Source organism: Dokdonella fugitiva (genome assembly GCF_004342425.1).
GTDB classification, from domain to species: domain Bacteria; phylum Pseudomonadota; class Gammaproteobacteria; order Xanthomonadales; family Rhodanobacteraceae; genus Dokdonella_A; species Dokdonella_A fugitiva.
Map to the genome: position 1 here is coordinate 57,005 of NZ_SLWQ01000011.1, position 55,372 is coordinate 112,376.

At 68.6% G+C, this 55,372-nt stretch carries 39 protein-coding genes; 22 read left to right on the forward strand and 17 right to left on the reverse strand.

Annotation, left to right across the window (positions count from 1 at the left end; genetic code table 11):
- Positions 1-100 precede the first annotated feature (100 nt).
- The 4 genes from EV148_RS16325 to EV148_RS16340 form a co-directional block, all read right to left on the reverse strand.
- The gene (locus tag EV148_RS16325; RefSeq protein ID WP_131999920.1) at positions 101-1,885 is read right to left on the reverse strand and encodes a phosphoenolpyruvate carboxykinase (GTP); all 1,785 of its coding nucleotides are present in this window, start codon (positions 1,883-1,885) and stop codon (positions 101-103) included.
- A gap of 353 nt (positions 1,886-2,238) precedes the next feature.
- Complete coding sequence (locus tag EV148_RS16330) at positions 2,239-4,638, reverse strand: ATP-binding cassette domain-containing protein (protein ID WP_131999921.1); 2,400 nt, start codon at positions 4,636-4,638, stop codon at positions 2,239-2,241.
- A 245-nt stretch (positions 4,639-4,883) separates the two neighbouring features.
- Positions 4,884-5,291: a VOC family protein gene (locus tag EV148_RS16335; protein WP_131999922.1), complete on the reverse strand. Its 408-nt coding sequence runs from the start codon at positions 5,289-5,291 to the stop codon at positions 4,884-4,886.
- 43 nt (positions 5,292-5,334) lie between these two features.
- A complete protein-coding gene (locus tag EV148_RS16340; RefSeq protein ID WP_131999923.1) occupies positions 5,335-5,769 on the reverse strand; it encodes a helix-turn-helix transcriptional regulator in 435 nt (144 codons plus the stop codon).
- 459 nt (positions 5,770-6,228) lie between these two features.
- On the opposite strand from EV148_RS16340, the gene EV148_RS16345 reads away from it, so the two are divergent.
- From EV148_RS16345 to EV148_RS16355, 4 genes are all read left to right on the forward strand, one after another.
- Positions 6,229-7,014 carry an isocitrate lyase/PEP mutase family protein gene (locus tag EV148_RS16345; RefSeq protein ID WP_131999924.1) on the forward strand — a complete coding sequence of 262 codons (786 nt, stop codon included), beginning with the start codon at positions 6,229-6,231 and terminating at the stop codon, positions 7,012-7,014.
- 160 nt (positions 7,015-7,174) lie between these two features.
- Positions 7,175-8,020, forward strand: a complete 846-nt coding sequence (locus EV148_RS16350; RefSeq protein WP_131999925.1) for a helix-turn-helix transcriptional regulator — start codon at positions 7,175-7,177, stop codon at positions 8,018-8,020.
- A gap of 838 nt (positions 8,021-8,858) precedes the next feature.
- Entirely contained in the window at positions 8,859-9,008 is a 150-nt protein-coding gene (locus tag EV148_RS18745) for a hypothetical protein (protein ID WP_182518690.1), read from the forward strand.
- 322 nt (positions 9,009-9,330) lie between these two features.
- Positions 9,331-11,304: a hypothetical protein gene (locus EV148_RS16355; RefSeq protein WP_158287516.1), complete on the forward strand. Its 1,974-nt coding sequence runs from the start codon at positions 9,331-9,333 to the stop codon at positions 11,302-11,304.
- A 900-nt stretch (positions 11,305-12,204) separates the two neighbouring features.
- Here the strand turns inward: EV148_RS16355 and EV148_RS16360 are convergent.
- Positions 12,205-12,672, reverse strand: coding sequence for a hypothetical protein (locus tag EV148_RS16360; RefSeq protein ID WP_131999927.1), 468 nt, complete (start codon positions 12,670-12,672; stop codon positions 12,205-12,207).
- Positions 12,673-12,823: 151 nt separating this feature from the next.
- Between EV148_RS16360 and EV148_RS16365 the strand changes: the two genes are divergently transcribed.
- Genes EV148_RS16365 through EV148_RS16395 form a run of 7 tightly spaced genes read left to right on the forward strand, consistent with a single transcriptional unit; the run spans position 12,824 to position 22,719 of the window.
- On the forward strand, positions 12,824-13,426 hold the full coding sequence (locus EV148_RS16365; RefSeq protein WP_131999928.1) for an HD domain-containing protein: 603 nt from the start codon (positions 12,824-12,826) through the stop codon (positions 13,424-13,426).
- A 59-nt stretch (positions 13,427-13,485) separates the two neighbouring features.
- Entirely contained in the window at positions 13,486-16,248 is a 2,763-nt protein-coding gene (locus tag EV148_RS16370) for a type I restriction endonuclease subunit R (protein ID WP_131999929.1), read from the forward strand.
- Positions 16,245-17,789, forward strand: a complete 1,545-nt coding sequence (locus EV148_RS16375; protein WP_131999930.1) for a restriction endonuclease subunit S — start codon at positions 16,245-16,247, stop codon at positions 17,787-17,789. The genes EV148_RS16370 and EV148_RS16375 overlap by 4 nt, the downstream gene beginning before the upstream one ends.
- Positions 17,786-19,249, forward strand: a complete 1,464-nt coding sequence (locus EV148_RS16380; RefSeq protein ID WP_131999931.1) for a type I restriction-modification system subunit M — start codon at positions 17,786-17,788, stop codon at positions 19,247-19,249. The genes EV148_RS16375 and EV148_RS16380 overlap by 4 nt, the downstream gene beginning before the upstream one ends.
- A 16-nt stretch (positions 19,250-19,265) precedes the next feature.
- Positions 19,266-21,539 carry a GmrSD restriction endonuclease domain-containing protein gene (locus tag EV148_RS16385; protein WP_131999932.1) on the forward strand — a complete coding sequence of 758 codons (2,274 nt, stop codon included), beginning with the start codon at positions 19,266-19,268 and terminating at the stop codon, positions 21,537-21,539.
- Between the two features lie 24 nt (positions 21,540-21,563).
- Complete coding sequence (locus tag EV148_RS16390) at positions 21,564-22,475, forward strand: HNH endonuclease (RefSeq protein ID WP_131999933.1); 912 nt, start codon at positions 21,564-21,566, stop codon at positions 22,473-22,475.
- A 4-nt stretch (positions 22,476-22,479) separates the two neighbouring features.
- A complete protein-coding gene (locus EV148_RS16395; protein ID WP_131999934.1) occupies positions 22,480-22,719 on the forward strand; it encodes a hypothetical protein in 240 nt (79 codons plus the stop codon).
- Between the two features lie 59 nt (positions 22,720-22,778).
- On the opposite strand, the gene EV148_RS16400 is transcribed toward EV148_RS16395, so the two are convergent.
- From EV148_RS16400 to EV148_RS16410, 3 genes are all read right to left on the reverse strand, one after another.
- Complete coding sequence (locus EV148_RS16400) at positions 22,779-23,204, reverse strand: hypothetical protein (protein ID WP_131999935.1); 426 nt, start codon at positions 23,202-23,204, stop codon at positions 22,779-22,781.
- The gene (locus EV148_RS16405) at positions 23,188-23,814 is read right to left on the reverse strand and encodes a nucleotidyltransferase domain-containing protein (protein ID WP_131999958.1); all 627 of its coding nucleotides are present in this window, start codon (positions 23,812-23,814) and stop codon (positions 23,188-23,190) included. The genes EV148_RS16400 and EV148_RS16405 overlap by 17 nt, the downstream gene beginning before the upstream one ends.
- A gap of 327 nt (positions 23,815-24,141) precedes the next feature.
- Positions 24,142-24,726, reverse strand: coding sequence for a TetR/AcrR family transcriptional regulator (locus EV148_RS16410; RefSeq protein WP_131999936.1), 585 nt, complete (start codon positions 24,724-24,726; stop codon positions 24,142-24,144).
- 305 nt (positions 24,727-25,031) lie between these two features.
- Here EV148_RS16410 and EV148_RS16415 point away from each other — a divergent pair, with 305 nt between their 5' ends.
- The 3 genes from EV148_RS16415 to EV148_RS16425 all read left to right on the forward strand — a co-directional run bounded on the left by EV148_RS16415 (position 25,032) and on the right by EV148_RS16425 (position 29,059).
- The gene (locus EV148_RS16415; RefSeq protein WP_131999937.1) at positions 25,032-27,500 is read left to right on the forward strand and encodes an acyl-CoA dehydrogenase; all 2,469 of its coding nucleotides are present in this window, start codon (positions 25,032-25,034) and stop codon (positions 27,498-27,500) included.
- Between the two features lie 490 nt (positions 27,501-27,990).
- Complete coding sequence (locus EV148_RS16420) at positions 27,991-28,461, forward strand: hotdog fold domain-containing protein (RefSeq protein WP_131999938.1); 471 nt, start codon at positions 27,991-27,993, stop codon at positions 28,459-28,461.
- Between the two features lie 160 nt (positions 28,462-28,621).
- On the forward strand, positions 28,622-29,059 hold the full coding sequence (locus EV148_RS16425; RefSeq protein ID WP_131999939.1) for a nucleoside deaminase: 438 nt from the start codon (positions 28,622-28,624) through the stop codon (positions 29,057-29,059).
- 302 nt (positions 29,060-29,361) lie between these two features.
- Here the strand turns inward: EV148_RS16425 and fghA are convergent, their stop codons facing one another.
- Entirely contained in the window at positions 29,362-30,210 is an 849-nt protein-coding gene (gene fghA / locus EV148_RS16430; RefSeq protein ID WP_131999940.1) for an S-formylglutathione hydrolase, read from the reverse strand.
- 97 nt (positions 30,211-30,307) lie between these two features.
- Here fghA and EV148_RS16435 point away from each other — a divergent pair, with 97 nt between their 5' ends.
- Positions 30,308-30,796, forward strand: coding sequence for an NUDIX hydrolase (locus tag EV148_RS16435; RefSeq protein ID WP_131999941.1), 489 nt, complete (start codon positions 30,308-30,310; stop codon positions 30,794-30,796).
- 77 nt (positions 30,797-30,873) lie between these two features.
- On the opposite strand, the gene EV148_RS16440 is transcribed toward EV148_RS16435, so the two are convergent.
- Positions 30,874-32,142, reverse strand: coding sequence for an NTP/NDP exchange transporter (locus EV148_RS16440; RefSeq protein WP_158287517.1), 1,269 nt, complete (start codon positions 32,140-32,142; stop codon positions 30,874-30,876).
- 156 nt (positions 32,143-32,298) lie between these two features.
- Entirely contained in the window at positions 32,299-33,111 is an 813-nt protein-coding gene (locus tag EV148_RS16445) for an MOSC domain-containing protein (protein WP_131999943.1), read from the reverse strand.
- A gap of 216 nt (positions 33,112-33,327) precedes the next feature.
- On the opposite strand from EV148_RS16445, the gene EV148_RS16450 reads away from it, so the two are divergent.
- Complete coding sequence (locus tag EV148_RS16450; protein ID WP_131999944.1) at positions 33,328-34,914, forward strand: GMC family oxidoreductase; 1,587 nt, start codon at positions 33,328-33,330, stop codon at positions 34,912-34,914.
- A gap of 77 nt (positions 34,915-34,991) precedes the next feature.
- Here the strand turns inward: EV148_RS16450 and EV148_RS16455 are convergent, their stop codons facing one another.
- From EV148_RS16455 to EV148_RS16465, 3 genes are all read right to left on the reverse strand, one after another.
- Positions 34,992-35,939, reverse strand: coding sequence for an electron transfer flavoprotein subunit alpha/FixB family protein (locus tag EV148_RS16455; protein ID WP_131999945.1), 948 nt, complete (start codon positions 35,937-35,939; stop codon positions 34,992-34,994).
- Between the two features lie 176 nt (positions 35,940-36,115).
- Positions 36,116-36,862 (reverse strand): electron transfer flavoprotein subunit beta/FixA family protein, encoded by a 747-nt coding sequence (locus EV148_RS16460; RefSeq protein WP_131999946.1) that lies wholly within the window; start codon positions 36,860-36,862, stop codon positions 36,116-36,118.
- A gap of 695 nt (positions 36,863-37,557) precedes the next feature.
- The gene (locus EV148_RS16465) at positions 37,558-38,466 is read right to left on the reverse strand and encodes an ATP-grasp domain-containing protein (RefSeq protein WP_131999947.1); all 909 of its coding nucleotides are present in this window, start codon (positions 38,464-38,466) and stop codon (positions 37,558-37,560) included.
- 155 nt (positions 38,467-38,621) lie between these two features.
- Here EV148_RS16465 and EV148_RS16470 point away from each other — a divergent pair, with 155 nt between their 5' ends.
- Positions 38,622-39,854, forward strand: a complete 1,233-nt coding sequence (locus tag EV148_RS16470; RefSeq protein ID WP_131999948.1) for a diguanylate cyclase — start codon at positions 38,622-38,624, stop codon at positions 39,852-39,854.
- Between the two features lie 23 nt (positions 39,855-39,877).
- Here EV148_RS16470 and EV148_RS16475 read toward each other — a convergent pair whose 3' ends face one another.
- Complete coding sequence (locus tag EV148_RS16475) at positions 39,878-41,434, reverse strand: choice-of-anchor Q domain-containing protein (RefSeq protein ID WP_131999949.1); 1,557 nt, start codon at positions 41,432-41,434, stop codon at positions 39,878-39,880.
- A 260-nt stretch (positions 41,435-41,694) separates the two neighbouring features.
- Between EV148_RS16475 and EV148_RS16480 the strand changes: the two genes are divergently transcribed.
- The 3 genes from EV148_RS16480 to EV148_RS19085 all read left to right on the forward strand — a co-directional run bounded on the left by EV148_RS16480 (position 41,695) and on the right by EV148_RS19085 (position 44,515).
- Positions 41,695-42,771 (forward strand): phospholipase A, encoded by a 1,077-nt coding sequence (locus tag EV148_RS16480; protein ID WP_131999950.1) that lies wholly within the window; start codon positions 41,695-41,697, stop codon positions 42,769-42,771.
- 221 nt (positions 42,772-42,992) lie between these two features.
- A complete protein-coding gene (locus EV148_RS16485) occupies positions 42,993-43,256 on the forward strand; it encodes a hypothetical protein (RefSeq protein ID WP_131999951.1) in 264 nt (87 codons plus the stop codon).
- Entirely contained in the window at positions 43,253-44,515 is a 1,263-nt protein-coding gene (locus EV148_RS19085; RefSeq protein ID WP_131999952.1) for a collagen-like protein, read from the forward strand. The genes EV148_RS16485 and EV148_RS19085 overlap by 4 nt, the downstream gene beginning before the upstream one ends.
- Here the strand turns inward: EV148_RS19085 and EV148_RS16495 are convergent.
- On the reverse strand, positions 44,503-45,963 hold the full coding sequence (locus EV148_RS16495) for a choice-of-anchor Q domain-containing protein (RefSeq protein WP_131999953.1): 1,461 nt from the start codon (positions 45,961-45,963) through the stop codon (positions 44,503-44,505). The two genes, EV148_RS19085 and EV148_RS16495, sit on opposite strands and share 13 nt — an antisense overlap.
- A gap of 308 nt (positions 45,964-46,271) precedes the next feature.
- Positions 46,272-47,909, reverse strand: a complete 1,638-nt coding sequence (locus EV148_RS16500) for an electron transfer flavoprotein-ubiquinone oxidoreductase (RefSeq protein WP_131999954.1) — start codon at positions 47,907-47,909, stop codon at positions 46,272-46,274.
- Between the two features lie 114 nt (positions 47,910-48,023).
- On the opposite strand from EV148_RS16500, the gene EV148_RS16505 reads away from it, so the two are divergent.
- Together EV148_RS16505 and EV148_RS16510 are read left to right on the forward strand one after the other, a co-directional pair.
- A complete protein-coding gene (locus EV148_RS16505) occupies positions 48,024-49,418 on the forward strand; it encodes an amidase (protein WP_241988129.1) in 1,395 nt (464 codons plus the stop codon).
- 175 nt (positions 49,419-49,593) lie between these two features.
- On the forward strand, positions 49,594-55,372 hold a 5,779-nt coding region (locus EV148_RS16510), incomplete at its 3' end, for a DUF11 domain-containing protein (RefSeq protein ID WP_131999955.1).

Genomic DNA, 55,372 nt, shown 5'->3' on the forward strand with positions numbered 1-55,372 from the left:
AGGCGCGCCCTGTGCGCGACCGGTCAACGCGCAGGTCGGTGATCACGAAGCGACCCCGATGCCGCGGTCGCCCACAGGGTGGGTTCCTGCAGGCGTAGCGTCAGCCCGCAGCGACCTTGCGCGCAGGCGCGCCCGCATTCGCGAGCGCCGCGGCGACGCGGCGTTGTTCGGCCTTGAGCTTCTCGGGCGTGCGCGCGCCGAACGAGTCGAGGTAGTGGCCGATGTCGGCGACTTCGGCGGCCCAGCCCATCGGGTCGACCTCGAGCAGCGTGTCGAGGGCGGTGCCGTCGATCGCGAGGCCGTCGAGGTGCAGGTCGTCCTTGCGCGGCACGTGGCCGATCGGCGTCTCCTGCGCGCCGACCGCGCCCTTGCAGCGGTCGATGATCCACTCGAGCACGCGCAGGTTCTCGCCGTAGCCCGGCCAGAGGAACTTGCCGTCGTCGCCCTTGCGGAACCAGTTGACGTGGAAGATCTTCGGCAGCTTCGCGCCCGGCTTGTCGAACGACAGCCAGTGCGCGAAGTAGTCGCCGTAGTTGTAGCCGCAGAACGGCTTCATCGCCATCGAATCGCGACGCAGCACGCCGACCGCGCCGGTCGCGGCCGCGGTCGTCTCCGAACCCATCGCGGCGCCGACGAGCACGCCGTGCGTCCAGTCACGCGCTTCGAACACGAGCGGCACGAGCGAGGGCCGGCGGCCGCCGAACACGATCGCCGAAATCGGCACGCCCTGCTTGTCCTCCGCGTGCGGCGACCAGCTCGGGCACTGCTTCGCGGACACCGTGAAGCGCGAGTTCGGATGCGCGGCAGGGCCATTGGCCGCATCGTACGGACGACCCTGCCAGTCGGTCACCGGCGTGCCGTGCGGCAGGCCTTCCCACCACGGCTGGTTGTCGGCGGTGACGGCGACGTTGGTGAAGATCGTGTCGTGCGCGATCGTCTCCATCGCGGTCGGGTTGGTCGAGCGGCTCGTGCCCGGCGCGACGCCGAAGTAGCCCGCTTCCGGGTTGATCGCGTAGAGGCGACCGTCCTTGCCCGGGCGCATCCAGCAGATGTCGTCGCCGACCGTCCAGACCTTCCAGCCCGCCTTGCGGTAGCCTTCCGGCGGAATCAGCATCGCGAGGTTGGTCTTGCCGCACGCGGACGGGAACGCCGCGGCGACGTAGTGCGTCTCGCCCTGCGGGTTCTCGATGCCGACGATGAGCATGTGTTCGGCGAGCCAGCCTTCCTGGCGCGCCTGCCACGAGCCGATGCGCAGCGCATGGCACTTCTTGCCGAGCAGCGCGTTGCCGCCGTAGCCGGAGCCGTACGACTTGATCGTGAGCTCCTCGGGGAAATGCATGATGAAGCGGCGCTCGGGGTCGAGCTCGCCGATCGAGTGCAGGCCCTTGACGAACGTGCCCTCGCGTTCGATGCGCGCGAGCGCCGCGGCGCCCATGCGCGTCATGATGCGCATGTTGGCGACCACGTACGGCGAGTCGGTGATCTCGACGCCGCAGCGCGACAGCGGCGAATCGATCGGCCCCATGCAGTACGGCATCACGTACATCGTGCGGCCCTGCATGCAGCCGTCGAACAGCGCGTCGATCTTCGCGTGCGCTTCGGCCGGGTCCATCCAGTGGTTGTTCGGGCCGGCGTCTTCCTGGTTCTTCGAGCAGACGAGCGTGAGGTGCTCGACGCGGGCGACGTCGGACGGGTTCGAGCGATGCAGGTAGCAGCCCGGGTGCGTGTCCTGGTTGAGCTCGACGAGGGTGCCGTCGGCGAGCATCTCGGCGCGCAGCGCGGCGGCTTCGGCATCCGAGCCGTCGCACCAGCGGATGCTGTCGGGTCGGGTCAGGCGGGCGACGTCGTCGACCCAGTCGTTCAGGGCTTTGAGCTTGCTGGCCATGGTCTCCGGGCGCATGCGCCCCGCGAAAAAGTGTGGAAGGATCGACGGTAGCCCCGGCCCGGCGAGCATGCAAGGCAGGGCGCCGCATCCGGCCGTCCGCGCGGGTCCGGAGCGGGTCTCGGCGAGCCACGCGCGAGGCCGCGTCGGGACAAGGTGTAAACGCTTTCACGGCGTGCGCGTGGCGCGGGGACACGCGGCGGTCGCGACCGATGCCGCGTGGTGCCCGGCTGCGACAATCCGTCGCAGGCGGCAGGCACGAACACCCAGGAGCGCACCCCGTGCGCGACCGTCGCGCCACGGGCATCGCGACGCTGCGGTCGCGCACAGGGTGGGCTCCTGCAGGGGGAACAGCCTCACCGCGACTTCCGCGGGCCCACGTACCGCGCGAGATGCTCCCCCGTCACCGTCGATCGCTTCGCGACGAGCTCGGCCGGCGTGCCTTCGAACACGATCCGCCCGCCGTCGTGTCCCGCGCCGGGGCCGAGGTCGATGATCCAGTCCGCGTGCGCCATCACCGCCTGGTGATGTTCGATCACGATGACCGACTTGCCCGCATCGACGAGGCGGTCGAGCAGGGCGAGCAGGTGCGTGATATCGGCGAGGTGCAGGCCGCTGGTCGGCTCGTCGAGCACGATCGTGCCGCCCTTCCCGCCGAGGTGCGTGGCGAGCTTCAGGCGCTGGCGCTCGCCGCCCGACAGGGTCGTCAGCGGCTGTCCGAGGCTGAGATAACCGAGGCCGACGTCGGCGAGGCGTTCGAGGATCGCGTGCGCGGCCGCGATGTGCGCCTTTCCCGCGCCGAAGAACGCGAGCGCCTCGCTCACCGGCATCGCGAGCACCTCGCTGATGTCCTTGCCGCCGAACTTCAGCTTGAGCACCTCGGCCTGGAAGCGCTTGCCGTTGCATTCCTCGCACACGCTCGCGACGCCGGCCATCATCGCGAGGTCCGTGTAGACGACACCCGCGCCATTGCAGGTCGGGCACGCGCCTTCGGAGTTCGCGCTGAAGAGCGCGGGCTTCACCTCGTTCGCCTTCGCGAACGCCGCGCGGATCGGATCGAGCAGGCCCGTGTACGTCGCCGGGTTGCTGCGGCGCGAGCCACCGATCGAACCCTGGTCGATCGTGACGACGCCGTCGCGGCCGGACACCGACCCATGGATCAGCGAACTCTTGCCCGAGCCCGCGACGCCGGTGACGACGACGAGCACACCGAGCGGGATGTCGACATTCACCTTCTTGAGGTTGTGCGTGCTTGCACCCCGTACCGCGAGTTGGCCGTTCGGTTTGCGCACGTTCGCCTTCAGCGCCGCGCGATCGTCGAGGTGGCGGCCGGTGACCGTGCCGCTCGCGCGCAGGCCCTCGACGCGGCCTTCGAAGCAGACCGTGCCGCCGTGCGATCCCGCGCCCGGGCCGAGGTCGACGACATGGTCGGCGATCGCGATGACTTCGGGCTTGTGCTCGACCACGAGCACGGTGTTGCCCTTGTCGCGCAGTTGCAGCAGCAGCGCGTTCATGCGCGCGATATCGTGCGGGTGCAGGCCGATCGTCGGCTCGTCGAACACGTAGGTGACGTCGGTGAGCGAGGAGCCGAGGTGGCGGATCATCTTCACGCGCTGGGCCTCGCCGCCGGAGAGCGTGCCGGACGGGCGATCGAGCGAGAGGTAGCCGAGGCCGATGTCGACGAACGAATCGAGCGTGCGCGCGAGCGCGTCGAGCAGCGGCGCGACCGACTTCTCCTTCAATCCACGCACCCACGCGGCGAGGTCGCTCACCTGCATCGCGCACGCATCGGCGATGGTGAGCTTGCCGATCTTCGCCGTGCGCGCATGCTCGGCGAGGCGCGTGCCGCCGCACTCGGGGCAGGTCTGGAACGTGACTGCACGCTCGACGAACGCGCGCACGTGCGGCTGCAGCGAATCGATGTCCTTGGACAGCATCGACTTCTGCAGTTTCGGGATCAACCCTTCATAGGTGAGATTGACGCCGTCGACCTTGATCCTGGTCGGCTCCCTGTAGAGCAGGTCGTGCAGTTCCTTCTTCGAATACTTGTTGATGGGTTTCCTGAAATCGAAGAAGCCGCAGCCGCTGAAGATGCGCCCGAACCAGCCGTCCATGCTGTAGCCGGGGATCGTCAGCGCGCCCTCGGCGAGCGACTTGCTCGCGTCGTAGAGCTGGGTGAGGTCGATGTCGCTGACTGCGCCGCGCCCTTCGCAGCGCGGGCACATGCCGCCGAGGCGGTTGAAGGTTTCCTTTACGGTCTTCGTGCGGCTGCCGCGTTCGACCGTGATCGCACCCGCCGCGCGCACCGACGGCACGTTGAACGCGAATGCGCCCGGCGGCCCGACATGCGGCTTGGCGAGGCGGCTGAAGAGGATGCGCAGCATCGCGTTCGCATCGGTCGCGGTACCGACGGTCGAGCGCGGGTCGCCGCCCATGCGCTCCTGGTCGACGACGATCGCGGTGGTGAGTCCGTCGAGCACGTCGACGTCGGGCCGCGCGAGCGTCGGCATGAAGCCCTGCACGAACGCGCTGTAGGTCTCATTGATGAGCCGCTGCGACTCCGCCGCGATCGTGCCGAACACGAGCGAGCTCTTGCCCGAGCCCGACACGCCGGTGAACACGGTCAGGCGCCGCTTCGGGATCTCGACGCTGACATCCTTGAGGTTGTTGACGCGTGCGCCGTGCACGCGGATGAGGTCATGGCGATCGGCGGCGGTGGCGGCGTCCGGTGCGGATTTGCGTGCGGGCTTGCTCATCGGGGTTCGAGTCCGTTCCAGGGGCGGGGTTCGTGGGCTTGATCTTCGCCTCTCCCGCACGCGGGAGAGGCCGACGCGCGCAGCGCGGCGGGTGAGGGGAGAACGGAGCGCAACGCTCCGAATGCCCTCACCCCAACCCTCTCCCGCAAGCGGGAGAGGGGGAACATCGCGGCGCCCTTCGCCTCTCCCGAGGCAGACCATCGCGCGCCCTTCGCTTCTCGCGCCCGCGGGAGAGGGGCCAGCGATCACGCCAACTGCTGGATGCGGATCATGTTGCCCGCGGGATCGCGCACCGCGCAGTCGCGCACGCCGTACGGCTGGTCGGTCGGCTCCTGCACGATCTCGACGTCCTTGCCCTGCAGCTGCTCGAAGTCGGCGTCGAGATCCTTCGTCGCGAACAGCACGATGCCGAACGTGCCCTTCGCCATCATCTCGGCGATCGTGCGCCGCTCGTCGTCGGTGACGCCGGGGCTCGCGTCGGGCGGGTACAGCACGATCGACGTCGGCTGCCCCTTCGGGCCGACCGTGATCCAGCGCTTGCCGCCGTAACCGACGTCGTTGCGCACCTCGAAGCCGAGCTTGTCGCGGTAGAACGCGAGTGCGGCGTCGGGGTCGTTGTGCGGGAGGAAGCTCGCGTGAATGCGGATGTCCATTGCAGGGCTCTCGTGGTGGGTGGAGGCCGTGATGCTAGGCGGCTCACGACACCGGCGCTTCTCGATTCCTGACCGGTCGCGTCACCTGCTTCTCGACGCACGAGGGGATCCCCGGCGCCGCACCGTCGACCTGTTGCGCGCGATACGCGCTCGGCGGCATGCCGACGAGCTCGGTGAAGCGCGTGCTGAACGTGCCGAGCGAGGCGCAGCCGACCGCGAAGCACGCGTCCGTCACGCTCGCGCCGCCGCGCAGCAGCGCCATCGCGCGCTCGATGCGCCGGGTCATGAGATAGGAATAGGGCGACTCGCCGTAGGCGAGCTTGAACTGCCGGCTGAGGTGCCCCGCCGACATGTGCACGCCGTGCGCGAGCGCCTCGACGTCGAGCGGCTGCGCGTAGTCGCGATCGATGCGATCGCGCACGCGCCGCAGCCGCGCGAGATCGCGCAGCTGCGTCGATGGGACGTTGCGGGGACTCATCGCGGCAGCCTGCCACGGCGGGGCCGGCGCGCTCAAGCGCGGGGAGTGCGCGTTCGCTCCCGCACCCGCTGGCGTTCCGGTCGACCGTCGCAGGGCGGGTCGAGCGAAGCGAGTCCCGCCGCGCGCCGCCGCGATGCCGCGATGCCGCGGCGGCACGCGCTGCCGCGCGTACCGCCCTACGCGAGTAACGTACTCCGGCTCCGCTTCCGTGGGCGCGCGCGATGCCCTCAGCGCCATACGACATGCACGCGCTTCACCTGTAGGAGCCCACCCTGTGGGCGACCGCAGCACCGCACTACGCCGGAACGCGGTGGTCGCGCACAGGTGCGCTCCTGCCGGTGATGACACATCGTCTACCGCGCATCGCTAAAGAACCTGACAGCGTCCACCACGCCCGCCATGGTCCACTGCCGCCATCGCTCACCCATCGCGCAATATCCCTGGCCCAAAGGAACGCCCATGAATACGACCATCGCCGACGCCGCCGCCAAAGCTGCCGCCTTCCACGCCCTGCACGTGCGCGGCCGCCCGTTCGTGCTGCTCAACGCCTGGGATGCCGGCAGCGCCGCCGCGGTCGCCGCGGGCGGTGCGCCCGCGATCGCGACCGGCAGCTGGTCGGTCGCCGCGGCGCACGGTTACGGCGACGGCGAGAAGCTGCCGCTCGACCTCGTGATCGCGAACGCGCAGCGCATCGCCAACGCGGTGAACGTGCCCGTCAGCATCGATCTCGAGAGCGGCTACGGCGCCGACCCCGCCGCGGTCGCCGCGACGATCACGCGCGTGATCGAAGCCGGCGCGATCGGCTGCAACCTCGAGGACAGCGAACCCGCCGACGGCTCGCTGCGCGATGTCGCCGCGCAGGTCGCGCGCATCCGCGCTGCGCGCGCCGCGGCCGATGCGGCATTGCCGCGCTTCTTCATCAACCTGCGCACGGACGTGTTCTTCCGCAAGGGCGTGCCGCACGACGTCGCCGCGGTCGAACTTGCGCTCGAACGCGCCCGCGCCTATGCCGATGCGGGCGCCGACGGGCTGTTCGCACCCGGGCTCGCCGATGCCGCGCTGATCGAACGCCTCGCGAATGCATCGCCGTTGCCGCTCAACATCATGGTGATGCCGAACACGCCACCCGTCGACGTGCTCGCGCGCTGCGGCGTCGCGCGCGTCAGCCACGGCCCCGGCCCCTACGCGCAGGCGATGCAGGCGTTGCAGGCGCAGGCGCGCGAGGTGTATGCGACGAGCATGTAGGGCGGGTCGAGCGCAGCGAGTCCCGCCGCGCCACGCCGCGGCGGCACGCGCTGGCGCGCGTACCGCCCTACACGAGCGACTCGCGCATCCGCGCTTTTTGAGGCGCGGCTTCAGCCGCGATGCCTTCGTCGCATCGAAGCGATGTGAGAGCATCGCGCGCATGGACGCCTTCCACATCGCCCCGCTCCTGCGCACCGGCATCGTCGCCGTGTGGGACGTGGTCTGCGACGGCAGCGGCGACCACGCGGGCGATGCATCCTGGCAAGAGAGCGCACACCTCGTCTTCCCGTACCGCGGCCTCTGGGTGCGCCATGACGGCGACGAACTCGCGGTGGCCGAAGCGGGCCAGGTGCTGCTCGCCAACGCCGGCACGACCTATCGCACGCACCACCCGGTGCCCGGCGGCGATGCGAGCCTCGTCGTGCAGGTCGAGGAAGCGATGTTGCGCGAGCTCACGCCGCCGGCGCTGCTGTGCGAGGGAGATGCCTTCGTCTTCGCCGAACAACGCCTGCGCCTCGACGCGCGCGCATCCGCGCTCGTCGCGATGCTGCGCCACAGCCTGCGCGAAGGCATCGCCGAGCCGCTCGAAGCCGAAAGCCTCGCTCTCACCCTCGTCACGCGTTCGCTGGGGCCCCGCACCGCGCACGTCGCCGGTTCCACCACCGGCCGCCAGCGCCTCGCCGACCGCACCAAGCTCGTGCTCGCGAGCGATCTCTCGCGCCGCTGGACCCTCGCCGAGATCGCCGCCGAAGTCGGCGTGTCGCCGGTCTATCTCACGCAGACCTTCGCCCAGGTCGAAGCGTTGCCGCTCTACCGCTATCAACTCCGCCTGCGCCTCGCCCGCGCCCTCGATCGCCTCGCCGACGTCGACGACCTCGCCCAGCTCGGCCTCGAACTCGGCTTCTCGAGCCACAGCCATTTCAGCGCCGCGTTCCAGCAGGCGTACGGGCGCTCGCCGTCGGAGTTCCGCGACGCGGTGATCGCACGCCGCCAGCGCAAGGGTTGAGTTGGCGCGGGCTCGCGTGTAGGGCGGTACGCGCGCAGCGCGTGCCGCCGCCCGCACCCTCGAGGCCGCGCCTGCGCCAGTCGAGGCCGACGCGCGCGGCGCGGCGGGTGAGGGAAGAACGGAGCGCAGCGCTCCGAATGCCCCTCACCCCAACCGTCTCCCGCAAGCGGGAGAGGGGGAACATCGCGGCGCTCTTCGCCTTCCCGCCGGGCACCATGTTCCCGCCGGGCACCATGGCGCGCCCTTCGCTTCGCCTCTCCCGCTCGCGGGAGCCCGCTACATGCTCGCCGTTGGCGCGGGCTCGCGCGTAGGGCGGTACGCGCGCCGCGCGTGCCGCCGCCCGCACCCTCGAGGCCGCGCCTGCGCCAGTCGAGGCGGTACGCGCGCCGCGCGGCGGTGAGGGAAGAACGGAGCGCAGCGCTCCGAATGCCCCTCACCCCAACCGTCTCCCGCAAGCGGGAGAGGGGGAACATCGCGGCGCTCTTCGCCTTCCCGCCGGGCACCATGGCGCGCCCTTCGCTTCGCCTCTCCCGCTCGCGGGAGCCCGCTACATGCTCGCCATTGGCGCGGGCTCGCGCGTAGGGCGGTACGCGCGCCGCGCGTGCCGCCGCCCGCACCCTCGAGGCCGCGCCTGCGCCAGTCGAGGCCGACGCGCGCAGCGCGGCGGGTGAGGGGAGATCGGAGCGCAGCGCTCCGAATGCCCCTCACCCCAACCCTCTCCCGCAAGCGGGAGAGGGGGCGTCGTGTCATTCGCGGGCTGCCGCGCTAAAGATTCCGACAGCGCCGCGCAGCCGATCGGCGCACACTCCATCCGTCATCCACACCACCGGAGCCTGCCATGACCCAGAAGACCTGCGCCGCCTGCGACTGCCCGCTCGACGACAGCGTGATCAACGTGAAACTCGGCGGCCGCACCGTCGAGGTGTGTTGCGAGGAGTGTGCGACGAAGCTCAAGGAAGCGTACGTTTCGGCTTCGACGAAGGAGTAAGGCGCGCCAGCGCCGACGCGAACCCGGATGCCGCGGTCGCGCACAGGGCGCGCCTACCGTCGTTGCGCGAGGCATTCGCTGTAGGAGGCTGCCCTGCGGGCGACCGCGGCGTCACGGGTCGCCTCGGTATCACTGACCCGCGCGGCCGCTCCGTCGCGCACAGGGTGCACTACTACATTCGCGGCGCGAGGCGTTCCCTCATGCCGTCGCGGCATCCCCGCGCATCGCAACGCGATTCCATCCATCGCGATGCGATAGCTTTCCCCGCCGCACTCCGTTCTGGTCGATGGCCGGCTCCACGGCCGTTTCCGGAATCGCGTGCATGCCTCTTCGCTTTCCCTTGTTTTCCCTCGCCTTTTCGCTCGCCGCTGCGAGCAGCATCGCCACGGCCGCACCCGGCGGCATACCCGACCCCACCTTCGGCGACCACGGCTTCGCCTGGCTCGCGCTCGATGGCATCGAAGGCCACCAGCTGCGCGCCGGCGCGGCGCTGACATTGCCGGACGGCTCCCTGCTGCTCGGCGGTTCGCGCAACCTGCTCGTCGATGGCAACCCCGACCCGCGCATGCGCGCGATGCTCGCGCGCCTGCGCGCTGACGGCACGCCCGACGACACCTTCAACACCAACCCCGCGCTGCCCGGCATCCGCGTCATGGATGACCTCGTGACGGGCAGGGCGGTGCAGCAGATCGAAGCGCTCGCGCGGCTCGACGACGGCACCGTGCTCGCGGCGGGCAGCGCGCAGATCTTCGGGCCGAAGACCTGCTTCGTGATCCGCCTCGACGCCAACGGCGCGCGCGACATGACGTTCGCCGATGGCACCGGTATTGCCTCGATCCCGCGCGCGCAATGCCACGCGATGGTCGTCGATGCCGACGGCGGCATCATCGTCGCGGGCGAACGCTCGGCCACCGCGACGCCGAACGAGGCGTTCCTTGCGCGCTTCAACGCCAATGGCCTGCTCGACATCACGTTCGGCCAAGCCGGCTTCGCCGCACTCGCCCCGCGCAACGACGATGAATCGGGCTACATCGGCGCGCTCGCGATCGGCGCCGACGGCACGCTCGTCGCCGGCGGTGCGTACGAAGCCTACGGCCCGGGCCTCGGCGCGGACTTCTCGCTCGCGCGTTTCACCGCGAACGGCCAGCCCGACACGAGCTTCGACGGCACCGGCTGGCGCGTGTTCCATGCGCGCGACGATGAGTCCACCTTCAACGGCGTCGACAAGCTGCTCGTCGCCGCCGACGGCTCGATCGTGTTCGCGGGCCACCGCCAGGACGCGAAGGGCTCGGTGCAGGTCATGCTCGGCGCGGTCACGCCGGATGGCGGCACCGATACCACGTTCGGCCCCGCTGCGACCGGCTACGTGCAGATCGACTTCGCCCGCGACGCGACCACGCGCTACGTGACCGGCCTCGTGCGCCAGGCCGACGGCCACCTCGTCGCCTCGGCGGTCGAGAGCGTGCCCGGCCGCTCGGCCTTCGTCGCGTTCCGCACCGACGCGCACGGCGTGCTCGACAGCACGTTCGGCGACGCCGGCATCGCGGAGGTCGACCTCGCGCCGGACGGCGTGTACAGCGACGCGACCGCGCTGACGCTTCAGGACGACGTGCCCGTCGTCGCGGGTTCGGTCAAGCGCAACGCATCGTCGATGCTGGTCGACCTCGGCGCCGTGCGCCTCGTCGACGACGGCATCTTCGCCGACGGCTTCGAGGGCGCCAGCGTGGAGCCGCACGTCGTCGACTACGACGACCTCGTCGAAGGCTTCTACGGCAACGCGTTCGACTACGACGGCATCCACTACCACGACTGCAACGGCCTCGACGTCGTCTTCCCGAGCGGCTCCACCGCGACCGCCGACGAGATCGGCAGCGACTTCATCATCGAGAACGCGACGCTGTTCTATCCGGACTTCCCCGGCGTCGGCAGCTCGCCGAACATGCTGACGTTCGGCAACGGCTACATCAACGGCAACAACTTCTCGATCGGCGCATTCAGCCGCGCGGTGATGGACCTCGCCACGCCCGCCTCCGCGGCGCGCTTCGACCTCGCCTATTACGAGAACGGCCCATGGGGCGGCATCGTGCTTCACCTCGACGCGATGCTCGGCGAGGAACTCGTCGGATCCGACCGCATCACGATCTCCGACCTCGGTGGCCGCGACAACATCGTGACCGCGTCGATGCACGTCGAAGCCGCACGCTTCGACCGCCTGCGCCTCTACGCGACCTACAACGACCAGCCCTCGGCACCGCGCGTGATGATCGACAACCTCACGCTCACCCCGGCCCGCTGATCGCACCACGGCCATGCCCCTCTCCCGCTTTCGCGGGAGAGGGCAACCCCCGTACAACCTTCGCCACGCCGCTCCCCGTAGGAGCGCACCCTGTGCGCGACCGCCACGCCGCAATGCATCGCGACGCTTCGGTCGCCAGGCTGGGCTCCTACAACACCTCCATCGCCCACCCGAGCACCTTCTGCCACGACGCTCCCCGTAGGAGCGCACCCTGTGCGCGACCGCCACGCCGCAATGCATCGCGACGCCGCGGTCGCCCACAGGGTGGGCTCCTACAACACCTCCATCACCCACCCGCACAACCTTCGGCCACGCCACTCCCCGTAGGAGCGCACCCTGTGCGCGACCGCCACGCCGCAGTGCATCGCGACGCTGCGGTCGCCCACAGGGTGGGCTCCTACAACGGCCCCCGTGACCAACCCGCATCACCCGCACTCCAACCGGCAACGCTCCCACTCCAACCCGTAACGTCCCCGCTTCAACCCGTAACGCTCCCGCTCGAACCCGCACGCACGCCCCTCCACACCCGCACACCTGCGACTTCGACCCGCACACTTGCGGCTCCAACCCGCATTACGGCGACTCCCACCGCCAACGCCGCGACGCCAATCGGCACCATCGCCCCTCCAACCCGCACGCGCGCGACCTCGACCCGCGCCGTTGCAGCTCCCGACCCGCACGCTCGCCATTCCAACCCGCACGCTTCCGCCTCGAACCCGCACGCGCCCCGCTCAAACTCGCACCACCGCGACTCCAACCCGCACCACACCCGCCCGAACCGCCACGCTTCCCCCTCCAACCCCATCCCCACCACCACCCACCCGCACCATTCCCCAAACCGCAGGCACGAAAAAAGCCGCATCACTGCGGCTTCGATTTCCACACCGGTAACGCCCCGCGCTACGCGGCTTGCGCCTCCGTCGATCGCGGCTTCTTGGCGAAGCGCGACCCGAGCGACGCACGCAGACCCTCCAGGCTCTGGTTGCGACCCGACACCTTGAGCAGCGCATAGCCCTGCAACGCCGTCGACATGATGTCGCTACCCAACGCGACTTCCGTATCCGAAGCCCGCGCCCACAACCGCTCCAGGCGCTGCAGTCGCGGACGCAGCGCATCCAGCGTCGCCAGATCCGCCTCCGCCTCCGGCAAGCCCAGGCCCGGGTTCACCACCTGCGGGTTCTGCCCCAGCAGCGACAACGCCTGCCGGCAGAACGCCTCGGACTTGTCGCCCATCCGCGGCACCGTGCGACGCTGCTGCGGACTCAGCGACACCATGCCCGCCAGGTTGCTTTCCAGCGCCTCCAGCGCCGCATCCACGGCCGCGAGCTGATCGGAGGTCAGGTTCATCGAAACGAGGTTCTGCGTCATAGGTACTCTCTCCCAATTCCAAGGGTGATCCCGTCCAGGCCCCGATGGCACGGGCGGGGTGCCTTGCGGCACGAGAGGGATTGGAACAGGGGGCGATCTCAAATCCTGCGACACGAAAACAACGACAATAAGGAACGATCAGGAGCGACCCATGACCGTCCTCACCGACCGATACACGCGGGCCGTCGACTATGCCCGCGAGGCCCATGCGACTCAGACGCGCAAGGGCACGCAGATTCCCTACCTCTACCACCTACTGGCCGTCTCGAGCTTGGTGCTGGAATTCGGCGGCAACGAGGACCAAGCCATCGCCGCGCTCCTTCACGACGTCATCGAGGACTGCGGCGCGACGCACGCGGCCGCCATCCGTAGTGCATTCGGTGACGCCGTCGCGGCCATCGTCGTGGCTTGCACCGACGGCAGCGCGGAGGCCAAGGCGGAGCACGCCACCCCGGAAGCCAGGCGTGCCGACTGGACGGCACGCAAGCAGCACTACCTCTCGCATCTCGCCGAGGCCAGCGACGAGGTCCTGCTGGTTTCCTGCTGCGACAAGCTGCACAACGCGCGGTCGATCGTGCAAGACCTCGAAAGCCCGGCCGTGGGTGTATCCGTCTTCCAGCGGTTTACAGGTGGAAAAAGCGGGACCTTGTGGTACTACGACGCACTGAGCCGCATATTCTCTTCGCGCGGATCACCACCTGCAGCCTGTTTCGAGCGCGTCGTAGCGCGCTTGCACGATGCAGCAACCCATTGACCCGACGTCGGCGACCGGGCGACTATTCCAGATAGTCTTGGCGGCAAGGGGGCCGCCGCGTGTCGCCACTCAATCCGGAACAGCGTGCCAGGGAGCGCATCGATGCACTCCTGAATGCCGCCGGCTGGGTTCTCCAGGACCGGGACGAGTTCAACCGCAACGCCGCAGAAGGCGTCGCGGTGCGCGAATTCGCCACCAGCGCCGGCCCCTGCGACTACCTGCTGTTCGTCGGGGGCAAGGCCTGCGGCGTGATCGAAGCCAAGAAGGCGGGTACCACGCTCAGCGGAGTCGCCGAGCAGGCGTCGCGTTACCTCACTGCCTTGCCAGAGCACGTGAAGTGCTGGGAGGGTGGCCTCCGGTTCGATTACGAGTCCACGGGAGACGAAACCTATTTCCGTGACGGGCGTGATCCGTTGGCCCGGTCACGGCGGATCTTCGCCTTTCATCAGCCGCAAACCCTGCACGCGTGGCTGAACGATGAAGCATCCTTCCGGTCGCACCTCCGGCACATGCCGTTACTGGAGAAGGCTGGGCTGCGTGAGTGCCAGATCGAAGCCGTCGAAGGGCTGGAACGATCGCTCGCGCAGGACAATCCGCGCGCGCTGATCCAGATGGCGACGGGCGCCGGCAAGACGTTTACCGCCTGCACCTTCAGCTGGCGCCTGCTGAAGTACGCGAAGGCGAAGCGGATCCTGTTCCTGGTCGACCGCAACAACCTCGGGGACCAAACGCTCAAGGAATATCAGAACTACGAGCCGCCGGGTTCCGGCCGCAAGTTCACCCAGACCTACATCGTCCAGCACCTGCACGGCAATCACATCGACACGGATGCGGCGGTCGTCATCACGACCATCCAGCGCCTGTACGCGATGCTGCGTGGCGAAGAGCTCGACGAATCCAACGAGGAGCGGTCCGCGTTCGAGACCTGGACGAACGACGACGGTGAAGTGATGCCGGTCGAGTACAACCCGGCGCTGCCCATCGAAACCTTCGACGTGATCGTCACAGACGAATGCCATCGCTCGATCTACGGCGTATGGCGGCAAGTGCTCGACTACTTCGATGCGCATCTCATCGGCCTGACCGCGACACCGAGCAAGCACACGCTCGGCTTCTTCCGCCAGAACCTCGTCGCCGAGTATCCGTACGAGCAGTCGGTGGTGGATGGCGTGAATGTCGGCTTCGAGGTGTTCCGCATCAAGACCGAAGTGACCGAGAAGGGCGGTACGGTCGATGCCGGCTATGCCGTGCCCGTGCGCGATCGCCGCACCCGCAAGCTGCGTTACCAGAAGCTCGATGAGGATCTGCCCTACCGGAAGAACGAGCTCGACCGCTCCGTCACCAACCCGGATCAGATCCGCACCGTGCTGCGGTGCTATCGCGACAACCTGTTCACCGAGCTGTTCCCCGGCCGCAGCGGCCAGTGGGTACCCAAGACCTTGATCTTCGCCAAGGACGACAATCACGCCGAGGAGATCGTCACCATCGCGCGCGAGGTATTCGGGCAGGGCAACGATTTCGCGAAGAAGATCACGTACGCCGCGGTCGACAAGCCGAAGGAACTGATCGCTGCCTTCCGCGTCGATCCTTTCCCGCGCATCGCCGTCACCGTGGACATGATCGCGACCGGCACCGACATCCGTCCGGTGGAGGCGCTCATCTTCATGCGCGACGTGAAGTCGGAGGGCTACTACGAGCAGATGAAGGGACGTGGCGTGCGCACCATCAAGCACGCGGACCTGCAGCAGGTCACGCCCGACGCGCAGACCAAGACCCGTTTCGTGCTGGTCGATGCGGTCGGCGTGACCGAGGGGCGCAAATCCATCTCCCAGCCGCTGGAGCGCAAGCGCACGCTCGCGTTCGACAAGCTGATCGACCAGGTCGCGCAGGGCAAGCGTGACCCGGACGCGATCACGAGTCTGGCCGGGCGCCTCGCCATCCTCGATCGCAAGCTCGACCCCGAGGACCAGCAACGCATCCGCACGGTCAGCGGCGGCGATTCGCTGAAAGCGATCGCGAGCCGATTGTTGCAGTCGGTCAGCCCGGACATCGTGGAGGCGAGGGTCATCGAGCGGCATGGAAGCATGGAAGCCGCGACAAAAGGGCAGGTCGAAGCGATCGAAGAGGATCTCAGGGACGCCGCCGTCGCGCCGCTCGACGACGCTGAGCTGCGCAATCTCATCAAGGTACTGAAGAAGAAGACTGACATCATCATCGACGAAGGCACGCTGGACAAGGTCACTTTCGTCGGCTACGACATGGAGCAGGCGCGCAAGCGCGTCACCGGGTTCCGCGAGTTCATCGAGGCCAACAAGAGTGAACTGCTGGCCCTGCAGATTCTGTACAGTCAGCCCTATCCGAAGCGCCGCCTGACCTACGCCAGCATAAAGGAGCTGGCGCAGAAGCTCGGCGACCCGCCGCACCACCTGACCACCGCGGATGTCTGGCAGGCTTACAAGCGACTGGAAGCCTCGCTGGTGCGCGGCGCGCCGAGCGACAAGGTGCTCACCGACATCATCTCGCTGGTGCGCTTCGCAACCGGCCAGGCGGACGTGCTGGAGCCCTACGCCGCGCGCGTCGAGCAGAAATTCAACCTGTGGATCGGTCGCCAGAAGAAGGCGGGCCGCGATTTCAACGAGGAAGAGATGAACTGGCTGCGTGCGATCAAGGATTACCTGGCGGCGAATGTCGAGATTGCGCCTGCCGACCTCATGCGCGATCACCCGTTCACGGAGTGGGGTGGGGTTGTTGCTGCGCGCAAGCTGTTTGGAGCGGAGTTGAACCGGATGCTGGATGAGTTGAGTGAGGCGTTGGTGGCATGACGGAGGAATTGCCGCCCGGCTGGGCGAGGACGCCACTCGGGAGTCTGGGTGAATGGTTCGGTGGTGGCACCCCATCGAAGGCGGTCGGCGAGTACTGGCGAGATGGAACCGTCCCTTGGGTCTCGCCGAAGGACATGAAGCGTCCGTTGATCGAATCGGCTCAAGACCGGATCACCGAGAGGGCTGTGCGGGAGTCGGCGACCAACCTCGTCCCTGCGAACTCGGTACTCATGGTCACGCGCTCTGGAATTCTCGAGCACTCGTTCCCAGTCGCAGTGAACACCGTTCCCGTAGCGATGAATCAAGACCTCAAGGCAGTTGCCGTTCGAGGTGTTGACGCGGTTTATGCAAGCTACTTCCTGCGATCGCGTGCGGAAGACATCCTTCGCACTTGCAAGAAGGACGGCACGACGGTTTCGAGCATAGATTCTGATCGGTTGGCCGCCTACGAGATTTCCATCGCTCCTGCGACAGAACAGAAGCGCATCGTCTCCAAGATCGACGAACTCTTCAGTTGCATCGACGAAGGTGAGCGCGCGCTGGAGCGGGTGCAGAAGCTGGTGGAGCGCTACCGCCAATCCGTCCTCAAGGCCGCCGTCACCGGCGAGCTCACGCGCGAGTGGCGCGAGAAGAACAAGGACAAGCTGGAGTCCGGCGAAGCACTGCTCGCCCGCATCCTCAAGGCCCGCCGCGAAGCCTGGGAGAAGGCCGAGCTGGAGAAGATGAAGGCCAAGGGCATCACGCCCGCCAATGACAAGTGGAAGCAGAAGTACGAGGAACCGTTGTCGCCTGATATGACTGACCTACCGGAGTTACCGGACGGTTGGGTGTGGGCGTCGTTGGACATGCTTGCCGACATAGTCGGGGGCATCACTGTTGATCAGAAGCGCCGTACCGAGGACTGCGAGCCAGTGCCTTACCTCAGAGTTGCCAACGTCCAGCGCGGGTATCTCGACTTGAGCGAGATGAAGTCGATCAATGCTCCGCGAGATCGTATCGAACAGCTCCGCCTACGACCGGGGGACATCTTGTTCAACGAAGGTGGTGACATTGACAAACTCGGGCGAGGTTGGATTTGGGAAGGACAGTTGTCGAACTGCATCCACCAGAATCATGTGTTCCGCGCGAGGCTGGTCATCTTGTACTCGCTGAACAAGATCATTTCGTGGTACGGAAACGTCACGGGCAGGACCCTGTTCATGAGGCTGGGCAAACAGACCACGAACCTCGCGTCCCTTAGCCTAAGCAAGCTCAAGTCAGTGCCCGTACCGATCATGTGCCCCAGTGAGGCAGATGAGATTGTCAGCCGCGTTGACGACATCCTTTCGATCACTGACCACCACGCCGGCGAGATCGAGAAGCAGATGCGCGGCTCCAGCTCACTGCGGCAGGGCGTCCTGAAGGCGGCCTTCAGTGGCAGGCTCGTCAGCCAAGACCCAGCCGACGAGCCGGCCTCCATGCTACTCAAACGTATCGCCGCCGGCCGCGGCACCAACCACGCAGCGCCGATGCGCGGCCGCAAGAAGAAGACCTCCGCATGAGCACCGATTACAGCGCCCTCGTCTCCAAGGTCTGGAACTACGCTCACGTCCTGCGTGATCAGGGCATCGGCTACGGCGACTACGTCGAGCAGATCACCTATCTGCTGTTCCTCAAGATGGACCAGGAGCGCGAGGAGCAGTTGGGTGAGGCCTCCATCATTCCGCCGAAATGGCGCTGGTCGAGGCTCGCGCCGCTATCGGGTGATGATCTCGAGCTGCAGTACCGCGACACGCTGGAGGCCCTGGCCAAGGAGAAGGGCCTGATCGGCACCATCTTCCGCAAGGCGCAGAACAAGCTCACCGACCCCGCCAAGCTCAAGCGCGTCGTCTCGCTGATCGACGCCGAGACCTGGATCGGCATGGGCGTGGACGTGAAGGGCGCGATCTACGAAGGGCTGCTGGAGAAGAACGCATCGGAGGTGAAGTCCGGTGCGGGCCAGTACTTCACCCCGCGACCACTGATCGAGGCGATGGTCAAGGTCGTCGATCCGCGCATCGGCGAGACGGTGCACGATCCGGCCTGCGGCACGGGCGGCTTCCTGCTGTCGGCGTACGACCATATGAAGGTGCAGTCGCAGGACCGCGCCCAGCAGCGCAAGCTGCGCGAACAGTCGCTGAGCGGCACGGACATCGTCGACGAGGTCGTGCGCCTGTGCGGCATGAACCTCTACCTGCACGGCATCGGCAACGGCGAGTCGCCGATCCGCGCGGCCGATGCACTCGCCAACGATCCGGGCGATCGTTACGACGTCATTCTTACCAACCCTCCCTTCGGCAAGAAGAGCAGCTACAAGGTCATCGGCGAGGACGGCGAGGTGGACACCGAGCGCGAGGATTACGAGCGCGAGGATTTCAAGTTCACCACGAGCAACAAGCAGCTCAACTTCCTGCAGCACATCATGACCATCATGGAGTCGGATGGTCGCGCCGGCGTGGTGCTGCCGGACAACGTGCTGTTCGAGGCCGGCAGCGCCGGCGAGGGCATCCGCAGGCGCCTGCTGCAGCAGTTCGACTTCCACACCCTGCTGCGCCTGCCGACGGGCATCTTCTACGCCAATGGCGTGAAGGCGAACGTCCTGTTCTTCGACAAGCACCCGCCGCGATCGGACGGCAAATCGAACAGCAAGGCGTTGTGGATCTACGACCTCCGCACGAACGAGCATTTCACGCTGAAGAAGAATCCCCTGAAGGCCACGGACCTCGACGACTTCGTCGCCCGCTATTGCGCGGGCAACCGCAGCAAGCGCAAGGAAACCGAGCGGTTCAAGCGCTTTGACGTCGTCGACTTGCTCAAGCGCGAAAAGATCAATCTCGACATCTTCTGGCTGAAGGACGAGAGCCTGGATGATGTAGACAGCCTGCCGCCGCCAGACGAGATTGCGGCGGAGATCGTCGAGAACTTGCAGGCCGCGTTGGAGGCCTTTCAATCGGTAGCGGACGAGCTGACACGGCGCGATTGAACATAGGGGGATCAAGATGCCGACGACGTTGTATCGCGATACGGGTTATTCACTCATACATCTCATCGAGGGAATCAAGCACGGCGATATCGCCTTGCCTGACATTCAACGACCTTTCGTCTGGTCGGCGACCAAGATTCGTGACCTGTTCGACTCGATGTACCGAGGCTATCCCATCGGCACGCTGATGTTCTGGGAAACCGGTGCCGAAACCGGTGCGCGACAGGTGGGCGGCGGTTCGACCGATCGCGTGCCGAAGCTCCTCATCGTCGATGGCCAGCAGCGTTTGACCGCACTGTTTGCCGTGATCACGGGGCGTGAGGTCGTCAGCAAGTCATTCGAGAGCCGGCGCATCCGGATCGCCTTCAACCCGGGTGCGCAGACATTCGACGTCACCGATGCGGCCATCGAGCGCAGCCCCGAGTACATTCCGGACATCACGAAATTGTGGGACGGCAGCTACAAATCGACCGTGCGTGAATTCCTGCAGGCGCTCGACGACAGTCGCGAAGCGAAGACGACGCGGGAGGAGCAGGACATCCTCGAAGAGCGCATTGATCGCGTACGCGACCTGCGCGATTTCAGGTTCCAGGTGATCGAGCTGAATGCGAGTGCCGACGAGGAGCAGGTGGCCGACGTCTTCGTCAGGATCAACTCCGAAGGCGTCAAGCTCAATCAGGCCGACTTCATCCTCACGCTGATGTCGGTGCATTGGGAAGAGGGTCGAAGGCTGTTCGAAGGCTTCTGCCGTGCCGCGGTGGACCCGGCACACAAAGGCGCATCGGCGCGGAATCCTTACCTCGACCCCAGTCCGGACCAGTTGCTGCGCGCCACGGTAGGGCTGGCGTTTCGTCGCGGTCGGCTGCAAAACGTCTACAGCCTGCTCAGAGGCAAGGATCTCGATACAGGGAAAGTGAGTGCGAATAGGCGCGATGAGCAGTTCGCCATCCTCAAGGCTGCGCAGGCGCACGTGCTCGATCTGATGCATTGGCACGAGTTCCTGAAGTGCCTGGCGGCTGCTGGCTTCAGGAGCAGTCGGATGATCAGTTCGTCGAACGCGATCATCTACAGCTATGTGCTGTGGCTGATCGGGCGGTGCTACCACGGTATCGACATCAAGGCATTGCGTTCCGTTATTGCGCGCTGGTTCTTCATGGCGCACACGACCGGGCGCTACACGTCGAGTCCGGAGAGCCAGATCGAGGCGGATCTCGGAAGGATCGGGCAACTGGCGCCGGCGGACGGTGAAGCGTTCATGGCGGAGCTCGATCGCATCGTGCGTTCGAACTTCACGGGTGATTACTGGGACATTTCCCTGCCCAGTCGCCTGGACACCTCTTCTTCGCGGTCGCCGGTATTGTTCGCCTACTGGGCGGTGCTCAATGTCCTGGACGCCGAGCTCCTGTTCAGCGACATGCGCATCCGCGACATGGGCGATCCCTCGGGGGCCAGGCGGGCGATGGAACGCCACCACTTGTTCCCCAAAGGTTTCCTCGCGCAGAAGGGGATAGCGGGTGTCCGGCAGACGAACGCGATCGCCAATATGGCTTTTCTCGACTGGCCGGACAATGCGTCCATCAGTGCGGGTGATCCCGCGGTGTACTGGCCCAGGATGAGCGAGCTACTGGGCGAGGATCGCACGAAGAAGCACATGTACTGGCATGCACTGCCGATCGGGTGGAGTGATCTCGACTACGAGACCTTCCTCGAAAAGCGGCGGGGATTGATGGCTCGCGTCATCAGGGATGGCTTCGAGCGCCTGTGGGACGGCAAGCCGCAGGATCACGGTGCCAAGTCGCTCGCCGACTACCTTGCCCTGGAGGAGTCGCAAACACTGGAGTTCAAATCGAGCGCGCGCTGGAACGTTCGTGCGGGCATGGCGGACAAGAAGATGGAGCAGGTGATCGTCAAAGCAGTCTGTGGCCTTCTCAATGCGGAGGGAGGGACCTTGTTGATCGGCGTCGATGACGACGGCAAGGTTCTTGGCCTCGACGCCGATCTTGGAACGTTGGGAAAGAAGCAGGATCTGGACGGGTTCGAGCTGTTCTTGCGCCAGCTGCTCGACAATGCGTTATCGGTCCCGACGGCGGGGAAAGTCAGGATCCGCTTCGAAAGCTCCGGAGGAAAGGACGTATGCCTGGTGTCCGTCGCTTCTTCCGCAAAGCCGGTTTTCGCCAGGCCCGTGGAGAGTGGTGGGAAGGCTTCGGATTTCTGGGTGAGAGTCGGCAATCAGACCAAGCAATTGCACGGCGATGAGTTGGTCGTATACACCGATGACCACTGGGGTTAATGCTTCTGGCGAAGGAGCTGGTTGATGGACGCGCGACAGGATGAAGAATTCACCGCCTACCTGGGTGGTGCGGTCAGGGAAGCGGAGCGACTGAAGTACTTTCCGAACTACTTCAAGCGCGATCTGGCTGCGGAGGGGGGATTCAGCACGGTCAAGCGTATCCTCGATAGCGGCAAGCCGTCCGAGGGCTTTCGTAAGCTATGGGAATTGGGGCGATTGGATCTGTCGTGCGAGGCCATCATCGTCGAGACGAAGTGGAGAAGATACTTCGACGACGATCTGCTGGAACGCGCGGAGCGGCTGCTTTCGCAGATGAATTATCCATTCAAGCGGTTCGCCATATCGACCGCGGTGCCCGCACTGGTTTCGAGCGACGACGTCCAAATGGATGGCATTCAGAAGTCTCAATCCGACGCCGGTCGAACGGATGATGATCCTCGGGGAGCGGGCGGAAGCGGCGCCCCACCGACCATAGGCGCGCCTGGTCAGAGCGATTCGTCCACTGAGCTACTGCGAGATCTCGCCGATATCGAATCGAGGGATCTTCCGGCGACAACCCGAGCGGTGCTCGTCGATGCCCGCCTTGGCCAAGGCCAATTCCGGCAGGACCTGATCAAGTTGTGGGACGGCTCATGCGCCGTCACCGGATGCACGGTCGCCGCAGTATTGAGAGCTTCCCACTGCAAACCGTGGAGGTTGTCGACAGATCGGGAGCGACTGAACCCGAACAACGGACTGTTGCTGTCTGCCAATCTCGACGCGCTTTTCGATGCCGGCTTGATTGCTTTCGATGATCAGGGCGAAATGATCGTGGCGAATGCGCTTTCGACCGCCGAGCGCACGGGGCTGTTCATTCCTGCTCGTCTGCGATGCAACCCGAATCGAGAACTCGCGGCGTTCCTGAGATTCCACCGAAACCATATGTTCGTGGAGTAGTCCAATGGCGAAGAAGAAGGTGGCACGCAAGCACGAAGTCCGCGCCGAACTGTCCAACGTCGAACTGGTGAAGGCTAAGTCTTCGTTGCGCCTCGAGATCTTCGCCATCAAGGAGAAGCTCGGCGAGCTCGAAGTCGGGCGCGGCGCGATCTACTGGTTTGGAGCCAATCGCCAGAAGAGCAAGCGCATCGACTGGACGCGGTTCGCCGAGATGATGGACGAGCTTGCCTACGGCAAGCGTTGACCGGCGGTGGGCGGCGAAGGCGCGGCGCTAGCCGAGCGCGCCTGTGGCCGTCGCGGGTGTCATGCGTCCTTTGCGCCAACACGGTCGATGGCATTCGCCACCGCAGTGCACGCGGCGATGACGTCGGTGACGAAGCGCTCGTCGATATCTAGGAGTCCCTCGTATTCACCGAGGTTGCGGCGGTCGTGCGCCTTGGCGAGGACGCGCCAGACCTCCGGGCCGAGACCGAGCGTGTGCGGCAGTACCTGGAAAACGATGTAGCGGTGACTCGCGCGATAGTTGAATCTACGCAGCGCAGCGAGGCTGAGCGCGTGGGCGGCGTTGTAGGCGAGGTCGAAGCGACCTTCGAGCGACAGCGCTGCGTTGCGCGCGTCGCCGAGGCGTGCGCGCCCCGACCGCAGCAGGCCTTCGAACTCGCGGATGTCGAAGGGTTCAGGATTCAGCGGCTTGCCGGCGCCGCTGAGATTCTCAAGCGCGGAGGACATCCTTGTCTCCCATCAGCCAGATGGTCGGCTGCTCGAGCACGCGCAGGGTGAACGCGTTGCGCTCACGCAAGCGGCGCTGCAGGTCAGCGCGCGAATACAGCGTCGGGTTGATGTCGCGACCGATCCGCTCGATCAGTGGGTGCAGGGCGAGCATCACCTCGGCGTAAGCGAGGGTGTCGGAAACGATCATCACATCGATGTCGCTGCCGGCGTGATCGCTGCCCTTGGCCACCGAACCGTAGACGAAGGCGGCATCGATGCGCGGCGCGAGCGGTGCGAGTGCATCGCGCAGCGGCTCGGCTATGGCGACCGTCTTGCGCATGATGGCGACCAATTCACCGTAGATCGGCGCGGCGGAATTCGCCTGATAGTGCTTCTGATGACCGACCGGCTGCACGGTGAGCAGGCCGCTGTCCGTCAGCTTGGCGAGTTCGCGCTGGACGGCACCGGACCCCGCGCCGGTGAGCGCGATGAGCTCGCTCACGGTGTAACGGCGCTGCGGCTGGCCGAACAGCGAGCCCAACACGCGTTGCTGCGTCTGGGTGAACAACGCACTCGCAAGGCTGGTTTCAGTCTTGATCGGCGCAGCTCGGGAAGAGGCAATACCCATATTGGGCACGGTAGTGCCCAATATGGGCATTTGCAAGCCGCCAGGAGCTTGGCGCCAGGTGCGAATTCGCTGTACCGGCGTGTTCGCTACCGGCTTGGCTAGTTCGCCGTGGAGACGGCGGGACTCGCCTATTCGCGGCTCGACCCGCCCTGCGGTAGTTGGGCCATTTGCCTTGTCGCAGACGCGCGTGAAAGAGCAACATGGATTCCCGCTTTCGCGGGAATGACGACGGCGAGGCGGGTGCCGCGTTCAGTGTGTGTGCTGCACTCGGGTGGTGCGGAGCATGGCGTACCGGCAACACGCGTGTCGCGCAGGCCGCGCGGTGCTTCAGCGCGGCACCAGGGTATCGATAAAGTCGCGAATATAAGCCTCAAACTCCTCATGACTCATCCGCGGCTGCCCAATCCGCGACAGCTGCACGAACCCGACATACGCCGAGTACGCGAGCCGCGCCCGATTCGCCGCATGCGTCGGATCGAACCCCGCGTGACGGAACGCTTCGGTCAGGAACGCGATGCGCCGCGCTGAAACGCGTTCGACGACCGGCCCGATCAACGGCTGATCCAGCGCGCGGAACAACGCCGCGAGCACCGCGTGCGAGGGGCGCTTGTGGCTGACCTGGCGAACGAGTTCGCGCAGGCGTTCGCGCGGGTCGGGGATCGCGCCGGTGGGGACGAGGACGTCCTGTTCGTCTTCGCGTTCCCAGCGCTCGAGCGCGGCCTGGATCAGGGCTTCGCGCGTGGTGAAGTGCCAGTAGAAGCTGCCTTTCGTCACGCCGAGGCGGCGGGCGAGGGGTTCGACGGCGACGGCGGCGAGGCCGCTTTCGGCGAGCGTCTCGAGCGCAGCGTGTTCCCAGTCGGCCGCGGAGAGGCGGGCCTTGGATTCGGCTTTCGCGGTGGCGTCCGTATTCATCCGGCGAGTGTGCCTGAGGCTCGGGGCATTGAGAACCGCGTCACGGGGCGGGGCCATATGATTTCCCGGCATTTCAAGTGCCTGCGGTATCCATACGGATGCGTATTGACTGGGTGGGGTAGCGTCACCATACTGGGGTATAGCGGGCCTGTGGCCTTGCGCTTCGGTCGGGGTCGCCCACAGGGTGGGCTCCTACAGGTGGGGCGCGAGGCGGAACCCGGGCGCGGATCGCGCGCGGCGGGTGGCTTCGGCAGGCCTTGGATCGAGGTGGCGTGGCGCCGCCGCAGTTTTCCCAGGAGTTCGCCGTGATTGCATTCCTTCCTTTCCTCGCCGCCGTCGTCGTGTCGCTTTATGCGGCCTACGCGCGCGTGCGCCTGCTCATGTGGTCGATCGCGACCGCGGTGGCGATCGTCGGTGTCGGCGTCCTTGCCGGGTCGTCGGTGCTCGCGATCGCGGTGCCGCTGGTGCTGCTCGCGCTCGTCGCGCTGCCGCTCAACCTCGTCGGTTTCCGTCGTCGCAAGCTCAGCGCGCCGGCGCTCGCCGCGTTCCAGAAGGTGACGCCGCAGTTGTCGCCGACCGAGCAGATCGCGCTCGATGCGGGCACGGTCGGTTTCGAGGGTGAGCTCTTCAGCGGCAAGCCGGACTGGAAACAGCTCCTGAAGCAGCCCAAGCCCGAGCTCTCGGTGGAAGAACAGGCGTTCCTCGACGGCCCGGTCGAGGAACTCTGCGCGATGGTCAACGACTGGCAGATCACGCACGAACTCGCGGACCTGCCGCCGGAGATCTGGGACTTCCTCAAGAAGAAGAAATTCTTCGGCATGATCATCCCGAAGGCGTACGGCGGCCTCGAGTTCTCGGCGCTCGCGCAGTCGGCGGTGCTGCAGAAACTCATGGGCATCTCGGGCTCGCTGTCCTCGACGGTCGGCGTGCCGAACTCGCTCGGGCCGGGCGAACTTCTCTTGCATTACGGTACGCCCGAGCAGCGCGACTACTACCTGCCGCGCCTCGCCGACGGCCGCGAGATCCCGTGCTTCGCGCTCACCGGCCCGTACGCGGGTTCGGATGCGACGTCGATCCCCGACTACGGCATCGTCTGCAAGGGCGAGTGGAACGGCGCGAACGTGCTCGGCGTGCGCCTCACGTTCGACAAGCGCTACATCACGCTCGCGCCGATCGCGACGCTGTTCGGCCTCGCGTTCCGCATGCACGACCCCGATCACCTGCTCGGCGACGTCGAGGACATCGGCATCACGCTCGCGCTGCTGCCGCACGACACCAAGGGCCTCGAGTTCGGTCGTCGCCACTTCCCGCTCAACGCGGCGTTCCAGAACGGCCCGGTGCGCGGCAAGGATGTGTTCGTGCCGCTGTCGCAACTGATCGGCGGCGAGGCGATGGCGGGGCAGGGCTGGCGCATGCTGGTCGAGTGCCTGTCGATCGGTCGCGGCATCACCTTGCCGTCGAACGCGGCGGGCGCGGTGAAGGCGGGCGTCATCGCGTCGGGCGCGTACGCGCGCATTCGCAAGCAGTTCGGCATCGCGATCGGCCGCTTCGAAGGCGTCGAGGAAGCGCTCGCGCGCATCGGTGGTCACTCCTACCAGATCAGCGCGCTGTCGAAGGCGAGCGCGGCCGCGGTCGATCGCGGCGAGAAGCCGTCGGTGCCGTCGGCGATCGCGAAGTACCACGCGACCGAGCTCGGCCGCGAGGTCGCCAAGGACATCATGGACATCCACGGCGGCAAGGCCGTGCAGCTCGGCCCCAGCAACTACGCGGGCCGCGGCTGGCAGACCTCGCCGATCGCGATCACGGTGGAAGGCGCGAACATCATGACGCGCAGCCTCATGATCTTCGGCCAGGGCGCGATCCGCTGCCATCCGTACGTGCTGCGCGAGATGGAGGCGCTGAAGATCGCCGACTACCGCGAGAAGCTGAAAGCGTTCGACGCGGCGCTGTGGGGCCACGTCGGTTTCGCGATCTCCAACGCGGTGCGCAGCTTCGTGCTCGGCCTCACGTTCGGCAAGATCGGGCGCGTGCCCGGCGATGCGTACACCAAGCGCTATTTCCGCAAGCTCAACCGCTACGCGGCCGCGCTCGCGCTCGTCGCGGACACGTCGATGCTCGTGCTCGGCGGCAAGCTCAAGTTCAAGGAGAAGCTCTCCGCGCGCCTCGGCGACGTGCTGTCGAACCTCTACATCGCGAGCGCGATGCTCAAGCGCTACGAGGACCAGGGGCGGCCGGTCACCGATCACCCGCTGCTCGCGTGGGCGTTCCACGACTGCGTGTACCGCATGCAGAACGCGCTCGATGGCGTGCTGCGCAACTTCCCGGTGCGCCCGGTCGCGTGGGTGCTGCGTGCGCTCGTGTTCCCGTTCGGCCGTCGCGAAGTGCCGCCGTCCGACCGCCTCGGCCGCCGCGTCGCGGCGATCCTCTGCGCACCGGGCGAAGCGCGCGACCGCCTCGCCGAGTGGGTCTACCTTACGCCGAACCCGAACAATCCGGTGGGCCGCATGAACGCGCTGCTGCCCGACGTGATCGCGGCGGAGCCCGTCGAGCGCAAGTTCCTCAAGGCCGCGAAGGCGGGCGAACTCAGCGGTTACGACTGGGACAGCCAGCTCGCCGACGCGGAAGCGAAAGGCGTCATCGACGCCGCCGAACGCGCGCTGCTCACGCGCGTGCGCGCGGCGACGTTCGAATTCATTTCGGTCGACGACTTCGACCCGGCGGAACTCGCGGCGGGCAAGCGCACGAAGCCGTCGTCGTTGCGCTCGGTGGCGTAACGTCGCTCGTGTAGGGCGGTACGCGCGCCGCGCGTGCCGCCGCGAGGATGCGGGGCGGCTGCGCGCGGAGCGGACGGCAGGGCTTTCTGTGGGGTGGCGCAAGCCGCGATGCTTTTGTGGACTGGCGCGATCGGCGGCACGCGCGGTGCGCGTACCGCCCTACACGCATACCGTGGCCGCATCGTGGAGGGCGCCGCGCGATGCGCTTTGTGGGTGCGGCGGGAGCCGCAGTGATTTGGTGGACTGGCGCGATCGGCGGCACGCGCGGTGCGCGTACCGCCCTACACGCATACCGTGGCCGGATCGTGGAGGGCGCCGCGCGCGATGCGCTTTTGTGGGTACGGCAGGAGCCGCGGTGATTTGGTGGACTGGCGCGAGCGGCGGCACGCGTTGTGCGCGTACCGCCCTACACGCACATCGTGGCCGCATCGTGTAGGGCCGGGCGCGCACACTGCGGCGTTGCGTCGGGCGTCACAGACGAGGAATTCGGATGGGCTCGCAAGCATTGAACCTGTTCCGCCGCCACGGCCGCTCCGCGCTCGGTCGCTGGCTCGTCTCGCGCGCGATCTGCTGGCGTGCGCCGTACTTCGCGTCGATCGCGCCGACCATCGACGTGCTCGAGCCCGGGCGCTGCGTCGTGCGCATCCGCGACCGGCGCCGCGTGCACAATCACATCGGCACCGTGCATGCGATCGCGCTGTGCAACATGGCCGAGCTCGCGGGCGGCCTCGCGACCGACGCGACGATCCCCGATTCGATGCGCTGGATCCCCAAGGGCATGACCGTGCGGTACCTCAGGAAGGCGAAGGGCACGATGACCGCGATCGCCACCGTGCCGGCGATCGCCCCGGCGACGAGTGGCAGCGAGGTGCATGCGGTCGTCGAGGTGCGCGATACGGGTGGTGAAGTCGTGTTCGATGCCGACATCACGATGTGGATCTCGCCGCGCAAGGCCGAGTGAGGCACGGCATCGTCCTGTAGAAACGCACCCCCGTGCGCGGCCGGGCGGCATGCGCCGTGCGCGTGCCGCCCTGCACGCATATCGCGGTGTGCTCCTGCAGGTCGGTAGCCGCATGGGATACTCGGCGCGCGGCATGAGCCGCACTCCAGGGACGCAACGCATGGATCCATTCCTCCAGGCCGCGATCGACGAAGCCAAAGCCGGCCTCGTCGAAGGCGGCATCCCGATCGGTTCGGTGATCGTGCACGAAGGCCGCATCATCGGTCGTGGCCACAACCGCCGCGTGCAGAAGGGCAGCGCGATCCTGCACGGCGAGATGGACGCACTCGAGAACGCGGGCCGCCAGCCGGCGAAGGTGTATCGCGAGAGCGTGATATACACGACGCTGTCGCCGTGCCCGATGTGCAGCGGCGCGATCGCGCTCTACGGCATCCCGCGCGTCGTGGTCGGCGAGAACCGCTCGTTCATGGGCGAGGAGGCGTGGCTCAGGAGCCGGGGCGTCGCGATCGATGTCGTCGACGATGCGACCTGCGTCGCGCTCATGCACGACTTCATGCGCGACAAGCCCGCGCTCTGGAACGAAGACATCGGCGTCTGACGATTCGTCCGCTCTTTGTGGGAGTGGCGGAGGCCCCGATGTGTTGTGGACTGGGGCGATCGGCGGCACGCGCTGCGCGCGTACCGCCCTACGCGCGTACCGCCCTACGCGCGTACCGCCCTACGCGCGTACCGCCCCTACGCGCGTACCGCCCTACAACACACCGGAGACACGCGCAGGCGGTGCTCGCGTAGGGCGGGTCGAGCCGCTTCGCGGCGAGTCCCGCCGCAACACGCGAGGCGCCGCGGGAACCCCGTAGGAGCGCACCCTGTGTGCGACCGCGGCATCACGAACCGCGAAAGCTACCCGCGCAACGCCTGCGCATGGTGGCGCAGATGGTCCTCGACGAAGCTCTGGATGAACCAGTAGCTGTGGTCGTAGCCGGCGCGCCGGCGCAGCTCGAGCGGCTGGCCGGTCGAGCGGCAGGCGCGCTCGAGGAACTCGGGGCGCAGTTGCACGTCGAGGAACTTGTCCGCGTCGCCCTGGTCGACGAGCAGGGTGCCGGGGAAGCGCGCGCCATCCTCGATCAATGCGGTTGCGTCATACGCGCGCCACGCGTCGCGATCGCCGCCGAGATAGCGCGGCAACGCCTTCTGCCCCCACGGCACCTGGATCGGCGCGACGATCGGTGCGAAGGCGGATACCGAGCGATAGCGCGACGGGTTCTTCAGCGCGATCGTGAGCGCGCCATGGCCGCCCATCGAATGGCCGAAGACCGATGCGCGCGTCGCGTCGAGCGCGGGGAACGCGGCGGCGAGCAGCGCGGGCAGTTCGTCGACGACGTACGAATACATGCGGAAGCGCGACGCGAACGCAGGCGTGGTCGCATCGAGATAGAAGCCCGCGCCCTCGCCGAACTCCCAGTCGCCGGTCGCGCCGTCGATGCCGGTATCGCGCGGGCTCGTGTCGGGCGTGACGAGCGCGATGCCGAGCTCGGTCGCGACGCGCTGCGCGCCGGCCTTGATCGCGAACGTTTCCTCGGTGCAGGTGAGGCCGGCGAGGTAGTACAGCACGGGCGCCTTCGCATCCGGCACGAGCGGCGGCATATAGACGCCGAAGCGCATCGCGCCGCCGGTGGTCGTGGAGGCGTGGCGGTAGAAGCCTTGCGTGCCGCCGAAGCAGCGTTGTTCGGAGAGGGTCTCGAGGGTCATGGCGATTCCAGGACGTTGCGCATGGGCGCCGCCGCGCGGCGCATGAGTGTAGTCGTTGCCGCTATCATCGCGAACTTCGCACCGCGTCCCGACCCCGATGCCCTACACCCCGATCGTCGCCACCCTCGGCTATGTGCTCTCGCCCGATCGCCGGCGCGTGCTCATGATCCATCGCAACACGCGCCCGGGCGATCACCACCTCGGCAAGTACAACGGCCTCGGCGGCAAGCTCGACCCGCACGAGGACGTGCTCGCCGGCATGCGCCGCGAGATCCGCGAGGAAGCGGGCATCGAATGCACCGCGATGGAACTGCGCGGCACCATCAGCTGGCCGGGTTTCGGCAGGGACGGCGAGGACTGGCTCGGCTTCCTGTTCCTCGTCACCGCGTATGAAGGCACGCCGCTGGATGCGAATCCGGAAGGCACGCTCGAATGGGTCGACATCGACCAGCTCGGCACCCTGCCGATGTGGGAAGGCGACAGGCACTTCCTGCCGCTCGTGTTCGACGGCGACGCGCGACCGTTCCATGGCGTGATGCCGTACGAGAGCGGGCGGATGGTGTCGTGGAGTTGTTCGCGCATCTGAGGGGCGTCACGGCGAAAGGCAAAAATGGATTCCCGCTTTCGCGGGAATCCATTTTGATGTTGCTTCCCCGCAAGCCGCTACGCCCCAGCGCGCTTGCGCGCCGCGCCCCCATCGAGCAGCTGCGCCGTCTTCCACCCGATCGACGCCGAACTCACCGCCGCGACGACGGTGAGCAGCGCGAGCATCGGCGACGTCGCGCCGAGCAGGCGCAGGCCGTTGAGGCTGCCATTGACGACGACGTCGCCGAAGCGCCAGACGGACGTGTCGATGAAGTTCTTGGTCTTGTAGCGCGTCTCCGCGTCCACCTGCGTGTAGAGCGAATCGGACGCAGGCTTGAAGATGCCGTACGCGCTCGCGCGCGTGACGATCGCGGCGATCGCGATCCACGCGCCGCCGAACACGGCGAAGAGGGCGAGCATGACCGCCTTGACGATGCCGTCGAGGGCGAGCGCGGCCGAAGGACCGACGCGCATCATGAGCACGCGCGTCGCGGTGATCTGGAACACCGCCTGCAGCACGTTGACCCACAGGTCGATGTTGGCCGAGAAGTCGATGCGCGCTTCGCGCGTCGTATTCGCGGTGCCGTTGTAGTCGACGAGGAACGCGTAGATCACCGTGCCGACAGCGTCGCCGAGCAGCATGAGCAGGGCCATGCGGCGCATCAGCGGCGACTTCAGCGTCTCGATCGCGCCGGCGATGAAGCTGCCGCCGATGATGCGCTCGTCACGGCGCTCGTCGCCGACGACCGGGTGCTCCCTCGACCAGCGCGCGAGCGCGAACATGCAGGCGATCGCGACGCCGAGCAGCAGCGAGGAGACGACGAGCAGGCCAGGCACGCCGGTGACGTCGTTGAGCGCCTTGGTCAGCACGGGCCCCGCGATCGCACCCGCCGCGCCGCCGAGCGCGATGACCGGGAACAAGCGGTGCGCCTGCTCGGCGTCGAACAGGTCGGCCATGAAGCTCCAGAACACGGCGACGACGAACAGGTTGAACACGCTCACCCAGACGAAGAACACCGAGCCGAGCAGGCGCGGGCCGATCGTGTCCTGCAGCTGGAACAGCGGGATGAACGCGATCATGCCGACGATGAAGAACGCGTACACGACCGGCACGAACACGCGCCGCGGGTAACGCGCGACGAGCGCGCCGTACAGCGGAGTCAGCGAAATCGTCGCGGTGAAGGTGGACAGGTAGAACAGCGGCAGCGCGGTCGAACCGACCGCCGCGGACAGCTGGTCGCGCACCGGGCGCAGCACGTAGTACGCCGCGAGCACGCAGAAGAAGTAGATCACCGCGACCGCGACGGCGAACCATTCGTGGCGCTGGATGGCGGGGCGATTCGGCAACAGCGGGCTCCTCGGGGGCGCGGGCAAGCCTAGCATGCGCGTACGTATCGTCCGCGCGGTGCCGACCCTGCCCGCTCCAGGAGCGCACCCCGTGCGCGACCGGCATCGCGGCAGGCCCGGGTGCCGCGGTCCTGCACAGGGTGTGCTCCTTCGGGGTCAGGCGAGCACCTCGACTGCATCGCCGACGCGCAGCTGGCCGGCGCCGCGCGGGATGAGGTTCTGGCCGAAGGTGACGCCCTCGGGCGTGCGTCGGTAGCTCGTCAGCGTGCGCAGCGGTTCGCCGGCAGGGTCGCGCTCGCCGCGCTCGAAGTCGACGGTCGTGAACACGCAGCGCGTGCACGCCTTGGCGACTTCGAACTCGATCGCGCCGATGCGGATGCGCTTCCAGCCATCCTCGGCGTGCGGCGCGGTGCCGGCGACGACGAGGTTGGGGCGGAAGCGCAGCATCGGCACCGGCCGGGCGAGCTTCGCGTTGAGGTGATCGAGCGCGGCCTGCGAGATCAGCAGCAGCGGGAAGCCGTCGGCGAAGCTGACGAGGTCGTCGTCGGTACCGTAGCGGCCGTCGTACTTCGCCTTGAGCTTGCGGGTGCAGGCATCGTCCATGTGCACGAGGCGCAGCGGCTGGCCGAGGAACTGGCTGAGCCAGGCGTGCGCGGCCGCGTCCGCGGGCAGCGGCGCGACCTCGGCGCCCCAGACGGCGGTGGCGATGCGCTCGCCCTCGCGTGGCGCATCGACGAGCAGGCTGGGCATGCCGGGCGCGTCGAGGCACAGCGCGTCGCCGTCGTAGCGCGCCTCGACGAGGGTCAGTCGCGCGAGCTGGCGGGCGGTGACGAAGGCGGCGTTCGCATCGACGACCATCCAGCGCCGATCGCCGGCGAGGCCGCGCGGCTCGACGGTCGCCGAGTCGACGCGCAGTGGCGCGCCGGATTTGAGCGGGAACAGGTGCAGGGCGGAGAGGGTCGCGTTCATCGGGCCATTGTGCCTGCTCGATGCGCGTGCGCGTAGGGCCGGGGGCGATGCACACGATGGTTCCACCGGCGGTGGCTGCAGGAGCCGACCTTGTAGGGGACCCTGTCGCGGTCGAATCCGGATGCGCGGTCACGCACGGGGTGCACTCCGGCGATGGAAGTGCGGGCGCAGACGTTCTGGAGTAATGGCTCTAGCGCCAGCACATACGCTCGGGCGATGACTTCGAGCTACGACTACGTCATCGTCGGTGCGGGTTCCGCCGGCTGCGTGCTCGCGAACCGCCTCAGCGCGAATCCCGCCAGGCGCGTGCTGCTGCTCGAAGCGGGCGGGCGCGACTGGCATCCCTTCATCCACATGCCGGCCGGGCTCGCCAAGCTCGTCGGCAAGAAGGGCGTCAACTGGGACTACGACACCGAAGCCGAGCCGAACCTCGGCGGGCGGCGCCTGTGGTGGCCGCGCGGCAAGGTGCTCGGTGGCTCGAGTTCGATCAACGCGATGTGCTACACGCGCGGCGCGCCCGGCGACTACGACGCCTGGGCGCTCGCGAGCGGTGATGCGCGCTGGGCCTGGAACAACGTGCTGCCCGTGTTCAAGCGCAGCGAAGGCAACGTGCGCGGCGCGAACGCATGGCACGGCGCCGATGGCGAACTCACGGTGTCGCCGCTGCGCCACCACAACGTGCTGTCGCAGGCGTTCATCGACGCGGCGGTCGACGCGGGCCATGCGCGCAACGACGACTTCAACGCGGACACGCAGGACGGCTTCGGCTACTACGCGGTGACCCAGCGCAACGGCGCGCGCTGCTCGACCGCGGTCGCATTCCTGCGCCCCGCGCTGGCACGCGCCAATCTCGAGGTGCGCACGCGCGCGCTCGCGACGCGCGTCGTGCTCGACGGTGGTCGCGCCGTCGGCGTCGCCTACCGCCATCGCGGCAGGGCGGAACGTGCGGAGGCCGGCTGCGTGATCCTCGCCGGCGGCGCGATCAATTCGCCGCAGCTACTCATGCTGTCCGGCATCGGACCGGCCGACCACCTGCGCGAGCACGGCATCGCGGTGGCGCTCGACCGTGCCGGCGTCGGCGCGAACCTGCAGGACCACCTCGACATCTGCACGCTCGTGCGCTCGACCCGCGCGGTCACCTACGACAAGACCAACGACGTCGCGGTCGCGCTGCGTTTCCTGCTCAGGCGCGACGGCATCGGCAGCTCGAACATCGCCGAAGCGGGCGGCTTCGTGCGCTCGCGGCTCGCACCCGATTCGCGCTGCGACATCCAGTTCCACTTCGTGCCCGCGCTGCTCGACGACCACGGCCGCCATCGGCTCGACGGCCACGGCTACACCGTGCACGCCTGCAACCTGCGGCCGAAGAGCCGCGGCACGATCCGCCTGCGCTCGGCCGACCCGGCTGCGCCGGCGGCGATCCACCCGAACTACCTCGGCGACGAGGATGGCTTCGACCTGCGCATGATGGTCGAAGGCGCACGCCTGTCGCGCGAGATCCTCGCGCAGGACGCGTTCGCGCCGTATCGCGGCGAGGAGATCTTCCCCGGCGCGGATGCGAAGAGCGACGCCGACCTCGCCGCGTTCGTCCGCCGCAAGGCCGAGACGATCTACCACCCGGTCGGCACCTGCCGCATGGGCAAGGATGACGCGTCCGTCGTCGACGCGGAGCTGCGCGTGCGCGGCATCGAGGGCCTGCGCGTGGTGGATGCGTCGATCATGCCGACCCTCGTCGGCGGCAACACGAACGCGCCGGTGGTGATGATCGCGGAGCGGGCGGCGGAGTTGCTCCTCGCACCCTGATGCGCGCGGCGTGGGCCTCGCGGTGGGCCGAGGCCCATCCTACGAGCCGACGCTTGTCCCCTGCAGGAGGCGCGCGCTCAGCCGAGCGCCTTCTCGAGCTCCGGCACCAGCGTGAACAGGTCGCCGACGAGGCCGTAGTCGGCGATCTCGAAGATCGGCGCTTCGGCGTCCTTGTTGATCGCGACGATCGTGCCGGCGTCCTTGATGCCGGTGAGGTGCTGGATCGCGCCGGAGATGCCGATCGCGATGTACAGGTCCGGCGCGATGATCTTGCCGGTCTGGCCGATCTGCAGGTCGCTCGGCACGTAGCCCGCGTCGACCGCGGCGCGCGAGGCGCCGACCGCGGCGCCGAGCTTGTCGGCGAGCGAGTAGATGATCTTGAACGCATCGGACGAGCCGAGCGCGCGGCCGCCGGAGACGACGCGCGCGGCGCTCTGCAGGTCGGGGCGGTCGCTCTTGCCCTGTTCGAGGCCGACGAAGCGCGTGTGGTTCGGCAGCGCGACGTCGAGCGCGAGTGGCTCGACCGGCGCCGCGTTCGCGCCGGTCGCCGCGGCGGCGTACGACGCCGTGCGCACGGTACCGACGAGGACCTGGCCCGCGGGCGCCTCGACCGTGACGATCGCGTTGCCGGCGTAGATCGGGCGCTTGAACGTGTGAGCGCCCTCGACCGCCGAGATGTCCGACACCTGCGCGACGCCGAGCAGCGCGGCGACGCGCGGCAGCACGTCCTTGCCGAACGTCGTCGACGGCGCGAGCACGTGCGTGTAGCCGGCCTTCGCGGCGGCGGCGACCTGGGGCGCGTACACCGCGGCGAGCGCGTGCGCGTTCTCGGCGCGCGCGACGGTGAGAACCTTGGCCACGCCGTCGATCTTCGACGCTTCCGCCGCGATCGCGGCCGGGTCGGCGGCGAGCACGAGCACGTCGACTGCTTCGGCCTCCATGTCCTTCGCGCAGGTGACGCAACGCGCGGTGCCCGGATTCAGCTTGCCGTCGAGGTGTTCGGCGACGATGAGGATCTTGCTCATGGATTCGTCCGCTTCCTTATTCGTGTTCCACCGGCGCGCGGGCCGGGCCTTCGCCTCTCCCGCGTGCGGGGGAGGTCGCGCCGGAGGCGCGGGTGAGGGTTAGGGTGCGGGATCGCACGCTTGCCCTCATCCGCCTCCGGCACCTTCTCCCGCAAGCGGGAGAAGGGAACAGCCAGTCACACCAGGCCCTTGGCCTTGAGCGCGGACACGAGTTCCGCGACGTCCTTGGCCATCACGCCCTTGCTGCGCTTGGCCGGCGGGGCGTAGTGCGTGGTCTTGAGGTGGTCGCCCGACTCGACGCCGAGGCTCGCGAACTCGATCGTCTCGATCGGCTTCGCCTTCGCCTTCATGATGTCGGGCAGCTTGATGAAGCGCGGCTCGTTGAGGCGCAGGTCCGTCGTGATAACGGCCGGCAGGTCCACCTCGATCGTCTCGAGACCGGCGTCGACTTCGCGCGTGACCTTCGCCGCATTGCCCGCGACCTCGACCTTCGAGGCGAACGTCGCCTGCGGGCGGTCCCACAGCGCGGCGAGCATCTGGCCGGTCTGGTTGCAATCGTCGTCGATCGCCTGCTTGCCGAGCAGCACGATCTGCGGCTGCTCCTTCTCGACGAGCTTGAGCAGCGCGCGCGCCGCGGTGAGCGGCTGGATCGCCTCGCTCGTGACGACGTGGATCGCGCGGTTCGCGCCCATCGCGAGGCCGTTGCGGATGTGCGCCTGCGCATCGGCGGGGCCGATCGTCGCGACGACCACTTCGGTCGCGATGCCCTGCTCGCGCAGGCGCAGCGCTTCCTCGAGCGCGATGTCGTCGAACGGATTGGCCGACAGCTTGACGCCGTCGGTGACCACGCCGGTACCGTCCGGCTTGACCTGGATGCGCACGTTGTAGTCGACGACGCGCTTGTAACCGACCAGGATCTTCATCGGGTGTCGAACCTCGCTGGGGAAGCCGCGCGGCGCGGGGCCGGCGCAAAGAAGCGCGATTTTAGCGGAAAAGCCGGCCGGCGCGGACTGCGGCGGCGCGCCGCGGTTCTCGACCGGCGTTTTCCACAGGCGGCGTGGACAGGCCTGTGGACAACCCGTGGGTGGGGGTACGGACACGCCCGCGCCATGCGGCTGTCAAGTGGATTGCGCAGAAAGCGACCAGTCGACGAGGTCGCGATGCGATGTCGTCGTCGCGCCCGGGATGGTGATGCGCACGGGCGCGGAGCGGCGCGTTTTCCACAGCTCGCGTGGATGGCCCTGTGGACAAGCTCTGGATCGAAGTACGGAAACGACGCGCTGGCGCGGATGTCAAGCGGGGGTGGGCAAAGGTTGACCAGTGCGGCGCCCTGCACGGAGATTTTGAGGGCTAAAGCCGAAGCGCATCCGGCTGCGGCCGCTCCACGGAAGCATTTCATCCGTTCGCCCTCGAGGGCGGGCGCTTCGACCCCGCCGCTTCGCGGCTGCGCCCAGCGCAAACGGAAACGGGGCGGTGTTCCGGCCGGCAAAGCCGGTTGCTCCCGCGAGAAGCCGTGCGCGTTGACGCCTCCGCCTTCAAGGCGATGGTGTCCCGCAAGCCCTGTGGCGTTCGGGCCATCGCCAGACCCTCCCCTTGAAGGGAAGGGCCTTGATCCGGCCTACGCCCTGCGTTCACCTGCGCGCGCGATCACCGCAGCGGCGAAGCGCGCGGCGGAACCGGGCGCATGCGCGAAGAACAGCGACGGCTCGGCCAGCTCGAGTTCGAGCAGTCGCGGCGAACCGTCGGCGTCGTGGATGAGGTCGACGCGCGCGTAGAGCAGCGGGTCGCCGGGCAGCAGGTGCTGCACGGCTGCGAGCGTCGCCGTCGCGAGCGCGCGTTCGGCCTCGCCCGGCGCCCGCGGCGTGATGTCCTCGGCCGCGAACAGCGCGTCGGTCGGGCCGTCGCCGCGGCGCAGCAGCGGGCCCTTGCGGATCGCGTGGCTGTAGGCGCCATCGAAGTGGATGAGCGCGGTTTCGCCGTGGTCGTCGACGCGCTCGAGGTAGGGCTGCAGCAGCACGCTGCGGCGCGCGTCGAGCAGGCGCGCGACGTGCGCGACCGCGGCATCGCGGTTGGCGCGCGCGTGGCGCTGGGCGTCGCGCGAGCCGGCGCCGACGCTCGGCTTGACCACGAACTCGGCCGCGTCGGTGCCGGCGAGGAACGCGTCGAGCGCGGCCGCCGCGTCTTCATCGGGTTCGACGAACGTGCTCGGCACGATCGCCACGCCCGCGCGTTCGAGTTCGGCGAGGTAGTGCTTGTCGGTGTTCCAGCGCAGCACGGCGAGTGGATTGCACAGCTGCGTGCACGTGGCGACGCGGGTCGCCCAGTCGAGGAACTCGGGCAGGCGCTCGGCGTAGTCCCAGGTCGAGCGCAGCAGGGCGAGGTCGAAGCGGTTCCAGTCGACCGCCGGGTCGTCCCAGTCGACGATGACGACCCCGGCTCCGGCGGCGCGCAGCGCGGCATCGAGCGGCGCGAGGTCTTCGTCGAGCGGGCGGGCGGCGGCGACGGAGACGAGGGCGATCAGCGGCATGGCGTTCGACGTTCCAGCGGGAGGACGGAGCGGCGAGCGTAGCCGATCCGCGAACCCGCCCGCAGCGCGGCGTGCCGACGCGGCCGGGGCGTGCGAGGATACGCGCGCGCCAGGGGGCGCCAAGGGGAGGGGTGCCGCCGTGCGGCGCCGTGCGCATGCGCCTTCGACTCACGTTCAATCTGATCCTCGTCGCGGTCTTCGTGATCGGCATCCTCGTCGCGGGCTGGCACTACCACGCGCAGCTGCAACGCGACGCGATGGACGAAGTGCGGCACAACTCGCAGGTGCTCATGGAAACGGCACTGGCGATCCGCAGCTACACCACCGACCAGATCAAGCCGCACCTCGATCCGCTCAATGCCGAACGTTTCCTGCCGCAGACCGTGCCCGCGTTCGCCGCGACCGAGACGCTGCACCGGCTGAGCGACCGCTATCCCGGCTACGTCTACAAGGAGTCGGTGCTCAACCCGACCAATCCGCGTGATCGCGCGAGCGAGTGGGAGCGCTCGCTGATCGAGCAGTTCCGTGCCGACGCCGGGCTCGGCGAGCTCAGCGGCATCCACGGCGACGGCGTCGAGCAGTCGATGTACGTCGCGCGGCCGATCACGATCAAGCAGGGCGCCTGCCTCGCCTGCCACAGCACGCCGGAAGCCGCGCCGGCGACGATGCGCGCGGTGTACGGCGACGCGAACGGCTTCGGCTGGAAGCAGGACGAGACGGTCGGCATGCAACTCGTGCGCGTGCCGGTGCTGTACCCGCTCGAGAAGGCGCGGCGCGCGTTCAATACCTTCATGCTGTCGCTGCTGGCCGTGTTCGCGTTGATGTTCGCCGGCCTCAACCTCGCGCTGGAGCGGCTCGTGATCGTGCCGATGGCGCGCGTGAATCGCCGCCTCGAGGAACTGGCGACGAAGGACTTCCTCACCGACCTCGTCAACCGCCGCCGCTTCTTCGAGCGGCTCGAGGTGGACATGGCCGAGGCGCGCATCAAGCACCTCGGCCTGTCGGTGATCATCTTCGACCTCGACTTCTTCAAGCGCATCAACGACACGTTCGGCCACGACAGCGGCGATTCGGTGCTGCGCAACACCGCATTGCGCGTGCGCGAGCTGCTGCGCAGCTCCGACTGCGCGGCGCGCTTCGGCGGCGAGGAGTTCATCATCCTGCTGCGCGAGACGCGCATCGACGCCGCGCTGGCGATCGCCGAGGCGGTGCGCGGCAAGATCGCGGGTGCACCGTACGAGATCGTCGGCCCGGTGAGCGCGAGCTTCGGCGTCGCCGAATGGAACCATCGCGAGGACGCGCGCGAGCTCATCAACCGCGCCGACAAGGCGCTCTACCAGGCCAAGCAGGACGGCCGCAACCGGGTCGTGCGCGCTTCGGATACCTGAGCGCGGCGCAGCGGCGGCGAGGTTCAGTCGAAGCCGTCCTCGAAAACGGGATCGACGACGACTTCGACCGCGCCGGCGTCGCAGCCCGCGCCTTGCGGGCGGGCGAAGCCGCGCTGGTCGCTGCTCTGCGTGCAGTCCAGGGGCGCGATCATGTCGATCGCGGCGCTGCCGGGCCCGGGCAGCATCGTCGGCGTCGCACCGCCGTTGTCCTGCAACGGGCCGAGCGCGTCGCTCGCGCTCGAGATCAGGTTGCCGCTTCCGGTCCACGCGACGCTCGCGGCGATGTCGCTACCGGCGGGCGCGTGGTTGCCCGAGACGATCGACCGGGTGATCGTCGCGCTGCCGGCGCCGTAGACGCCGCCGCTGCCACCGATGCCTCCGCCGCCCGCCGCGCCATCGGCCTGGTTGAGCGACAGCGTCGCGTGGTCGAGCGCGAGCGTGCCGGTCGAGGCGAGGGCGAAGCCGCCGCCGCCGCGGTTGCAGTGGTTGCCGGCGATCGTGCTGTTGATCGCGGCGGCGGCGCCTTCCACCAGTGCGCCGGCGCCGTAGTAGCGCGCCGCATTGCCGTGCAACGTGCTGCCGGCGAGGGTGAGCGTGCCGCCCGCGACGTGCAACCCGCCGCCGTGGTAGTAGGCCTCGTTGCCGCCGACGACGCTGCGCGTGATCGTCGCGGTGCCGTTCGACTGGATGCCGCCGCCGAGCTTGGCCGTGTTGCCGCTGATCGTGCTGTCGACGACGTCGAGCGTGCCGTCGGCGCGGATGCCGCCGCCGCCGCCGACCGGCCACACCGAGTTGTTGCTGATCGTGCTCGCGCCGATCGTCACGTGCCCGCCCTGCGAAGCGAGCCCGCCGCCGTGGTAGGCCGTGTTGGCGTCGATCGTGCTGCGCGTGAGGACGACCGCGCCGGTCGACGAGGCGATGCCGCCGCCGACGTTGTTCGCCTGGTTGAGGCGCACCGCGCTGTCGACGAGCACGAGGTCCGCCGCTTCCATGCAGATGCCGCCGCCGTCGGCGCGCCCGTTGCAGAGGCCGGCGCCGGCGTGACCGTTGCGGATCGTGACGCCCGCGAGGCGGAGCGTGCCACCCGCGGCGGCGGTGTCGCGCAGGATGCCGAACGCGTGGGTCGCGCCGTTCGGACGCTCGATCGAGACGCCGCCGGGGTACTGGTTCGCACCGTCGCCGCGCCATGCACTGGCGTCGATCACGAGGTGGCCGGCGCTGACCACGAGCGAGCCGCCGAGCATGCCGCTCGCGTCGTCCGAATCGGCGAGCGCGATGGTGCCGGGCGTCGGTGCGCCGGTGATCGCCGACGCGGCGAACGTGATCGTGTCGCCGTCGCCGAATGCGGCGCCGGTGTTCGCGCAGGCGCCCTTCAACGTGCCGTCGTTCATCGACAGGATCGCCTGGCGCAGCGTGCAGGTCGTCGTCGCGGAGGGATCGGCGTCGTCGGGAGAGGTGACCGCGATCGTCGCGGCCTGCGCCGGTAACGCGCTGGAACCGATCAGCAGCGCAGCGGTGATCGCGCGCTGCAGGCGCGTCCGGTGCAGTGAGGATGGAGCTCGGGGCGAGGGCGGGCGCACGCGGAAACCTCTCTGGATGGCGGGTCGGCACCGACCGGGGGGCGCGGTGCGTATTCCTTTTACGCGCAAGCGTGCGACAAACCCGCAGGGTCTCGTCGTTCAGGCGAATGCCGGAGTCGGGCTTCCTGCTGTTCGGTGGCTCGGAGGCACGGGCGCCGCATTTGTTGGAACGACGAACGCCGGGGACGACGAACGCGGGGGCGGCGGCGTCGGGCGTGCAGCAGCTACCATGGCGTGACGCCGATCGTGGAAAAACCACAATGCTCCGATCCACCGCTGTCCTGGCGGTCGTGCTGCTCGCGGCCGCCGCGCGCGTAGCCGCGCAGAGCCCCGACCCACTCGACATCCGCGCCTGCACCGCGATCGACAACGATGCGCAGCGGCTCGCCTGCTACGACCGCGCGACGCATCGCGACGATCGCGAAGCGCAGCGTGCCGCTGACGCGCGCATGCGCAGCAGTGGCGTGTTCGCCCAGCCCGACGTGGCCGCGGCGGCCCCGGCGAACGACGCGGCGTCGTCGCGAACGGGATCGCAGCTCGATCGCCGCTGGGAACTCGACCCGGCGAGCAAGCTTGGCACGTTCAACCTGCGCAGCTACCGGCCCGTCTACGCGATGCCGTTCTTCGCGACGAGCAAGCTCAACACGCAGCCGCGCAGCCCCAATCCGAACAACACCGTGGGCGAGCGCGCGCACCTCGACAACATCGAGGCGAAGTTCCAGCTGAGCCTGAAGACGAAGGTGCTGCAGGACGTGTTCGGCGCGGGCGACCTCTGGGTCGGCTACACCCAGTCCTCGCGCTGGCAGGTCTACGACAAGGACGAGTCGAGGCCGTTCCGCGAAACCGACTACGAGCCGGAAGCGCTGCTCGTGTTCGGCACGAACTACCGCGTACTCGGCTGGGACGCACGCCTGTTCGACGTCGGCATCAACCACCAGTCGAACGGACGCAGCGATCCGTACTCGCGCAGCTGGAACCGCATCGTCGCCGACATCGGCCTCGAACGCGGCGACTGGACGATCGTGCTGCGGCCGTGGTGGCGCATTCCGGAATCACGCGGAGACGACAACAACCGCGACATCGGCGACTACGTCGGCCGCGGCGAAGTGCAGCTCGTGCGCAACTGGAACGACCAGACGTTCGGCCTGACGGTGCGCCATTCGCTGCGCGGTGGCGACGCGAATCACGGTTCGGCGCGCTTCAGCTGGAGCGTGCCGCTCGCTGGCAGCCTGCGTGGCTACGTCGAGCTGTTCCACGGCTACGGCGAGAGCCTGATCGACTACAACCACGAGGCGACCTATCTCGGCGTCGGCCTGTCGCTGCTCGACTGGTATTGATCGCGCGCGCCCGGCTCGCGCCGCGGCGCCGACATGGCGCCAACATGTAAAGGCACGCCTTCGCCGCAACTGCGCGGAAGGGGGCGAATGGGAATCGTGCCCATAATGCCCGCGCATCGCCGCGCGGCGGTGCCGCGCCGCTCGGGCGCGTCTCACAGGGGACAATCATGGATCGCCGGTGCACGGCTGCGAGCCGCGCGCGCGTCATTGCGTGCGTTGCGGTGCTTTCCGCGTGCGCGACGGCGGCCACCTCGGCGGCCGGCGGCAGCAGCGGATTCGCGATCACGCAAAGCCTCGTTTCCAACGGTGGCGGTTTCATGCACGACGACTGCTATCGCCTGCTCTCGGCGATCGGCCAGCCCGTGCTTGGCACGCTCGCCAACGACGAGTTCATCCTTTCGTCCGGTTTCCTCGCCGATTCGGCGTCGACCGACGACAAGCTTTTCCGCTCCGGATTCGAATCCAGCACGGGGATCTGCAAATGACCACTTTCCACTCGAATGCTCTTCGTGCCCTCGTTCCGGCGATTGCCCTCGCGTTCTCGCAGGGTGCGTTCGCGACACCGCAGTTGCCCGAGTTCAACTATCAGGGCCGGCTCGAACAGAACGGCTATGCGGCCAATGGCAGCTACGCGATGACGTTCTCGCTCTGGGATGCGCCGACCGGCGGCAACCAGATCGGCTCGACGATCAGCGAGGCGTCGTGGCCGGTCGTCAATGGCGTGTTCTCGATCAACCTCGCCTTCGCGGGCGCGTTCGAAGGCCAGCAGAGCTGGCTCGAAGTCAGCATCAACGGCGCGACGCTCGGCCGCCAGCCGATCGCCACGGCGCCGGTCGCGCAGTTCGCCTTGACCGGCAACGTCGGCCCCGCAGGGCCGACGGGTCCCGCGGGCGCGCAGGGTGACACGGGCCCGGCGGGGCCGGCCGGTCCCGAAGGTCCGGCCGGCGCGATGGGAGCGACGGGCGCGGCGGGCCTGGTGGGCCCGACCGGCGCGCAGGGCGACACCGGTCCGGCCGGCGCGACGGGCGCGCAGGGACCGACGGGTGCGCAAGGTGCGACGGGTCCGGCGGGTCCGACCGGCGCACAGGGCGCGACCGGCGCGGTCGGTCCGCAAGGTGCCGCAGGTCCGACCGGCCCGCAGGGCGCGACGGGTCCGCAAGGCGCGACCGGTCCGCAAGGCCCGGCGGGTGCGACCGGTGCGCAAGGTCCGGCGGGTGCCACCGGTCCGCAGGGCGCGACGGGCGCGGCCGGCCCGACCGGACCGGCCGGACCGGCCGGGAGCGGCAAGTATGCGGTGCGGATCAACGGGACGCTGAGCACCGCGTTGCCGCGGCCGCTGCATCCGGTCAACCTCGCCGGCTACAGCGGCGCGGTCGCGCTGATTTCGCCACAGGGGTACATCATGCAGATCGATGCGGGCGGCACGATCGGTGGATCGGGCACCGCGACCTACGCGAGCAACGATTGCAGCGGTCCGGCACTGATTGTCGCGACCACGATCAATCCGGGTGGCGTGGTTTCGCTCGGCACCCAGAACAAGCTTTATTACGTACCGCGCACTGGGGCGACCGTTCTCACCGATCCGATGCCGCAAAGCCGGTCGAGCTCCGCGCTAGGAACGTGCGGGCCCTACACGACGCAGATTTTCGGGCAGGTCTATTCCGCGCCGCCGAACGTGCCGGCCACGACCGGCATCGATCCCGTCGTCGAACCGGTCACGGTGACCATCGACTACGTGCCCTGAGGTCGCGCCTGTTCCGCGGCGCCGACGTGCGCCGCGGACAGGGTGCTGGACATGCGCGGCGCGCGTAGCGACGCCGCGCCATCGAAGCCGTTCGTGAAGATCGCGTCGAGGTCGCCGACTTCGACCGCGCCCGCATCGCACGCGCTGATCCCGTCGCCATCGCCGTCCTGCGGACGCGCCACGCCACGCTGGTCACTCGCGCTGCAGACAGCCGCGCCGCGGTCGATCGCGTTCGCACCGGGCAGGTGCGTGCGCGTGAAGCCGCCGTTGTCGGCGAGCGCGCCGAGGCCGGCGTCGACATCGAGCCGGTCGTCCGCTTGCGCGTCGAACTGGCAGTGCGCACTGTTGCCGATGATGTTGCCGCCGCCGACCGAGCGCGCGGCCACGCAGTCGTCGGCGGTGAAGCCGGGACCGTTGCCGGCAAGGATCGTGTTGGTGAGTTCGGTGCGCCCGAAGCCGCCATGCACGTCCTGGATGCCACCGACATTCGTGATCGAGCCGGATGCATGGTTGCCGGTGATCGTCGAGTCGACGACCACGAGGCGCGTGCCGTCGTCGTTGAGGATCGCGCCCGGATTGCCGGCATTGCCGCTGACCGTCACGTTCTCCAGCCGCACCACGCCGCCCTGGCCGAGGTGCATCGCGCCGGCGACGCGCGCGGCGTTGTCCGCGACGAGCGTGCGGCGCAGGGTGGCGGAGGCGCCGCCATGGAGCAGCAACGCGCCGGCGATATCGGCGCGGTTGTCGCTGATCTCGCTGTCCTCGAGCACGAGGCAACTCTCCGCGCCGTCGGTCGCGATGCCGCCTGCCCAGGCCGAGCCTCCTCCGATCGGCGCGGGGTCGGTATTGCCGATCACGCGCACATGGTGGCCAACGAGGCAGCCGGTGTTGTCGATGCCGGCTGCGCCCGCGAACGTCGTGAGCTGGTTGTCGCGCACGTCGACGTGCGCGAGTTCGACGTCGACGCCCGCGCCGATGCGCAGGCCTGCACCTTGCCGGTCCAGCGGAGGCTGTGAACCCAGCGCGAGCGCGCCGTTGCGCAATGTGAGCCCTTCGATGCGCACGTGGCGGGTCGCGGCTGCGGGGCGCACGTCGAGCACGCGATCGAGCGCGCCCGCGTCGATGATCGTCGCCCCGGCGCCCGCGCCCTGCAGCTCGAGGTCGTCGTCGACGTCGAGGTCGCCGCTCGCCGACGCATCCTCGTTGCTGCCCGCACGCGTGAGCGCGTAGACCGACGCGCCGAGCATGATCGTGTCCGCGCCCGCGAGCGCATTGGCTTCCTGCAGCGCGGCGCGCAGGCTGCAGTGGCCGTCCGCGTCGGCGCAGAGGCCGTCGCCGGGCAGCGCGTCGACGCTGTCGCCGGTGGCATCGGGCGCGAACGTCGCTGCCTGCAGGCTACCGCCCGCCATGAGCGCGAATGCGAGCATCAGGTGCCGGGTTCGATCCACGCGTCTTCCTCCGCTGCCGGGCTGCGGCCATATCAACGTACGCAATGAGGCGCGTGCGCCTGCCACGCATCGGCGCTCATGACCCTTGCGTGTGTACCGCGCGGGGCGCGAAAGGATGCCTGCGGGGCGCCCTTCGACTCCGGCCCTTCGGGCCTGCGCTCGGGCGAACGGGCAATGGGGCACCTGCGCCTGGGGCGAGCGCAAACGCACGCGGCGCGAACCAGAATCCGTTCGCGCCGAGCGCAGCCCGCGTCAGCGGGCGGCGTCGAAGCGCCCGCGCGTGCCGCGCATCGGCGGCACGCGGAAAATCAAAGGTTCTGGTAGTTCGGCCCGCTGCCGCCTTCCGGCGTGGTCCAGGTGATGATCTCGTACGGATCCTTGATGTCGCAGGTCTTGCAGTGCACGCAGTTCGCCGCGTTGATCTGCAGGCGCTTGCCGGCGCCGTCGGCGACGATTTCGTAGACGCCGGCGGGGCAGAAGCGCTGGCACGGGTTGGCGTACTCCTCGATGCAGCGCGTGATGCAGATGTTCGGGTCGGCGACCTTGAGATGGATGGGCTGGTCCTCGTCGTGTTCGGTCGCGGCGAAGTAGACGCCGGCGAGGCGATCGCGCGGCGCCAGCGTGCGTTCGACGTAAGGTGGTTGCGCGGGCGAGGGGGCGTTCGGGCCCGGTTGCGTCGCCGCGGTCGCCGCGTCGATCTTCTGCAGCGAACTCCAGTCGGCATGGTTCTTCAGCGTCCACGGCGACACGCCCTGCGTGACCGTCTCCCAGCCTGCGTTGGCGAGGCCGAACCAGAGACCCTTGTTGAAGCCCGGGCGGATGTTGCGCACCTTCCTGAGTTCCGCGCCGACCTTCGATGCGCGCAGCTTCGCGTCCCAGCCCGCGCTCGCCTTCGTCGCGGCGACGTGTTCGGCCGCGAGCATGCCCGAGCGCAGCGCCTGGTGCGTGCCCTTGATCTTCGGCACGTTCATGAGCCCGGCGGCGTCGCCGACGAGCAGCGCGCCGGGCATCTCGACCTTCGGCAGCGATTGCCAGCCACCTTCGATCAGCGCGCGCGCGCCGGCCGAGACGATCGTGCCGCCCTCGAGCAGGGGCTTGACCAGCGCGTGGTTCTTCAACTGCTGGAACGCTTCCCACGGCCGGAACAGCGGGTCGGCATAGTCGAGGCCGGCGACGAAGCCGATCGCGACGCGATCCTTGTCGAGCTGGTAGATGAAACTGCCGCCGTACGTGCGCGTGTTGAGCGGCCAGCCGAGCGTGTGCATGACCTTGCCTGCTTCGGCGCGGCCCGGTGGCAACTGCCACAGCTCCTTGATGCCGATGCCGTAGCTCTGCGGGTCGCTGTCCCTGTCGAGCGCGTAGCGCGCGATGAGCTGCTTGCTGATCGAACCGCGGCAGCCTTCGGCGAGCACGGTCAGCGGCGCGCGGATGTCGATGCCCTGCGTGTAGCCGGGCTTGTGGCTGCCGTCGCGCGCGACGCCCATGTCGCCGATGCGCACGCCGCAGACCGCGCCCTGCTCGTCGATGAGCGCTTCGGCCGCGGCGAAACCGGGATAGATCTCCACGCCGAGCGCTTCGGCCTGCGGCGCGAGCCAGGCGCACAGCGCGCCGAGCGAGACGATGAAGTTGCCGTGGTTGTGCATCTGCGGCGGCGTCATCGGCGACTTCGTCGCGCGCGTCGCGTCGCGCAGGAACCAGAACTCGTCCTTCGTGACCGGCACGCAGATCGGCGGCGGGTTGTCGCGCCAGCCGGGCAGCAGGTCGTCGAGCGGCGCCGGCTCGATCACCGCGCCGGAGAGGATTTGCGCGCCGACCGTCGATGCCTTCTCGATCACGCAGACACGGATGTCCGGATCGAGCTGCTTGAGGCGGATCGCGAACGCGAGCCCGGCCGGCCCGGCGCCGACCGTGACGACGTCGTACTCCATGATGTCGCGTTCGCTCATTGGGGCGGGCTCCGGGCGCTGGCTGGTGCGCATATTGTCGGGGTTCGGCGCAGGGGCGGCAAACGCGCGTATTGCGCGGCGCACGCGGGGCGCGGGCATAATCAGGCTCCGACCATGGAAGCGATGCCGACGATGGACGCGCTCACCGACCCGAACCTGCGTGGCGCCGCCGCGTTCCAGCAGCTGCATTGGCTCGCCAGCGGGCGCATCGACGCCGCGCACCTCACGCATGCGTACGCCGCGGCGATCGCGCGCGAGAACCCGCGCCTCAATGCCTATCTCGCGCTGGATCCGCGCATGGAGGAGCAGGCGGCGGCGAGCGACGCGCGCCGACGCGCCGGCGGCACGATCGGCCGTCTCGACGGCCTCGCCGTGGCAATCAAGGACAACATCGACGTGTCGGGCCTGGCGACGACGGTCGGCCTGCCGACGCGCCGCGCGCACGTCGCGCCGGCCGACGCCAGCGTCGTCGCGCGCCTGCGCGCGGCGGGCGCGGTCATCCTCGGCAAGACCAACCTCGACGAAGGCGCGCTCGGCACGTTCTCGGCCAATCCGCACTATGGCGCGGTGCAGAACCCCTTGCGCGCGGGCTACACCGCGGGCGGCTCGTCCGGCGGATCGGCCGCGGCCGTCGCGGCCGGGCTGTGCAGCTTCGCGATCGGCAGCGACACGCTCGGTTCGATCCGCATCCCGGCGAGCCATTGCGGCGTGTTCGCGCTCAAGCCGACGCACGGCGAGATTTCCACGCGCGGCATGGTGCGCGCCGCGCGCCGGCTCGACTGCATCGGCATCCTCGCGCGCTCGGTGGAGGACCTTGCGATCGTCGTGCAGGTGCTCGACGCGCACGATCCGGCCGACCCGCGTTCACGCCGGCGGCGCGTGCCGCTCGCGACGCCCGATTGGGAGCCGGGCAACCTGCGCAGCGCGTTCGCGCACGACCTCGGCGCGCTGGGCGTGTCGGCCGAGGTGCGCGCGGTATTCGATGCCGCGGTCGAGCGCGTCGGCGACGCGTTCGGCCGGCGCATCGAGATCGATTTCAGCGACCACGACCTCGCGCGCACGCGGCGCGCCGCGCTGCTCGTGATGGAGAGCGAACTCGGCGTGGAGTTCGCCGACGACCTCGCCGATACGGCCCATCCGCTGTCGCCGCGGCTCACGTCGATGATCGACTACGCGCGGCGCAAGTCCGCGGTCGACTATGCGGCGGCCGACCGCGCGCTCGACGCGACCGTGCTGAAGGCGCGCCGCGTGTTCGAGGACATCGACGTGCTCGTGCTGCCGACCGTCTCGCACGGTCCTTACCCGCTGGCCGAAGGTGAGCGCCCCAACGACGCCGACCTCACCGCCTTTGCCAGCCTTGCCGGCTGCCCGGCCGTGAGCCTGCCGATGGGTACCTTGCCCGACGGACTGCCGGTCGGCCTGCAGCTCGTCGGCCGCCCCGGCGCCGATTTGCGCCTGCTGGAGCTCGCCGGGGTCTGCGCGGCCATCCTGCCCGCGAGCGTGGGCTGACGCTCAAAACCCGGTCGGACCGGAATCCTCGTAGAAACAGTAGCTTGGCCTCGCGGCCGGGAGGCGCTTTCGCGCACGCACGCCCCTGAACTGTGACTTGGCGCACATTCTGCATACACTGTGCCCAAACTGCGATCACAGCAGTCCTGTAAGCCTACACTCAGGGGTTCTAACGATGGTGACGTCCATCCTGCGCCGGGCTGCGCTGGTTCTTTGCACCTTGCTTGCCACCGTTTCGGCCGGCGTGCACGCCCAGGCCGTGTGCTCCGCACCCGGATCATCGGGAAGCGGGACGATCAGCGGCGTCGTCAACACCTACTTCCAGGGCAACGGCAATCTCGCCGCCAACGCGACCACGTTGACGCTCGGCACGCGCGACACGCGCGGCGCGAACACGCCCGTCACGGTCGGCACGCTGCTGCTGCTCATCCAGATGCAGGACGGCTCGATCAACTCGAGCAATTCGAGCCTGTACGGCGATGGCACGGGCTCGGGCCAGGGCACGCTCACGGTCGGCAACGCAGGCCTGCACGAGTTCGTCACGGTGACGGCGACGAGCGGCACGGGCGCGGGAGCGAACGTCACGTTCTCCCCACCATTGACCAATAGTTACACGCAGGCGGCGTCGACCGGTTCGAGCGGACAGAAGCGCTACCAGGTCATCATCGTGCCGCAGTACGCGACGGCGACCGCGTCGGGCGTGACGGCGCCGGCATGGGGATTGGGCACGGGCGCGACGGGCGAAACCGGCGGCGTCGTCGCGATCGACGTGCAGGGCGCACTGACGCTCGGCAGCGCGACGGTCGAAGGCCAGGCCGGTCGCGCGATCTTCGTCGCCGGCAAGGGTTTCCGCGGAGCAGCCGGCCGCCAGAGCGGTGCGGACGGCGCGAACACCGACTGGGCCACGACCGCGACCGGTGCGCACGGCGGCAAGGGCGAAGGCATCGCCGGCACGCCGCGCTACATGGCGATCAAGGGCAACGGCTGGGGCGCGCAGGGCACCAATGCGGTCGCGAACGCGAGCAACCTCGCCCTGCTCGACAACGGCGAAGGCTATCCGGGTGGCTCGCATGCGCGCGGCGCTCCGGGCAATGCGGGCGGCGGCGGCACCGACGGCAACGCGAGCGGCGGCGGCAACAACGAGAATTCGGGCGGTGGCGGTGGCGGCGGCTATGCGCAGGGTGGCCTCGGCGGCCGTCCGTGGAATGCGCCGCTGGTCGACAGCGACGGGCGCGGCGGTGCGGGCTACGGTGGCGTCCTCGCGTTCAATCGCCTGTTCCCCGGTGGCGGCGGCGGCTCGGGCGGCAGCAACGATGCGACGGTCGACGCCGGCACCTACGAGAACGAGGGCATCTCCTGCACCGGCGTCGCCGCGATGTGTTCGTCGGGCGCGGCGGGCGGCGGCGTGGTCATCGTGCGTGCGCGCAGCGTCGGCGGCGGCGGCGTCATCGATGCACGCGGCGCGAACGGCTACAACGTGGCCAACGACGCCGGCGGCGGTGGCGGTGGTGGTGGCGCGGTCGTCGTCTACTCGATCGACGGTGGCAGCGCGAACGTCGACGTGAGCGGCGGCGACGGCGGCAACGCCTGGGCCGGCCACGCGACCGCGACGCCGGTCGCCGATCGTCATGGCCCGGGTGGCGGCGGCGGCGGTGGCTTCATCACCTTCGCGCCGGCGTCGTTCGTGCTCAATGGCACGGTCGACGGCGGTCGCCCGGGTCGCACGACCAATGGCGTCGACGACACCTATTCCTCGAGCGGTTACGAAGGCGGCCTGACGACGTTCCAGACGCCGAACACGCCGGGCATCCTGCCGGGCGCCGTCTGTTCGCCGGACCTGCGCCTCGCCAAGAGCGACGGCACGAGCACGTTGAACGGAGGAGGCACGGCGACGTATGCACTGACCGTGTCGAACATCGGCAACAGCGGCACGACGGGCACGATCACCGTCGTCGACGTGTTGCCCGGTTCGCTGTCGATCGCCAACGGCCCGGTATCGCTCGGCGGCGCGGACGCGGCGAGCTGGTCCTGTAGCGCGTCGAGCAACGTCGTCACGTGCACCTCCAGCGCGACGATCGGCGCCGGCGGTACCAGTTCGTTCGCGTTTTCCGCGAGCGTCATCGGCAGCAACGGAACCTCGGTGGCGAACTTCGCGCGCGTCGGCGGCGGCGGTGATCCCGACAAGCCGGCTCCGACCTCGGCGACGACCTCGGCCTGCACGGCACAGGACAACCCGGCCGGCTGCGCGACCGACGTCGACACGATCCAGGCGCCGCTGCTGGCGCTCACCAAGAGCGACGGCGTCGCCGACGTCGTCGCCGGCGGCACCACGACCTATTCGCTGGTCGTGACCAATGCGGGCGCGCTCGCGACGAGCGGCACGATCCGCGTCGTCGACGTGCTGCCGACGGGGCTGACCTATGCCGGCGTTTCGCCGTTCTCGTCGGGCGGCTTCAACTGTACCTGGACCGCCGGCACCACGAGCTTCTCCTGCGACCGCGGCACGGCCCTCGCTGCGGGTGCGAGCACGATGATCACGATCCCGGTGTCGATCCAGGCCACGGCGCCGTCGTCGCTGACCAATCGTGCAAAGGTGGCCGGCGGCGGCGACCCCGGCAAGACGACGCTGCCGACGGTCGCGACGGCAAGCGCGTGCCCCGCGCCGACGCCGCCCGCGACGCTGTACGCCGACACGCTCACCGGTTGTGCTTCCGACGTCGACACCGTGCGGCACGTGAACCTCGTGCTCGACAAGAGCGACGGCCAGCCGTTCATGCCGATCAACGGCCAGACCACGTACACCTTCAGCGTCACCAATACCGGCGACGCGACGTCGAGCGGGACGATCACGTTCCGCGACGTGTTGCCCGCACCGATGAACTGGCCGAATCCGCTGACCGTCGGCGGCGCCAATGCAGCCGACTGGTCGTGCACGCGCCCGAACGCGACCCAGGCGACCTGCACCTCGACGACGGCGCTCGCGCCGGGTGCGTCGAGCCAGTTCACGCTCGTCGCCAACGTCGGCAACGCGACTTCGGGCACGCAGTACATGAACCGCGCGCGCATCGGTGGCGGTGGCGACCCGGACCTCGTCGCGGGAACGCCGTCGGCAGCCGAGGTCAACGCCTGCACCACGAACAATAATCCGCTCGGTTGCGCGGTCGACCTCGACACGGCGCAGAGCGCCCCGCAGGTCCGCCTCGCCAAGAGCCATCCGAACCCGCAGGCGCACGCCCCCGGCGACACGATCGCCTTCTCGCTGGTCGTCAGCAATTCGGGCAGCACTTCCACGGCCGCGAACACCGTGCGCGTCATCGACGTCCTGCCCGCGGGCCTGGTCTATTCCGGCGCCGCCACGTTCACCTCCGGCGGATTCAACTGCAGCGTCGCCGCCGGGCCGCCGCAGGTCATCACCTGCAACAACAACAACGCGATGAACGCGGGCGCGTCGAACACGATCACGTTCAACGCGACCGTCGCCGCGGGCGCGACCAACCTGCTGTTCAACCCTGCGCAGGTCGGCACCAACAATACCGATCCGCAGAACGCCTCGTTCCCGACCGCGGCGACGGCGGCGACGTGCGTCGGCAACGGCGCGCCGCGGATCGGCTGCGCCGTCGATACCGTGCCACTCAACGCGAACCTCTCGATCGCGAAGACCGAACGCGCGGGCTCCAGCGGCGCCTTCACGGCCGGCCCGCTCACGGTCGCCAACGGCTCGATCGTGCAGTACCAGCTCGTCGCCGCGAACGCGGGTCCGGCGGTCGTCACGAATGCGAGCGTCACCGATACCGTGCCATCCAATTTCACGTCGGTGTCGATCGTTTCCGCGACCGCCGCGGGCGGCGCGACCGGTTGCACGACGGCCGCGTTCGCGCTGGTCGGCAATGCACTGTCCGGAACGATCGCCTCGCTGCCCTCCGGCGCGAGCTGCACGCTCGTCGTGCAGGGCACCGCGTCGACGAACGGCAGCGCGACCAATACCGCGCAGATCGGCGTGCCGACCGGCATCAACGACACCAACACGGGCGACAACAGCTCGAGTGTCGTCACCAACATCCTCGCGCGCCCGACCGTGCAGGTCAGCAAGGTGTCGCTCGGCGGCACGGGCACGTTCGCGTTCAGCGGCGACAACGGTTACGCCGGCGACTCGATCACCACGGTGACCGCGGGCACGCCGGTCGCCGGCCTCACGCGCACGCTGGCCGCGGCCGGTGTCGCGACGACGATCACCGAAACGGCGCCGCCGGCCGGCTTCGCGCTTACCCAGGTGTCCTGCTCGGGCCTCGGTGCGGGCAGCGCCAACATCGATCTCGCCAACAACCGCGTCACGCTGAGCGCGGCTGCGGTCGCGCCGGGTGCGGCGATCACGTGCACCTTCACGAACACGAAGCAGCCGCGCATCACGCTGCAGAAAGCCCTGCCGAACGGCCGCGTCGCGGCCAGCGACCAGTTCGCACTGTCGATCGCGGGCTCGACGACGGTGAACGGCACGACCAGCGGTACCGGGTCGGCGGTGACGTCGCCCGCGCTCGTGCTCACCGGCGCGGCCGGCAACTACACGCTGTCGGAGACGATGGCCGCGGGCAGCGCGAGCACGCTCGCGCAGTACGCGAGCGCGATCGCGTGCACGAACGCGGCGACGGGCTCGTCGACCGTGCTGCCGAGCGGCGCCGGCACGAGCTTCCCGATCACGGTGCAGCCGGGCGACGACATCAGCTGCACGCTCGCCAACACCGCGATCCTCGCCGACCTCTCGATCAGCAAGACCGACGGCGCGACGAGCGCGACCCCCGGCAACCCGATCAGCTACACGATCGTCGCAGGCAATGCGGGCCCGAGCGCGGTCACCGGCGCGACGGTCACCGACACGATCCCCGCGGCCATCACCGGCGCGACGTGGACCGCGGTCTACGCGGGCGGCGCGAGCGGTCCCGCGAACGGTTCGGGCAACATCAACGCGAGCGTCAACCTGCCGTCCGGCGGCAGCGCGACGTTCACCGTGAACGGCACGATCAGCGCGACCGCGACCGGTACGCTCGCCAACACGGCGACGATCACGGCACCCGCGGGCACGACCGATCCGGTGCCGGGCAACAACAGCGCGACCGACACCGACACGCTTGCGCCGAGCGCGAATCTCGCCATCACCAAGACCGACGGCGCGACGAGCGCGACGCCGGGTTCGACGATCACCTGGACGATCGTCGCGAGCAATGCGGGCCCGAGCGCGGTGACCGGCGCGGTCGTCAGCGACACGCTTCCCGCGAGCATCACGGGTGCGGCCTGGACCGTCGCCTACGCCGGCGGCGCGAATGGCCCTGCCGCGGGCAGCGGCAACATCAATGCGACCGTCGACATTCCGGTCGGTGGCACGGCGACGTTCACCGTCACCGGCACGATCGGCGCCGGTGCGACCGGCACGCTCGTGAACACCGCCACGATCGCACCGCCCGCGGGCACGACCGATCCGACCCCCGGCAACAACAGCGCGACCGACAGCGACACGCTGAGCGCGAGCGCGGACATCCGCGTCGTGAAGACCGGCCCGGCGTCGATCGGCTACGGCGGGTCGCTGGGCTATTCGGTGGTAGTGACGAACCTCGGGCCGAGTGATGCGAACGGCACGACGTTCAATGACGCGGTGCCCGCGTCGATCACCGGCGTGGGCGCGACGTGCGGCTCGCCGACCGGCGGTGCGGCGTGCGGCGCGGTCAACCTCGCCGGCAACACCGTGACGAGCACGATCCCGGCCCTGCCGAGCGGCGGCAGCGTCACGTTCACGATCACCGGCGCGGCGCCGGGCAGCGGCACGTCGGTGACGAACAGCGCGACGGCGAACCCGCCGGCGGGGACGACCGATCCGGTGCCGGGCAACAACACGGGCACGGCGACGACGAACCTCTTGCAGCCTGAGCTCTCGGTGACGAAGTCGGCGACGCCGACGCCGTTCA

What these genes read in the sequence shown, in the direction of transcription:
- EV148_RS16325 (WP_131999920.1), bottom strand. Translation starts at nt 1,885, where the DNA reads ATGGCCAGCAAGCTCAAAGCCCTGAACGACTGGGTCGACGACGTCGCC.
- EV148_RS16330 (WP_131999921.1), bottom strand. Translation starts at nt 4,638, where the DNA reads ATGAGCAAGCCCGCACGCAAATCCGCACCGGACGCCGCCACCGCCGCC.
- EV148_RS16335 (WP_131999922.1), bottom strand. Translation starts at nt 5,291, where the DNA reads ATGGACATCCGCATTCACGCGAGCTTCCTCCCGCACAACGACCCCGAC.
- EV148_RS16340 (WP_131999923.1), bottom strand. Translation starts at nt 5,769, where the DNA reads ATGAGTCCCCGCAACGTCCCATCGACGCAGCTGCGCGATCTCGCGCGG.
- EV148_RS16345 (WP_131999924.1), top strand. Translation starts at nt 6,229, where the DNA reads ATGAATACGACCATCGCCGACGCCGCCGCCAAAGCTGCCGCCTTCCAC.
- EV148_RS16350 (WP_131999925.1), top strand. Translation starts at nt 7,175, where the DNA reads ATGGACGCCTTCCACATCGCCCCGCTCCTGCGCACCGGCATCGTCGCC.
- EV148_RS18745 (WP_182518690.1), top strand. Translation starts at nt 8,859, where the DNA reads ATGACCCAGAAGACCTGCGCCGCCTGCGACTGCCCGCTCGACGACAGC.
- EV148_RS16355 (WP_158287516.1), top strand. Translation starts at nt 9,331, where the DNA reads ATGCCTCTTCGCTTTCCCTTGTTTTCCCTCGCCTTTTCGCTCGCCGCT.
- EV148_RS16360 (WP_131999927.1), bottom strand. Translation starts at nt 12,672, where the DNA reads ATGACGCAGAACCTCGTTTCGATGAACCTGACCTCCGATCAGCTCGCG.
- EV148_RS16365 (WP_131999928.1), top strand. Translation starts at nt 12,824, where the DNA reads ATGACCGTCCTCACCGACCGATACACGCGGGCCGTCGACTATGCCCGC.
- EV148_RS16375 (WP_131999930.1), top strand. Translation starts at nt 16,245, where the DNA reads ATGACGGAGGAATTGCCGCCCGGCTGGGCGAGGACGCCACTCGGGAGT.
- EV148_RS16380 (WP_131999931.1), top strand. Translation starts at nt 17,786, where the DNA reads ATGAGCACCGATTACAGCGCCCTCGTCTCCAAGGTCTGGAACTACGCT.
- EV148_RS16385 (WP_131999932.1), top strand. Translation starts at nt 19,266, where the DNA reads ATGCCGACGACGTTGTATCGCGATACGGGTTATTCACTCATACATCTC.
- EV148_RS16390 (WP_131999933.1), top strand. Translation starts at nt 21,564, where the DNA reads ATGGACGCGCGACAGGATGAAGAATTCACCGCCTACCTGGGTGGTGCG.
- EV148_RS16395 (WP_131999934.1), top strand. Translation starts at nt 22,480, where the DNA reads ATGGCGAAGAAGAAGGTGGCACGCAAGCACGAAGTCCGCGCCGAACTG.
- EV148_RS16400 (WP_131999935.1), bottom strand. Translation starts at nt 23,204, where the DNA reads ATGTCCTCCGCGCTTGAGAATCTCAGCGGCGCCGGCAAGCCGCTGAAT.
- EV148_RS16405 (WP_131999958.1), bottom strand. Translation starts at nt 23,814, where the DNA reads ATGGGTATTGCCTCTTCCCGAGCTGCGCCGATCAAGACTGAAACCAGC.
- EV148_RS16410 (WP_131999936.1), bottom strand. Translation starts at nt 24,726, where the DNA reads ATGAATACGGACGCCACCGCGAAAGCCGAATCCAAGGCCCGCCTCTCC.
- EV148_RS16420 (WP_131999938.1), top strand. Translation starts at nt 27,991, where the DNA reads ATGGGCTCGCAAGCATTGAACCTGTTCCGCCGCCACGGCCGCTCCGCG.
- EV148_RS16425 (WP_131999939.1), top strand. Translation starts at nt 28,622, where the DNA reads ATGGATCCATTCCTCCAGGCCGCGATCGACGAAGCCAAAGCCGGCCTC.
- fghA (WP_131999940.1), bottom strand. Translation starts at nt 30,210, where the DNA reads ATGACCCTCGAGACCCTCTCCGAACAACGCTGCTTCGGCGGCACGCAA.
- EV148_RS16435 (WP_131999941.1), top strand. Translation starts at nt 30,308, where the DNA reads ATGCCCTACACCCCGATCGTCGCCACCCTCGGCTATGTGCTCTCGCCC.
- EV148_RS16445 (WP_131999943.1), bottom strand. Translation starts at nt 33,111, where the DNA reads ATGAACGCGACCCTCTCCGCCCTGCACCTGTTCCCGCTCAAATCCGGC.
- EV148_RS16450 (WP_131999944.1), top strand. Translation starts at nt 33,328, where the DNA reads ATGACTTCGAGCTACGACTACGTCATCGTCGGTGCGGGTTCCGCCGGC.
- EV148_RS16455 (WP_131999945.1), bottom strand. Translation starts at nt 35,939, where the DNA reads ATGAGCAAGATCCTCATCGTCGCCGAACACCTCGACGGCAAGCTGAAT.
- EV148_RS16460 (WP_131999946.1), bottom strand. Translation starts at nt 36,862, where the DNA reads ATGAAGATCCTGGTCGGTTACAAGCGCGTCGTCGACTACAACGTGCGC.
- EV148_RS16465 (WP_131999947.1), bottom strand. Translation starts at nt 38,466, where the DNA reads ATGCCGCTGATCGCCCTCGTCTCCGTCGCCGCCGCCCGCCCGCTCGAC.
- EV148_RS16470 (WP_131999948.1), top strand. Translation starts at nt 38,622, where the DNA reads ATGCGCCTTCGACTCACGTTCAATCTGATCCTCGTCGCGGTCTTCGTG.
- EV148_RS16480 (WP_131999950.1), top strand. Translation starts at nt 41,695, where the DNA reads ATGCTCCGATCCACCGCTGTCCTGGCGGTCGTGCTGCTCGCGGCCGCC.
- EV148_RS19085 (WP_131999952.1), top strand. Translation starts at nt 43,253, where the DNA reads ATGACCACTTTCCACTCGAATGCTCTTCGTGCCCTCGTTCCGGCGATT.
- EV148_RS16500 (WP_131999954.1), bottom strand. Translation starts at nt 47,909, where the DNA reads ATGAGCGAACGCGACATCATGGAGTACGACGTCGTCACGGTCGGCGCC.
- EV148_RS16505 (WP_241988129.1), top strand. Translation starts at nt 48,024, where the DNA reads ATGGAAGCGATGCCGACGATGGACGCGCTCACCGACCCGAACCTGCGT.